A 57,671-nucleotide genomic window follows, 5' to 3' on the forward strand; every position below is an offset into this window, starting at 1 on the left:
AGATAGGTCCGAATACAGCAACGCTAATAGCATAAACACTTAATAAAAGTCCTGTAGTAGATACTGGTACATCCAGGTCTGTAGCGAATTGTGTTAGTAATCCAGTAACAACATATTCTGTCATTCCTATCGCGAATGTACCAATCATAAAGATAGCTAGAATAGTATTTCGAGAAAATTTCATTGGCATATCATCTCACCTCTTTGTTAAAAAAATACATAGTGAATATGATATGACAGAAGCTACCTGATGTCTAGAGTAAAAATAATTATAGAAAAAATTACTTCATTTGCCTCTTTGACTTCAATAAAAAAAGGAGTAGAATATACTAAGTTAATGAAATGAAATTACATAATGAAGGTGAGATACATGAAAGAAAAATTAAAAGCATATCGATTTCCTATTATTTTACTGGCATCAATCATTATTGGGAGTATTATAGGGATTTTATTTGGTGAAGAAGCTACTATTATTAAACCACTTGGGGATTTATTTATTAATTTGTTATTTATGATTGTTATACCTTTAGTTTTCTTTACCATATCATCAGCGATTGCTGGTATGGATAGTATGAAACGTCTTGGGAAGATTTTGGGCTCTATGATTACGGTTTTTGTTGTTACAGGAATAATTGCATCTGTATTTATGTTAGTTGCTACTGTTATTTTTGAACCGGGTTCTGGTGTAAATATTCCCTTGGATACACCAGAAAATGTGGAAGAACAAAGCTTATCGGAACAATTGGTTAATACGTTTACAGTACCAGATTTTGTTGATTTATTTTCCCGAGACAATATGTTAGCACTAATTGTTTTTTCTGTATTGATTGGTGTAGCGACTGGTTTAACTGGGGAGAAGGGTAGACCATTCGCTACATTTCTAACTAGTGCTTCTGAAGTGTTTATGAAAATCATAAAACTCGTGATGTACTATGCCCCAATTGGTCTTGGAGCGTACTTTGCAGCACTTGTTGGAGAATTTGGAGCGGAATTAATTGGGGATTATGCGAAAGCAATTATCATTTATTACCCAGTTTCCGTATTATATTTTGCAATTGGCTTTACCTTATATGCATTTCTTGCTGGTGGTAAGAAGGGAGTTACTCGTTTTTGGAAAAATATCTTAGCTCCGGCAGCAACTTCACTTGGTACTGGAAGTAGTATCGCTGCTTTACCTGTAAACTTACAAGCGGCTAAACGTATTGGTGTTCCAAAGGATGTTCGTGAAACGGTACTTCCTTTAGGGGCAACGATTCATATGGATGGATCGTGTTTATCTGCAATGCTTAAAATTGCATTTGTCTTTGGCGTATTCAATATGGATTTCTCGGGATTTGATACTTTCCTAACTGCTATTGGAATATGCTTGTTGTCTGGAATTGTGATGAGTGGAATTCCAGGTGGCGGATTTATGGGAGAAATGATGATAATCACACTGTATGGTTTACCAATGGAAGCATTACCAATCATAACTGCCATTGGAGTAGTGGTTGATCCGCCTGCAACGATGGTTAATGTTACTGGTGATACCGTATCAAGTATGTTAGTAACCAGACAAATTGAAGGAAAAGATTGGATGGAGAAGAGTGAAAATTTGACCTAGACTTTTAAGGGTCCTTGCTAAATAAACGGAGTAAAAAAGTATCTTTACATTATATTCCATTATTGGTAAGCTTGGGTTGTTAGTAAATGACATTTAAATAGAATTTTTTTCACACTAGGGGAGCTATGGTAAATAGCTGAGATGAACATTGGATTGTTTAGACCCTTTATACTCGAACAGGATAATGCCTGCGTGAGGAAGTGTGGTCAATAGGCATAAGTATATTGACTACATTCTCTCATGATGAATGTGGTCTTTTTGTTTGTTTCAAAGAGGTTGTTCAAAGAGTCTGGTGAAAATAACACAGATCAGGGGGGAACTTCTGCTAAGATCGCCCACGTCCTGTGGACAACGCAGAAATCACCACATCCTGTGGAAGCTCGTTGGCTTGCTTTAGTTCCTCACGTATTAACTGCATACGTTCCGGTACTCAAAGCTAAGCCGCCTCGATCTTCTCGGTCCTTTTCATCCACCCTTTTAAACCCACACTTAAAGTGAAAAAGTTCGCTAAGGAGGAAAAATCTTTGCGAGAAAAATGGGCGTTCGTAGAAAACACTCCACAAGATGCAGCGATTAATATGGCACTAGACGAAGCTTTGTTGCATTGGCATCAAAAAGGTGAAATTCCACCAACTTTGCGATTTTATCGATGGAATGAACCGACACTCTCTATAGGATATTTTCAGAAAGTAGATGGTAAAATTGATCTTGAAGGTATTAAAAAGCATCAATGTCAATTGGTAAGAAGAATGACCGGTGGAAGTGCTGTCCTGCATGATGATGAATTGACATACAGTATTGTCATTTCAGAAAGGCATGAGAGAGTTGCATCATCTATTCGTCAAGCATATTACGATTTATCAAAAGGTATATTAAGAGCCTATCAATTGCTGGGGATTGAAGTAGATTATGCACATGAGCCAATCTCTAAAAATCGAAGCACGATTTGTTTTGAGCAACCCGCATTTTATGAATTGCTTGCAAATGGAAAGAAAATTTCAGGGAACGCACAAATAAGGAAAAAAGGAATACTACTTCAACATGGATCAATCCCTATATCTATGAATGTGGAGATGCTATTTGATTTATTACAATTTCCAACAGATCAAATAAAAAAAAGAAAGAGACAAGGATTTTATGAAAGAGCGACTACTATTAATAAGGAGTTAGGAGAAAAGCAATCCTATAAAGTGGTAAGAGATGCTTTTCAACAAGGTTTTTCAGAAATTTTAAATATCGAATTAGAGCCAATAACGTTGACAGAAGAACAGTGGAAAGAAGTGTATCAGATTGCCGAAGCTAAATATTCGAAGAGTAATATAAAAGGAGCTGTTTCACATGTCTAATCAACAAACTCATGTACGAAAGCCAGATTGGTTAAAAACAAGAATTAATACAAACAAATCTTATCGAAACTTAAAAAAGCTGATGCGTGATAATCGGTTAAATACAGTTTGTGAAGAGGCACGCTGTCCAAACTTACATGAATGCTGGAGCGAAAGAAAAACAGCTACATTTATGATTTTAGGAGATACGTGTACAAGGGGATGCCGATTCTGTGCAGTAAAAACAGGGCTGCCGAATGAGCTGGATTGGGGAGAACCAGAACGTGTGGCTGATTCTGTCACCGTAATGGGTTTAAAACATGTGGTAGTAACAGCAGTCGCTCGAGATGATTTGAATGATGGCGGTGCAGCAGTATTTGCAGAAACTGTCCGAGCTATTCGTAGAAAAAATCCAGGTTGTACTATTGAAATTTTGCCTTCTGATATGAAAGGAGATTATGAAAGTCTCCATACATTAATGGATAGTGGACCAGATATTTTTAATCATAATATTGAGACCGTTCGAAGACTTACCAAGAGGGTGCGAGCTAGGGCTACGTATGACCGTTCATTAGAGTTACTCCGACGTGTAAAAGAAATAGCTCCAAAAACACCAACAAAATCTAGTATAATGGTTGGTCTAGGAGAAGAAAAAGAAGAGATTATTCAAGCAATGGATGATTTATTAAATCATAATGTGGATATTGTTACACTTGGCCAATATTTACAGCCAACGAAAAAACATCTAGAGGTAGTGCGTTACTATCACCCAGATGAATTTGAAGAACTGAAAAATATTGCCTTAGAAAAAGGCTTTTCCCATTGTGAAGCTGGTCCACTAGTTCGTTCCTCATACCATGCGGATGAACAAGTATCTAACGCAGCAGCTCAACGAAGAATTAAATATATGAAAGGTGTAGAGAAGCAAGAAAACACTCAACTGGATTTTAATTTCTGAGTACCATAAGTAGGGCATAGACAAAGTAAAACGGGTTGCTCAAAAGAAGAATGATAATAAGATTTAGCGGTAGAAATATACTTTATGTGGGGTGAAAGTCTACCAGGTGTTATGAGCAATCAGAATCTCACCAGTCACTAGTTAGATAAGCGGAGTATATCTCTGGTTTAAACTAATCATTCGAATTTATCTTTTGAGTAAACCCTTTTGTCTTAACCTATTATTAAATAGACTATTTATTACGAAGCCGATATAGTTTGGAAACGCTATTCATTATCCATTTTGGAATTTTAGTAGGAAAATAAGTTCGATGATAGTATTTTTCATATCCATTTTTTAAATCTTGCCATTGAGTGCATTGTTTTTCCTGAGAAAAACGAGCAACATCAATAATTTTAATCGTACCTTCTTTTGTGACAATCAAATTGTGTAAATGAATATCGGATGGATTTAAACCAACGTCCCTTGCATATTGTAATCCATTGTCAACTTGGTGTACATAGTCTGATTTTAATAAAATTCCTTCCGCCAAGCATTCAAAAAAAGTTTTTCCCTCAATCAAATCCATTACCAAATAGTTGGGTCCAGACTCATAAATGGTTGGATAATAACTACTGCCTTTTAGTTTTTCATAGTTATTTTTTTCTTGAATAGCTGTTTTTTCAAAAGGTGGATAAAATATTTTAATGACTCTATGCTCTCCGTTCACTTTAAATACAACAGCACTTCTTCCCGTCCCATAAACCTGCAAATCAGGGTGATGTTTCAGTACTTTTACTTGATTATTTTTATTTGAAAATGAAACGGTAGAGACATAGAAGTTGTATTGAGATGAATTCATTATTATTTAAACTTACCTTTCCTTTTTGCTAGTTTCTTCTTAATTAATGGTAGAGCGTGTTTCTGAGCTTGTTTCATTCCTTCTTTTACCACTTTTGATTTTAATAATTTTGTGAGTTTAGACATATAATTACCTCCTTTTAAAAGTGTGGCAATAAGTCCATAAAAAGAGACCTTTGCCCACTAAATTGAGCAAAGGTCTCGCAAGCAACTTAATAAAAAGTTGCCAGCAGTGCCGAGGATTCCTCCTGTAATGACGACAGCTGCTATTATGCTACTCCCCTTTGGGATTAATTTAAATGATATTTGAATATATTATATAAGCTTGTTTTTTTATAAGCAAGCATTTAGCATCATATAATGTAAAACTCGAATCTCATTCTTAGAATATTTGGCAGTATGTGTTTGGATAAATTATACTATTCACAAGAAAGTATTCATATGACTAATAATATTATAATTACTAAAAGCCTTTTACGAGATACATCTAACTATGATAGGTGTTGATTTACTGTGGGCTATGGTTACGAGAAAAAAGAGTTAACAAAAATACACGGATGAATGAAAGGAGAGAAATGAGTGAATCGATCTATTGAAAAGATTTTGAGTACAATTGCAGTTTGTGTCGATGCAGGATTTGTAATTTTTCTTGGGATTTTTGCACTTATAATTAATGTGAATCTAAGAGAGGGTACATCTGCTGTCCCTCATGGAGATTTACCTATAATCTTTTCTATTTTTCTACATCTATTATGGCTTCCGGCAGTTATGTATTTAATTAGTTTTATATTGGGATTAATAGGTGTTCTAAAATTGAAAGTAAATAGTAAGTTATCCGGTATATTGTTTATTTCAGCTAGCTGTATAACAGGTATGTTTATTTTTACAGGATTTGGTATTCATACTTTACTGTATATCGTTGCAGCAATTATGTGTTTTGTTAGAAAACCGAAAGATAAAATTGCAGTATAATATAGGTTGAGGAGATGTAATAATGAGACAAATAATTGCTTTGGGTGGTGCTATATGAATCTACAACAACTGAAATCAACTGCTAGCAAGAATGAGGTTTAGTTTAATTCATCACTCGGCATCGATACATTTTTAGAATTTAATACTTTCCAAGAAATGATGGTCGTACTATCTTTGACCTCTTTTGATTGTAAGGTTTCTAACATAGAAAGAATTATTTCTGTATCCTGCTGTGCAGATTCTGAAAACAAATTAAAAATTCTTTCCGGGTGTGCAAAGGGTGCATGAGGACATTCTATCAAGCCATCTGTACAGAGAAAGATATGGTTTTCTCCTTTTCTTAGTTCTCGAACGCCAGTGCTATAACAAGGGACTTCTTGATTAAATGTGTTCATTTGTCCAATCCATTCAAAAAACTGTCTTTGATTCAATTGAAATTGTCCTAATCGAATTAAATCAGGATGGAAGTAGTATAATAGACAGTCTCCCACTGAAAACCACCAAATGTATTTTTCCTTTCTCAAGACGATTAAACAGGATGATTCACCCTTAATGTTTTTGCAGTCAGTTAGGAAAGTGTTGGAATTAAAAATATGAAGTAATTTTTCTTTTATTAATTGAAAACTTTGCTGAACTGGTAATTCCATAATCCTTAAAAAATCGAATCTTGCTTCCATTATATAATGGGTGATAAGTTTAGCACTATCATCACTGCTATGTGCATCCAGGAGCATGATGAATTCCCAATTTTGTTCAAGGCTCCACCATATTAAACAACCATCTTCATTTTTATTTTGACCGGTGTTAGAATTTCCTCCAAGCCGACCTAAGTTTATATGTTTATATTGAACTACGCTTGGTTCATCTATAAAAGTTTGAGCACTACCAACCCAACTAATACAATTATTCATAAGTAGAATTCTCCAAATACGATTTTAAGCGATTACAGATTTCCAGTATTTCTTGGGTATTGCCTCTTGGAGCTTCTGGCCAATCTTGTACACCGCTAGGTCCCCAAAATTTCTTTGGTGTATGAAGATAACGAGGAATAATATGTATGTGTAAATGAGGAACATTATCACCAGAAACAATTGCATAAACATGTTCCGCATTCTCGCACTCCATTAAAGCTTTGCTAACAGAAGCAATTATTAATCCAAAAGCTTTTGATTCTTCTACATTCATATTTCCTAAAGTTGGAATATGCCTCTTCAAATCTATCATTATATATCCTAGGTAACTTTGCTGATTATTGTTATCGATATGTCCTACATAAACATAATTATTTTCATATATTTTAAATTTAGATGCAGAAATGTCGCTTTTGTGTTTTTGGCAAATAAAGCAATCTTTTTCGATCATATTGTATCTCCTCCTTAAGTAATTTTTATGATTATATAATAAAAATACTGATAAGGAAATAATAATTCGAAATTATTTGTCAAAATAAAAATCTAATACTTATGTTCGTGTTAAATGAAAGAAATAATATAGGAAGTAGGGGATCTATAATTGAGAGATAATTATAACTTTGAAAAAGATAATTAGGTGTAATAATTATGACGAATAGAGATTTAGAAAAGCATCAAATGGATGGTATTATTTAGAGAGATTTGTCGAACATACGTAAACATGAAAAGTAAGCATTCCGAGAGAATGCTTTACTTTTCATGTTTACGTTGACTTTGTGATCGTCTTTTGATTTGGTCTTTTTCTTCTCATCTTTTAATTCGATTTTTAAGTCTTCCATTGGGACGTCATCGGCAAATTTTTGGTTTTCAAATTCATCTAGAGCAGTACGGTTTTCTATATTCCTTTTTGATTTTTCGTCTTTGCGTTCATTATTATTGTCCACCATTGTTTACCACCTCTTACAAATATATTCCCTTTTTTATGTAGGTAGAAACATAGATTTATAAATAAAATGTATATAGAGCACACTAGGTTTTACGGAATATGATTCTGAAGAGAATTTTAAATCAATTTCTTATTTCATCAATTCGAAAGTATCTCCTAAATTTGTATTTATAAATTTTTAACGAACTCTTCTTTTATACTTAATATCTCTATACTAAAATAAAAATATGTTTAAGTGTGTTGACAATTTGTCAACACACTTGTATATTAAGCAATGAAATTATATTAGGTAGGAGAATACAATGAGTGATAAATATTTAACTGGAGAACGATTGAGATATATATTAGACAAAGAAGGCATGTCAATGAGGCAACTTGCAAAAAGCTCAAACATTAATGTATCTACTATTTCTAGAATTATAAATGGCAGACGAAAGCCAACATTATCACATTTACAAAGATTATCCGAAGTTCTTCATACCTCTGTTCAAGATTTATTGGGAGAAGAGAAGGTATCTTTGTATGAAAAAGAAAATATCGCATTACAAGAATCATTTTATACCGTTCAGTCTACATTGGGACAAGTAGGTAATACGCATGATTTATCGATACAAGAAATCGACAAGGAATTAAAAAAGTACATACAATTTGTGCAAACAGAAGAGGGAGAATCTACTGTATTAGCAAACTACAAAGACAAGCGCTCCAAATTAGGAGATTTTAGTGGTCCGTATTTGCAACGATTAGAAGAAATGTTTTTGCGATTTTCTTCTAAGAAAGGGACCACAAAGCAATTAATTCTTATGGGAAGTGCGCTATTATATTTTATATTTACAGTGGATGTCATACCAGATTATTTATTTCCTATTGGATTTATCGATGATGCTATTGCTATTAATCTAGTAATGGGAATGCTTGAAAAAACACAATAATGTGAGGTGGGGTTAAAAGATGTAATGTAAGTGAGGGATTTTTATGCAAAAAAAGAATATATCTATTGATTACGGCATCGTTATTATCTTATTCTTGTTTTTCGTTATAAGTCTGATTGCTGTTTATAGTGGTTCGGGTCAATATGCACAAACAGAACCATTTTTTTTCGTGTTAAGACAAGTAGTATGGTATGTAGTAGGAATCTTAGTTATGATAGGTGCAGCTTATTTTGACTATGAGTTGTTAGAACGATGGGCGTTACCGTTATACCTAAGTGGAATATTTTTATTAGTGCTTGTTCACTTTTTTGGTACTACGAAAAATGGATCCCAACGCTGGATTCACTTAGGTGTGTTTGATTTACAACCATCAGAATTTGTAAAGATATTCTTAATATTATACTTAGCAGTTCTATTAAAAAAGTATGGTAAATCTCAGTTAGATTTAAAAGCAAGCCTTGTTTTAACAGGAAAAATACTTTTGGTGACGATGGTACCGTTTGTTTTCGTTTTTGTACAACCTGATTTAGGTTCATCACTAATTATTTTAGTAATTGCTTTAACGTTAATCATCGTTTCTCATATTTCCTATAAAGTAATTCTTATGCTTATTACTGCATTCGGGGCATGTTTGGCATTCCTTGTATTTACATTTACATATTTAAATAATGTATTCGAAAAACTTCTTAAACCTCATCAATTGGAAAGGATATATGGCTGGCTTAATCCCGGTGAGTACGCCTCTAATTTTGGATATCAGCTCTACCAAGCAAGAATGGGTATTGGTTCGGGTCAATTAACAGGGAATGGGTTTAATCAAGGTCAACAAGTGCAGCAAGGCAAGATTCCAGAGGCACATACAGACTTTATATTCGCCGTAATTGGAGAAGAATTTGGATTTTTAGGTGCAAGTATTTTAGTACTTCTATACTTTTTGCTTATTTACCGAATTATACGAGTAGCATTTCAATCAGAAACATTTTTTGGGGTTTATATATGTGTAGGTGTGGTTGCTTTGATTGCCTTTCAAGTATTTCAAAACATTGGAATGACGATAGGGGTGATGCCAATTACCGGAATAACATTGCCCTTGGTTAGTTATGGCGGTAGTGCATTATTAACGAACATGTTGGCAATAGGGATTGTTTTTAGTGTTCAAATTAGATCATCGAAAGAGTATCTATTTAGAGAGAAGGCACTGTAATTCTTAAAAGGAAGGGTGATGATATGATTAGAGATAAACTAAAAAGAATGGACTATTCATTAATCATTATCCCTATGGTATTAGCAATTTTCGGAATTATTATGGTGTATAGCGCAAGCTTTCCTTTTGCGTATGTACACTATGATAATTCAACTTTTTTTGTTCAAAGACAAATTCTATGGTTTCTAATCGGTCTAGTGTTTTTTGTATTCGCTACGCTTATCCCTATACATGTATACGGAAGATTAAGTCCAATTTTTGTACTGCTGTCTATCATATTATTAATTCTTGTATTACTTCCTGGAGTTGGAGTAGAAAGGAATAATTCGCAACGGTGGATACAACTTGGTTTCTTTCTATTTCAACCAACTGAAGCAATTAAGATATTTATGATTATATATTTTGCTTACATTTTTGCAAGAAAACAGTCATACATAGAAAAATTTCATAAAGGATTATTACCGCCGTTAATCATCTTACTAGTAGTATTCTTACTAATATTATCACAACCAGATTTAGGTACAGCAGCATTAATTTTACTCTCTTGTGGAATTATTGTTACTTGTTCAGGGGCAAGGTGGAGCCATCTATTGTTTTTAATCAGCACCGCAGTTGTCGGGCTTATTTATTTTGCATATTCTTCCCCATATCGTTTGGATCGATTAACGTCATTCCGCAATCCCTTTGACAATTTTGCTGGAGACGGTTATCAGTTGGTAAATTCTCTTACTGCAATTGGAAGTGGGGGATTGACTGGAAATGGGTTAGGGGCCAGCATTCAAAAGTTAGGTTTCTTACCAGAATCACACACGGACTTTATTATGGCCATTACCATTGAGGAATTAGGTTTACTAGGATTATTTATAGTTATTATAGCATACATGTTTATTCTAGTTCGGGGAATACAAATTTCGAGAAAACTTACTGAATCATTTCATCAATTTCTGGCAATAGGTATTACTTTTCAACTAATGATACAAATCATGTTTAATTTAGGAGCTGTTTCAGGCCTATTACCAATAACCGGTATAACACTTCCATTAATTAGTTATGGGGGATCTTCATTATTATTTACAATGATATCAATTGGAATATTAGTGAATCTATCTTCCTATGCAGAGGAGCAAACGGAAGAAAAAATTTAAAGATGGCAGGGAAAACTTCTTCTTCCTTGCCATCTTTATTTATTTCATTATGCATAGTAGAATTTCTATGCAGATGGTGTATTTTCGTATGTTATGGTTAATCGCTGTTCTTTCATATCTTCTACTTGCTCATTGAAATTAGTTACGACACGGTTGATTTTATAATTTAAAGTAAGGCCAATAGATACGTCATGTAACTGTAGAAGACGAGACTCACTTTGCAGAGAATCTACAATTTTTCCTTTTTGATCTTCTCCAACAATAACGTCTCCAATAAGTTTATAAAATTGATCATCTTGTTCTTGTATGTTATTCACATGTTTTCGTAATGTATCTTTTTTATATGAAAAATCTTCACTACTAAGTATACTCTCTGTAACAGTGATAGAGTGTAACTCACTCATAATTAAATCCTCCCGATTAAGTTAAACATATCAGAAACATGATCCTCTGCTTCAAATAAATCTTCAATAGACGTTCGGTACGTCTCAATATGTTTTTTCCCTTTTTCCACGGATTGTCGCATGTAGCTAATCTCCTCATCAAGATCAGCTTGTTCTAAAGGAAGAAATTCTTCATGGACATTAATTTGACGGACAGTCTTATTTAAGCGTGGAAAGTAAATGTGTTTTCTTAGTAAATCTCTATATAGACCAGGACTAGCTTCCATTTCATTTATCTTGGCCATAACTTTTTGTTTTTCTTCATTAAATGCGTTTTGAATTTCATCAGTCACTGCTTTTTCGAGGTTATTAATCATGGTGGATTTCTCTTCAAGAAGGGGAAAGCATTGTTGATACATTCGTAGTGCCGCAGATATATTAATTTGTATGTTTCCTCCTTTACTGGAGGTTAATACCATATCTCTTCCTAGATAAGATTTATTTCTGCCATCACCACTTAATGATGAAAGCATTTCTATCAGACTATGACTATCTGTAATTGCTTCTAAGTTGTGTAGAATATTACTATCCTGAATATTTTTGACGATTTCTGTGAATTTTTTCCCGTGTTGCATGATTTTTAAAATGGTACCAGAGTCTGCGCCCAATGTAGCAAATGGGTTATTCAAATCTCGTACACTTATATTTCTCTCTATTAATTCTTGAATCTCATTTAGTTCGTGCTGCAAATTACCGAACTCGGTGATTAATGTATCTTGTTGGTTCTTGGTAATATAACCAGCCTCATAGAGCCTTCCGAAAATTAATTCTGAGTTATCTGTTATGATTTTAATCTTTTCGTTTAATACCGGAACATTGTCGTTTAAGTTACGGATGACAGTATCTACTTCAGTAGGACTCGTAATATACCATTTGAAATAGTCCATACCACCACTCTTATCTTCAAATAATGAAGGGTTAACTCCAAGTAATTTCTCAATACCAGCATTCATTCCACCTTGCTCTGCTGCTATCGTGTAATCTATGGCCATTTCTTGAAAACTAACTATGATATCGTCGGGAATATCATCAACTATTTCACGTAAACCAGGAAGGGAAGGATTCGTATTAATATACTGAACGTCTCCTAATGTGAGAAAACCACGTATACCACTCACAGCGTACAGTGGGTCATCTTCAGAGATAAATTGCGTTATATTTTGTTCTTTGTCACTGTAGTAATCTTTCGCAAAATCGTGAAGTTCTTGAGGTGTGATGTCGTAGATGTCGTAAATTCCTTCTATGGAAAAAGCTTCTTCAAGAGATACTTGAAAATGTATGTCTAGTCTATATAATTGATAATAATTTGTCTGTGCTCCGTTAATACTAAAGACTTCATCAAAAGTGTTAAATACTAAATGAGCAGTTGTGTTATTATTATGTGCTAATGAATGTGCGAGTCCTATTGTATTAGTGTTATTATCTATTTCAAATTCAGTATAAGCATCGTTGGTAAAGTTATTAGTGGCAATTGCTTGATCACTTGATTGTCCTGCAAACATTGCTTTTAAATTATATTCCCAGTCTTGTATATCTTGAGTGCCTTGAGAAATTACATATACTTCTTCTGTTTCTCCTTTATTAATATAAATAGCAGTACCGTCATAACCTGATTGTTGAACTTCTAGATCATTTGACTCGGATGAGTGAAATATCTTCAAGTCTTCATCGAGTAGTTTTCCAGTTTCTTCTAAAAAAATTTTCTTTACCTCAATTTCAAAATTATTTTTGGCTTTTTCTAAAGGTATATTTTGTAGTGCTTTAGGAGAAAAATGCTTATATTCTAAGTCTATAATTCTTGTTTTAATTTCAGGGGTATTAAATAAATTTGGATTCATATAAGTCACTCACTTTTATAATCTTCAAATTTTATCGATTTAAATTGTTCAATGATACTATTTTTATGGTTATTTATCTTGACTTCGCAATTATTATCGTTCAATTCATTAGTACATTTTACGGTGGAGGTTATTTGAATTTGTTGATTATCATTCCATAATAATGAAACTAGCATTACCCTCTTATCGTTTATTTTATACTCCGCGACATCATATGTTTTTGAATTACTATCAATATTTTTAAATTCTAGGTCATAATCCGCACTCTGCGAGAGTTGCTTCTTACTACTATCTGGACTAGAGATAGCATTAAAGTAGTTGAATGTATGACTTATAAATATATCATTAATTGCTTCTCTATAACCTATAACTAGTGTTTCACTACGGTTATCTGGACCAACGATATGACTTTTTTCGTCTATAAGCATCTTCTCTGGAAAGTCCATCGTAAAACTTTTTGACTTGGAAAAGAAAGGGTAGAATCCTTCACGCACAGGCTCTATGGATTGTATAAATTCACGGGTGAATTCATCTTGAAGAGCTGGAACATCGGCTAAATCTTCAGCTTTCATTTCAGAAGGAGACGTATTTTCTTCTTTATCATTATTCATACCACAACCTCCTAGGATAAATAAGACAATTAATAATATCCACATATATTTTTTCATGAGGCATACCTCCAACATAGGTCTTAATCTTCATCGTATATAAGTATATAGATTATATACCCGGAATCAACAAAAATAAGTAAAAATTATGAAAATAATACAAATGTCGTAAGTATTATTGACTAAAAGAGGTGAAAGTGAAATGAATTAATTTAAGTTTGTTTTAAAATCATTTACTTTCATATTAATTACATCTATGGTTTTTAATATTTCAATAATATTATCTTTTTCTTTGCTTACATGTTCTTTACATTGATTCGCTTCAGTACAGGTGAAACTTACGTTAAGGTGGATTTGGCCATATTCGTTCCAAATTAATGCTGCTATAGAATAAAGTTTTTCATTAAACTTGTAGTCTGCAATGGATAAATTGGTTTCATTATTTGTTTTTATATCTTCAAAATTTAAATCTCTGCCGTGGCTAAGTGAAATTGTATTTTTACTGTTTTCTTCGACAGGCTCTCCTCTATAATAGTGTAAAATATAATTTGGATATACTTCTAAATTTCTATTAGAAGATCCCCAAGTAATAGTTTCGCTTCTATTGTCCGGACCAACTATATGACTTTCAATATTTACAATCATGTCCTGTGGAAAATCCATCGTAAAACTCTTTGACTTGGATACGAAAGGGTAGAAGCCTTCACGAACGGGTTCGATGGATTGTATAAACTCACGGGTGAATTTATCTTGAAGGGCTGGAACATCGGGTAAGTCTTCAGCATTTATGTCAGAAGGGAGTAAATTTTCTTTTTCATCATCATTCGTTCCGCAGCCTGCTATCATAATTAATATTGCTAAAAGTAACCAAAGTATTTTTTCAAGAAGCATTCCTCCAACATAACTTATCGTCTTCACCACATATAAGTATATAGATTATATACCCGGAATCAACGAAAATAAGTAAAAATTATGAAAACAAAAAAATACAGATATCACATCTGTATTTTCTACAAACAACTATTCTTTTTCTATTTTTGCATCTGTAATAATTGGATATGCCATTCTATCAATGCCTTCAAAAGTTCCAGTTACCTGAACATTATCATCTTCTGTCCATTCTTCAATTGAATCAATAACAATAACATAAATATCACCTTCTGCATCTTCAATGTGAATATGGTTACTTTCTTTCAAAGTAAATGCTTCATGTTGTACGTCTTCACTATCTGAGCTTTTCATTACATGTGTTTGTTGGTCTTCATTAATTTTTTTTATTTTTCCATGCAAATTAACCGAAGTACCACTCGAAATAATCTCGTCATCAGCGTGGTCACCTAATTCCAGACTATTCAACATTTTCCTATAGTCTGCTTCAACCGTTTCATTATTGCATGCAGCTAACAAGGTGAAACAAATTAGTAAAAGAACGATTATTTTCTTCATGATAAATATTTACCTCCGTTTATTTGTTATACGTATTGAGGCTTGGCTTGTTTGAAAAGAATACAGAATATCTCTGTGGTTACTCCTGCTGATTCACTTCCATTGCTGCTCTTATTCCTGATTGAATAGCACCTTCTATCCAGCCGTTAAAATTAGAGGTGTGGTCTCCAGCAAAATGAATTCTCCCTTCAGGTTGCTTGATAATGTCTTCCGTAATTGCAGCACCGATTAAAGGAGTTAATAGGGTGAAACATCCAGCTGAATATGGATTGAGACTCCAGTTGAAATATACTGAACGAGAGAATTGTTTGTATACTATATTCCCATATATTTGAGCAAGATCTCTTAAAATCATTTGTACCATAAGGGTGGGAGTCGTACTAGTCCAGAGTAGTGCATCTTCACCCCAACTATAGCTAGCTAATAAAACAGCTGGTCCTTTCATGCCTTTACCATAACTAGGTATGTAAGAAAATCTACTTGGGAGGTCAGAGATAGCATTTCCCATATTTAAACCTTCCCAGAACCTTTCTTTGAATTCGATGCCTATTTTTACAGAAGGTATATGAAGTAATTGACGGATAATCTGCCATTTTTCAAAAGAAATAGATTCATAGGGGGTTACATCAATAAATTGAAATACAGAGAAGGGCGAAGTGTTAATTACAAAATCTCCTTTATACGTTTGTTTTTTATCAGTTTGGACAGTAATATGTGAAGATGACTGACGAATTGCGATGACCCTTTGTTCTGTTTTTATATTTTTTTCCAGCTGCTTAGAGATAGAATACGGCAATCGGTCATTTCCGTTGTTGATAGCATCGAAATGAACGTTATCTACGGTTAAAGGCTCTAGAATATCAGTAATGACATCTACAAAACTACCTTGTGGAAATCCCTCAAGTCCAGAAATTATTCCAATTAATCTTATTGCATTTGGAGAAAGGGATGGACCTAATGGATTATTTTGTAAAAATTCTCCAATAGAATAGCCTTTATATTTCTCTTCTAGTAATCTTTGTCCCTGTTCATTACTATTTGTATATAGTTCGACAAATGGATCAATGGCTTCTTGAAGAAGTTGGTCCGCGGTTTTTCCTTTTTCATGATCAGGTAGGGGAAAGTTTAATATGTCAGGATTCACTTCATACGCTTCTCTAGTCGTTCGAATATTATTAACAAGGATGATATCTTCAGGAGTTTCGTTTATAAATGGATGAAGTTTAAGAGCGAATTTTTTGATATACGCATGTACTAGTCGATGATAATTAGGAATTCTCATAGCGCCAACATCTAAATAATTTCCTTTTGTTAATGGTTCACGTATTGTGTAAACTCTTCCTCCAATACGTTTATTTGCTTCAAGAATCACTACATCATGTCCAGCGTCCTTTAGTAAATGTCCAGCAACTAATCCAGCTAAACCAGCACCAATAATAATAATTCGTTTTGGAGTACTTTTCTCCTCGATACCATTATTGATGATTTGAAGATAATCTTCGGGGTAACGTAGTTGTGTTGGTTCTCTTGTGTTCATCTGATTACCACCTTTTTTAGAACATCATATGAGTTACCTGTGCCTTATATGCTGAAGAAATGGATGAGATGGGGTAAGGATTTGTTATAATTAGTATCACTATAGAAAAAGGTGAGGGGGAACAGAATGAATGCATATCCATTGTTTATAATTAACGTAGAAGCTGCTATCTATAATAGAGGAAAGTGGTTGATTATAAAAAGAAGTGAACAAGAAGCACATGCGGGAGGTTTATTATCTCTTGTAGGCGGTAAAGTAGAGCATTCCGAGATAGAGATAGATATAATCGAAAACGCGTTAAAAAGGGAAGTAATGGAAAAAGTCGGAATTGTCATAAATAATCCCGTTTATATTTATAGTAATTACTTTACATTTGATGCAGATAAACATGTAGTTAATATTGTCTTTGCTTGTTTATATCAAGAAGAAAATGGGAGGCCAATTATTAACAGTAAGGAAGAGATTGATAAGATAAAATGGATGAGCTCTGAAGAAATTAATCAAAATAGTAATGCACCAATCTATTTAAAAGAAAGTATTCAACGATGTGAAAATCGAATGTTCCATATTTAAATCAATTAAGGCCCAGTTATTTGTAGTTTAGTATTTGGGCCTTCTTTGATTTATCCACTACTTTTTTTACCTATCCCAATTCCATAATTCTACGCCGTCTAATTCTTCATTCTGAACAAAAGGTAAGTCCTTAAGTTTTTTAATTCTTTTACTGGACCTGTGACAACTGCGCCATAAGTGATGAACCCTTCTTTTTTGATGTATTGATATTGTGTTTGTAAATGTTTTAAGTCAAGAAAAATAGTATAGTAACTCTCTGATTGATCGAGAAGAGTTCTATATTTTTTTATTGATTGTTTTCTTCGACATAAAAGAGGGTATTCACCTTTTTTCGACAATGAAAGGACAATTCTTGTCGAAGAAAATTTATAAATTTATTGAAGAAATTTATCTGGGAACTTTCGTAATAATGAATAATAGATATAAAGGATGATTTTTGTATTGGTATTTTGTTTTATTCTGAATATAAAAATAATTCTTAATTACTGTTGATTTGTTTTGTGAAAAGTAGACTTAGTCCTTCGTATTCATTTTGCACTCCAAAACAGATTTACAACATATTCCTACAACATTTTCAAACAAGGTTTGCTAAAGTCTAGTTAGCAATTACAAAAACTACATTACTTCAAAATTTGTTTTATCGAAGGAAGGGGGAATGACGAATTTTGAAAGTGCTTTTCATATCGACTTAAGGGAGGTATACAGATGTTCCGTAAATTCTTTCTATTATTTCTATCAATCGTATTAACCTTCACGACTTTACCGATGTCAGCGCTTGCCGAACAAGAAGATGAAATACAGAGGATTATAGATAATATGTCTGTCGAAGAAAAAGTAGGGCAATTGTTTATTGTCCACGTGTATGGACAAACTCCAACTGATTCAAATTATGAATCAACAAATCTCACAAATAACCGTGGTGGTAAGAACTTTCAAGAGGTAATTGAAAATTACCATATTGGAGGAATCATTTACTTCAATTGGTCACAAAACATCGGTACCCCATTAGAAAAACAACAAGTGCATGATTTATCAAATGGACTACAAGATATTGCCTTGGCACAAGAATCCGAAATACCGTTATTTATTTCAACAGACCAAGAAGGTGGTATCGTACAGCGAGTGATTTCCCCTGGTACCGTATTCCCGGGTAATATGGCGATTGGAGCTACAAATTCAATAGATTTTGCATCCAGAAGTGGTGAAATTCTAGGAAAAGAATTGGATGCTTTAGGTATTAATATGAATTTTGCCCCAACTGTAGATGTTAATCTTAATCCTGCTAATCCAGTCATTGGTGTGCGTTCTTTTGGTGAAAATCCAGTGATGGTATCACAATTGGGAGCAGCACAAATTACAGCATATGAAAATCAAGATGTCGTAGCTACGGCGAAACATTTTCCTGGGCATGGTGATACGGATGTAGATTCTCATTATGGTCTTCCAGTTATCGATCATGATTTAGATACTTTACATGAGGTTGACTTGCCTCCATTTCAAGCAGCAATTGATGCTGGGGTAGGGGCAATTATGACAGGGCATATTGTTGTTCCGGCATTAGATGATTCTGGATTACCTGCGACATTATCCTATCCGATATTAACTGAACTGCTCCGGGAAGAAATGGGGTTTGAAGGGTTGATTATTACGGATAGTTTAGGAATGTCTGGAGCAAATGTTGTTCCACCGCATCGTGTAGCAGTTGAATCTTTTTTAGCTGGAGCTGATATTTTACTAAATCCTCCAGACGTACCTGTAGCTTATGAAGGTGTGATGGATGCTGTAGAGTCAGGGGAGATTAGTGAAGAACGATTAAATGAATCGGTGTATCGAATTCTTTCTGCAAAAATGGAGTATGGATTATTTGAAGATCCATATACAGAGAGTAGTAAATTAGATGTCATTGGTTCAGAGTCACATCTCAAAACAGCTAGTGAAATTGCAGAGAAAAGTATTACTTTACTAAAGAATAATGGAGATGTCTTACCGCTTCAAGAAGGGGAAGAAGTTTTTATTACTGGTCCTTCAGCTGCATTTCCAAATAAGATAGCAAATCTTTTAGGAGAACAAGATATTAATAGTACACATTATAGTACTGCAACCAGTCCAACAGATAATCAAATTGAAGAAGCAGTGGATAGAGCGGTAACAGCAGACAAAATTGTTGTTACAACCTATACTGCTAATACAAATGAAAGACAACAAATGCTAGTGGAAGCATTGCAAGAACTGGATAAACCAATTATAGTGTCTGCTCATCGAAATCCGTATGATTTAATGGCATTTCCCAATGTTGATGCTTACCTTAACTCGTACAGCTATTTAGATGTTTCGTTAGATGCGGTTGCTGCTTCGTTAATCGGGGATATTAATCCTTATGGAAAATTACCGGTGACAATTCCAGATTTAAATGAAATAGGAGATGGCATTGATTATGTCGGTGCGGAAAGTGCTAATGATATTAAAGCACTCGTAGAAGAACTCCATACAAATGAGGAATTAAATTCCGAAGAAGCGAAGAAGGCGTTAGAAAGACATTTAACGGCAGTGGCTCAATTTGAAAAGACAAATCAATCAACGAAAGTTATCAAACATTTGAAGAGTTTTCAAACATTAATAGATCATTACAATAAACAAGAGGCATTTAGTAAAAAGGCGTATAACTATCTAGAAACTACTAGTCTTCGTCTGATTGACCAATGGGAAGACTAAAAATAATGCCAAGCAGTAAAGGAAGAAAAATATGTTGTTTCAATCATTAATAAAATTATCTATTCTCTTTTGCTTAGTACTCTTGACGCTATTACAAATTCATTCACCTACCTCTGCAGTATTTTCCGATTCCATGGAAATTCAAGGAAAAATTACTGTTGATAAAGAGGAAAGAGAAAAAGAAACTGAAGAAACTAAATCAATAGAAGAAAATAAAATAGAAAAAGATAAATTAAACAGTGAGAAAGACAATGAATCTAAAGAAAAAGAAGTTCAAGTAGAGGAAGATACAACACAAGATAAGCAATTACCTTCTGAGGAAGGGAATGGGAATCATCATGAAGAGGATGAGACTAGTTCGGACATGGATGAAGAGGAGAAAGAAACGAATAAAAAGGAATCTAGTGAAACAACGAATTCCGAAGATGAAATAGAGGAAGATTCATAGATTAGGGAGGGGGTGAATGCTATGCGTATATCTGGTATTTTTCGAAAAGTCGGTAAATTTATATTCACATGTAGTTGGGTAGTATTAATAGCCTTTTTAGCTTTAGCACTAGTATCAAAAGCAAATGGGAACGATGGAAGTATTTTGGGATATCAGGTGAAATCCGTACTATCTGGTTCAATGGAACCTGGTATCCAGACAGGGTCCATCATTGTTATTAATACGAAGACGAGCGCAACTGACTATCAACGTGGTGATATTGTTACATTTACTGGTGAAGAAGGGATGTTAATTACTCACCGAATTCAAGAGATTCAAAATAGTGGAACGCAATTTATTACAAAAGGGGATGCAAATAATGGTCCTGACGTGAGTCCTGTTCCAGTATCGAACATCGTCGGTGAATATAGCGGCATTACCATTCCTTATGTAGGATATGTGCTGCATTTTGCCACCACTGCACAAGGAGCAGCACTATTATTTATTCTTCCAGGAATATTATTAGTTAGTTATTCGATAATTACTATTCGAAATGCATTAAAAGAAGTAAAACAATTAGTAGAAGAGAAGACAGCTTAAAAAATGAGGAGGAAATTAAATGGATATTAAAAAGAAATTAGGAACAGGTATTGCTTCAGCGGTATTAGGATTAACGCTTATTGGAGGCGGAACTTATGCTTATTTTAGTGATTCTGTAACCACAAATAATACGTTTGCTGCAGGTACAATTGATTTAGGGATGGATCCTACAGAAATTATATCCGTTGATAATATTAAACCTGGTGATGTAATTACACGAGATTTCGAGTTGCAAAATAATGGAACACTTGATATTGAGAAAGTGTTATTAGATACAGACTATACTGTAGTTGATGCAAACGGTGATAATTCAGAGGACTTTGGTGATCATATTCGAGTGGAATTCCTTTACAATGCGGACAAGCTTGATGAAGTTATCTATGAAACTACTTTGGCAGAATTAAAAGAAATGACACCTGAAGCAGTCAATGAAAATGTATTTTATCCTTTACTAGGTGAACAAGGTCTTCCGGTAGATTCAATTGACGATTTAGTTGTTCAATTTCAATTTGTAGATAATGGTGAAGATCAAAATCAATTTCAAGGAGATTCACTAGAATTGTCTTGGACATTTACAGCCTTACAAACAGAAGGCGAAGATAAATAATAGTAGATAGAAGAGGTTGGGACATAAGTTATTTGGTCAAAAGACGAATGAAAATTAGCTAAGCGTAAGAAATATACGAAGACTTATTGAAAATCAAAAATCGATTTTCTGCGTGCGATGCTGTCGAGGTCTTCCTTGTCCTGTAAGAGGAAGGCTCACCAGCTGCCGCTGGATAAGCGGAGTAAATTTCTGAAGTGGTTTCTCAAAAACCAAATCATTCGTGTTATCTTTTGAGTGAATTTTTTGTCCCAATCTCTCATTTCTATGTAATGGAGGAAGGAGGAATGTAATGAATGATCGTGTGCGTAAAAAAATAAATATATTTTTCGTAATAGTTTTATTATGTGGCGTGATATTACCTTCAACTCAAGTTGCTGCAGACAATACTGGGTATGAACCTGAAAATCCAGGAATTAAAGATGAACAAACAGATGAAGGTAATCTAGGGATGGTAGTCACTGCTCATCCACTAGCTTCGGAAGTAGGGTCAGAAGTATTAAAAAAAGGCGGAAATGCTGTTGATGCAGCGGTTGCGACCCAACTAGCACTAAATGTGGTTGAACCAATGATGTCTGGCATTGGCGGTGGGGGGTTTCTCATGCATTATGATGCTGCATCAGAAGATATCTCTATCATAAATAGCAGAGAACGTGCGCCACAAGGAGCATCACCTGATATGTTTATTGATAGAAGTAATATTGTTACAGACCCAGGAAAATTCATGCTTGGAGCAATTGATTTAAACGGAGATAGTGGTGGTGCAAAGTTTCATGTTGATGATATTCAAGTGTTCGATTTACAGTCTTCACAAACGATTTTTGAAGAGGATTTTGAGGGAGGAGAAGGGTCTTGGGATGCCGATAAATTTAATATTTATGAGCGAGGAACTACATTCTCTGAATCTAGTGGACTTGGAAAAATATTATTTGGTCCGCCGTATGGTAATAATTCATCCTCTTTTGGACAAACCACTGCAATAATGGATGAAATAGAAGATAGTGAATTATCATTGAGATTTCGTACAGATGATCCTGGCGAAGACCGTCGTCTACGATTATGGTTACGGGCGGATGAATATCGTTCAACTGGTACAACATATGTTAAGAACGGTTACGGAATAGAAATAAACTCGAATACAAATGAAGTACGTGTATTGCAGTCAAAAGATTCTACCACTTCTACTTTAGGTAGTTTTTCTATAAGTGGAACTACTGATTGGCAGAATCTACGTTTTCAAGTGGAAGGCAATCAATTACGTGTAAAACATTGGGAAGATGATGCTTCTGAACCTAATAATTGGAATATCGAAACCTTTGCTGGTGAAGTGATTCCGTTTTCTGAACGAGTACAGAGTGGTTTATCTGTAGGTGTTCCAGGGACCTTAAAAGGGTTAGAAGATGCACTTGAGCAGAGGGGAACGATGGAATTAGATGAATTGATTGAACCTGCAATTGATTTAGCTGCAGATGGATTTCCAGTTAATTGGGCTCTGGCTGATGCGATTGAAAGTAATCAGGACAAATTATCGAAAACGGCTGCTAAAGATGTTTTCTTGCCAAATGGAACTCCGTTAGAAGAAGGAGATTTATTAGTTCAGGAAGACTTAGCAAAAAGTTTTCGATTAATTCAAGAGCAGGGAACAGAAGTATTCTATAATGGGGAAATTGGAGAAGCACTTGCCGAAGAAGTAGGTGACCGCGGCAGTAGTATGGAATTGTCAGATTTAAGTAATTACCAAACAACAGCAGAGTCTCCAGTTTGGGGAGATTATATGGGATATGACATAGCATCTATGCCACCACCAAGTTCTGGAGGAATTACGATGCTTCAGCTGCTTGAAATGTTTGAGCAATTGGATCTTACACAATTCGATATACGTTCTATGGAAAAATATCATTACATGACAGAGTCGATGCATTTAGCCTATGCGGATCGAGGTGCATATATGGGAGATCCAGAGTTTTTTGATGTCCCTTCGGAAGGACTATTGCATCCAGATTATGTAGCTGAAAGGATAGAGTTAATTTCTCCTGACCGAGCGAATGATCATGTAGAACCAGGAAATCCTTACGAATATCAAGGTGGAGAACCAAGCTCATTCATTGATCAACCAGATGATAAAGTTGATGGTCAAACGACGCATTTTACAATTGCTGATCGTTGGGGAAACCTTGTTTCTTATACAACAACAATTGAACAAGTTTTCGGATCTGGAATCATGGTACCGGAATATGGCATTATGTTGAACAATGAGTTGACGGATTTTGATGCTATTCCAGGTGGAGCCAATGAAGTACAACCAAATAAGCGACCACTTAGTAGTATGACACCGACAATTGTTTTAGATGAAGGAAGACCTTATATGACAGTAGGTTCTCCTGGTGGTGCTACTATTATTACCTCTGTAACACAAACTATTGTCAATACAATTGGGTATGAAATGAGTATAAAAGATGCTATTGAAGAACCTCGTATTTATAGTAACACTTATCCTTCCATTCGTTGGGAATATGGGATTGGAGAATCTATTCGAGAAAGAATTGAACAACTAGGGCATCGTTTTGAAACGAGCCCACGAGAAATCGGTAATGTTAATAGTATTGTGCTTGATCAAGAATCAGGCATGTATTTTGGTGCAGCGGATTCAACTCGAGAGGGAACAGCAATTGGATTATCTTTTGATGATTTTCCAGGGATGATTGAATTAATTGAATTAGTAGAAATGAATGTGGAGAATGGAGAAATTAGTTCTGATGCAGGACAAACGCTTCTTACCCATTTGTCAGCTGTTCAACATTTTAAAGAAACGAATCAAATGAATAAAGCTATAAAACACCTTGAGAATATGGAAGTACTTGTGAACCATTTTTATGATAATGGAAAGATTTCTGAAGATGTCTACCATCGTTTATTAAGAGAAACATACCTAATTTTGGATTTATGGGAAATAGATGCATAATGTATCTATTTCTCTAATCAAATTTAAATGAAAAGGGTGTAAGTCGATGAACAAAAGATGGGTGCTAGCAAGTATGTTAATTGTTGTATTAGGTGTAGCGATAACGATGACTTATTTACTGATGCCAACGACAGCAGATGAAACAACTCCCGATGAGCATGTGATTGAATTAGGAGTAGATACGTTATTAGAGAGTCATATGGACTTGATTGAAGGGAAAAGAGTTGGATTGATTACGAATCCAACTGGTGTAGATCAGGAATTAAATAGTATTGTTGACCGTCTCTTCGAAGATCCGAATGTAGAGTTAACAGCACTTTATGGCCCAGAACATGGGGTTCGTGGAGATGCACAGGCAGGGGAATATGTAGAATACTATATTGATGAACAAACAGGACTTCCTGTATATAGTCTTTATGGGGAGACTAGGAAACCCACTCCAGAAATGTTAGAAAATGTTGATGTATTAATTTTTGATATTCAGGATGTAGGGGCTCGTTTTTATACCTATATTTATACGATGGCCTATGCAATGGAGGCTGCAGCAGAGAATGAAAAGGAGTTTATCGTTCTTGATCGTCCAAACCCTTTAGGTGGTAATAAAGTTGAAGGTCCAGTGTTAGATCCAGATTATGCTTCTTTTGTTGGGAATTATCCTATTCCGTTGCGACATGGAATGACTGTTGGCGAATTAGCTTCATTTTTTAATGGGGAATTTGATATAAATGTAGATTTAACAGTAATAGAAATGGAAGGGTGGAAACGAGGAATGCACTATGAAGATACGGATTTAGAATTTGTACTACCTTCACCAAACATGCCAACCGAAGATACAGCTTTTGTCTATCCAGGAGCTGCATTAATTGAAGGGACAAATGTATCAGAAGGTAGAGGGACAACTAAACCGTTTGAATTCATTGGTGCACCTTTTGTGAACAGTACAGAATTTGCTGCTTCATTAAATGGGCTGGATCTTCCAGGAGTTACGTTTCGTGCTGCATCGTTTACACCGATGTTCTCCAAGCATAGTGGCAGTTTGAGTCATGGTATTCAGATTCATATTACAGATAAAGAGATGTATGACCCAATCTTAACAGGACTACATGTTGTACAAATGTTGCATGATACGTATCCAGATGATTTTGAATTTAGAGCAGAGAATAGTAATGGAATTTCTTTTTTTGATAATTTGATTGGAAATGGCTGGATTAGAGATGGAATTGAAAATGGCGTACCTGTCGAAGAATTAGCAAATCAATGGGAAGAAGACTTGTATGATTTCAAAGATGTACGTAGAGAGTATCTACTTTATACGATACAAGTAGAAGATATCCATAATTTAATTGAAACATATTCAGAGTCAGGAGATATTCAAGATGATGCAAAGAGAAAATTTGAAATGCATTTGACTGCAGTAGAACGCTTTGAGGAAAGAAAAGATGCTTCTAAAGTGGCAAAGCATATGGAAAGCTTCCAATTACTATTAGATCAACAATTACAAGCTGGTAAGATGTCTACTCTAGCATATGAAGATTTAAGTGCCGAAACAACAGACATGATTTATCAATGGAAATAAATCTAACGAGGTGAAGCACATTGAAAATGATTCGATGGTTAAGCACCGCTGTTATTGTAAGTTTGTTTGTAATTGTTAGTTTTCCAGTAGAAATTGTTTACTCCAGTTCAATCGAGAGAATAGATTTAAAGGTTGGTACTTTTAATGTAGCTGCCGGTAACGGTTTAGATGGTGAATATAATATCGAGAGATTAGCTGATACCATAAGTGATTTAGATGTGGATATAATTGGACTACAAGAAGTTGATGTTCATTGGGGATATAGAAGTAATTTTGATCATATGATGGAGGAGTTAGCGAGTAGATTAGATATGGAATACTTTTTTGCGCCAATCTATGATCTAGAACCAGTTAATGAAGGTGATCCTAATAGGCAGTTTGGTGTGGGAGTTCTAAGTAAATATCCAATAATAGAAGCAGAAAATAGAAATATCACAAGGTTATCTACACAAGTTCCCAATCCTACTCCAACAGCTGAACCTGGATTTTTACAAGCGAAAATTAATGTTGAAGGCGCTGAAGTAATGTTTTATGTAACCCATTTAGACTACCGGGCAGACCCAACTATACGTGAAATGCAAGTTGCCGATATGCAAGAAATTATGAGTGAAGGGAATTATAATATTCTTGTAGGGGACATGAATGCTAGGTCTAAAGCTACAGAGTTAAGTCCGTTATTTACAGATTTTGTAGATGTGTGGAATGAGAACGATACAGATGGAAATACCTTTCCGGCGGATAATCCAGATCGACGAATTGATTATATACTTGCCTCGAAACGTATGGAAGTAAAAGCTGCAGAAGTACAAAATGATGTGGAATCCTCTGATCACTTGCCAGTCATTGCAGAAATTGAAGTGGTCTCTGGGAATCATTCGACTTCTTTTGAAGGATTGGAATGGTTAATTGATTATTATGAAAGACAAGCAGCTTTTCATGATCAACGCATTCACTCAGCATTAACGGGACAAATAAATGTATTAAAGCATTATCATAAAACCAATAATGTAGATAAATTACTGCGACACCTTGAACGATTAGATAATACTATTCAACATTTAGGTGAAGAAGGAATAATAGAGGAGGAGGCGGTAGTAGAAATTAATGAGGATATAAATTATTTATACAGTATTGTAGATTAGTATATTAATAGAATGTTGAGGTTGAGATCACTAAGTAATTTAATTATAGGAAAACCATGCTGTTGATTATCATACAAAATATACTTAAATTCGTGCAGAAGGTGGCATTCCAAGTTTAGTAAAAGGATGTTTATCTTAAGCTTGTAAAAAGTAAAGTGTATTTTAGGTGATCTCCCAAAGTTTTCCGTTGATTAAATAAGTGTTTCTCAACCTCTTCATTTATGTACAAAGGGAAGCACGGTAAACTTATTTACATACACAACTTTACCTGGTTGGAAAAAATGGGCAATATGAAATTAAACAACACTAAATGGAGTAGTCTGTGATAAAATAACGATACAATGCAAGTAAAATTTGTACATTACATAGTATGAAATTAGAGAAATATGTATGAACTAATCGCTGGTTTTGTTAGGAGAGGATAACATGAAGAAAAAAGTTGGTATTGTATTTGGTGGTAAGTCAGCAGAGCATGAGGTTTCTTTGCAGTCTGCTAAAAATATTGTAGATGCAATTGACTCAGATAAATACGAGGTATACTTATTAGGAATTGATAAGCAAGGAAATTGGCATGTGAATGATCGATCGCATTACTTGATAAATGAAGAGGATCCTAAATTAATTTCATTAAACAAAACAAATGAAGGAATAGCCGTTATTCCTGGAGCAGAAAAAAATCAGATAGTTACTTCAAATTCAGATACTTCTGTAGATCAGTTAGATGTAATTTTCCCAATTGTCCATGGAACACTCGGGGAGGATGGAAGCTTACAAGGAATGCTGCGAATGGCAAACATTCCATTTGTCGGCTCTAGTGTATTGGGTTCTGCTATTAGTATGGATAAAGATATAGCTAAGCGCCTATTGAAAGACGCTGGATTAAAAGTAGCAAAAGGGTATGCTTATCGAAGTGTAGATAGGGAAAGTATTAATTATGAAAGTCTCAAAGAAGACTTAGGACTACCAATGTTTATTAAACCAGCAAACCAAGGTTCGTCAGTTGGTGTTCACAAAGTAGAAAACGAAGAACAATTTTATTATGCAATTAATGATGCTTTTCAATTTGATCACAAATTACTTGTTGAAGAAGCAATCCTAGGCAGGGAAATTGAGTGTGCTGTTTTAGGCAATGAAAAACCAGCAGCTTCTGTACCAGGTGAAATTTTACCAACTGGAGAATTTTACTCTTATGAAGCAAAATATATTGATGAAACTGGGGCAATACTTCAAATTCCTGCTAAACTAGAAGATCCGGTAGTAGAGAATATACAACATATTGCTTTACAAGCTTTTAAAGCATTGAATTGTGAAGGCTTGGCAAGAGTTGATGTATTTTTAACAAATGACAATGAAATTGTAATCAATGAAATAAATACACTTCCAGGTTTTACAAAAATAAGCATGTATCCAAAATTATGGGAAGAAAGTGGAGTTTCTTATCGAGAACTAATTGAGAAATTAATAGAACTTGCTATAGAGAGAAATCAACGTGATCAAAAATTAAAGAGTTCTAGAAATGATGGGTAGGGACTAATTACTTAGTCCCTTTCTAATGCTAGATTAGTTAATAGATTTGCTTTAAGATGGTTACTAAGGTTTAAAGAATTGAGGTAGTATATAATGAATGAAAAAATAAGCATGAAAGAAAAAGTAATTAAATATGTTGTGATGAATTTACCATCCTTTTTTTTACATTTCTTAATTTTAATTATAGCTTCTTTTACGATGGATCTCAGCTTTGAGACTAGTCAAGCTGCGCAGACATTAGTTATATTAATGGTGCTCTATGTTTTAGGTGGGGTTGTACTAAAAGTACAGCCAACGATGCTGCATAATCTTTTGTCTGTTTCACTTATACTTATCTATAATATAGTTTTATACTTAGGTCCTATCTTGATTACTTCCTTAGAGCAATCAGCTTGGAATGTATGGTTGATCATGAACAGTATACCTTTTATCTATTTAGCATTTTTACATGAACAACTAATTTTAGTTGCCATAATTATTCCTTCTACATTCTTAATGATAGGATTATCTTTGAAAACTATTTTTGTACGTAAAAGAAAGAAAAATTAATAGAACATAAGATTAAGATAAAATAGCATTGCAGTATATAAAATAGGATGATTATCGGGAGTGGGGTATTAGACTTTACAAAAAATGCTTTTTCTAGTGGAATTTTCCACTAGTGCTCCTTCCGTAAGTGCTTGTCAATTTCTCCTATTTTAATTACTCAATGCTATTATTTTATTTCAAAAGAGGTTGGGATATAGTAAAAAGTTTTGCTCAAAAGACGGATGGAGATAGAATAAGCGTAAGAAATATACAGTACTCCTATGAGAGGAAGACTAAAGAGCAGACTCTGATGCATAAGCTTCCGGAGGCTCACCAGCCGCATTAGGATAAGCGGAGTATATTTCTGAAGCGGGTTTTCAAAACCTTTTTATCTGGATTTATCTTTTTGGGTAAATAATTTTGTCCCATCCTCTTTAAAATCGTAATTTCTTTATAGCGTCTTTTAGATTGGTAAGTAGTTATGCGTCTTTAAGGACATTTGATAATAATAAGCAGCTAACTGAAATTGTTGATGATAGTAATAAGCATCTGCTAACTGACGTAGATATAGTTGTAATTCAAAATGTAACGATCTTTCCTCAAAATATGGGATAATATCTTTTTTTATAAAAGATTCAAGTGCATAGGGATTCGTTTCGTTAATCCGATGCTCTAACATTTTAATATCAAGTGTTTGTTTATTAATTTTATTCCCGTAAAATTCTTGTGCGGATATTATTACTTGTTCTAGCCACTTTGTAACTTCATCAGAGCTATTTTGAATATAATAGACTTTAATAAGTTTGAGTATGAGGCCTATTTTTTGTTCCATATTACTATGGATACAAAGTTCATAGCTTTTTAACAAGTAGTCTATACCTGCTTGGAAATGTTGTTGATCAATTTCTATGGAACCATAGCTTTCATTGCATTTAGCGAGCAGAGTGGGACAATTTATCTTACTAGCAATGTCCTCTGCAATTTCGGTACATTTCCATGCTTGAGTATAGTCATGTATTTGTCGAAAGTAATTGGAAAATAACAAATGAGATTCTGAACACTCCTCTAATAAATAACGACTCCGAAAGAGTTCTAATGCTTTTTTATTATAGTGGAAAATTTTGTGTAAATCTTTTGAAGCAAAAGCTGCTTTAGCCAATCGATAATATAAATCTGTGTGCTCCTTTTGTTCGTGAAGAACGAATTTATCCATATGTTTTTCTGCTTTCAAAAATAATTGTAATGCACGAGAATGGTATTCTTGCAGATCCCAAAAAATTCCTGAGTATTTATACCAATAATATAATTCCATTTCATTAAATTTTTTGGATTGCATATTTAGATGTTGATACTGTTGCATTGCTTTATCTAAGTCATGTAATAACAAGAAGTACCTGAATTTGTGTAATTCAATGGGAATATCAATGGTAGAATTAGTGATTTCTAAAATTTGCTTAATACTATTTTCATACATATTAGTTGCACTATCTACGTCTTCTCGAAGTAAATAATCAATCCAATTTTCGATTAACTTATCATGCTCATCCTTACTTTGGTTCATTAACTCCACAGGTATGTCTAATCGTTGACTGAGGAGTTCAACTATGTCCCTTGGAGGTATTTGATTGCCGTTTTCAATCTTGGACAAATACGATACGGAAATCAGTCCATCTGCAAGTTCTGCTTGGGTCATATTGGCTTGTAATCGATAATGTTTTATAATCTGCCCAATTCTATTATCCAAATTTTAACACCTCCTTTTTTATTATATAAGGGATGCCATTGAAATACTAACATAGAGTTTAATTAATTGACGTAAAAAATATAAAAATACTTAATTTTTACTTAAAAATTAAGTATTTTTATTAAATTATCGATATAATAGAGAAAAGATTTTTGTTATGAAATGGTAATAATAGGGTATAGAATAAGAATGAATAAATTGTTAGCAAGGGAGGGATTGATATTTTTAAAAAAAGAATACGTCATATGCAAAGATATAGAGAAATTGTTGTTGCCTTTTCTAGAAATGGATTTGGGTATTTTGTAAGAGAGTTAGGATTGCATAAGATTACCTCCCTACCAAAGCGTTTATTTGAACAAGGAGATAAAGAAGTACATAATAAAACAACTGGTGAAAGAATACGGTTATTCTTAGAGGAATTAGGTCCTACATTTATAAAGCTTGGACAAATTGCAAGTACAAGACAAGATTTAATCCCAAAAAATATTATTGAAGAACTAGAAAAACTACAGGATCAAGTTGCGCCGTTCTCTTTTTCTGATGTGCAAGAAATAATAGGTAGAGAATTACAAGAACCTATAAACGCCGTGTTCAAATCTTTTGATGAACATCCAATTGCTGCAGCTTCTATTGGGCAAGTCCATTATGGGGTACTTCAATCAGGACAAGAAGTCGCTGTTAAAATACAACGCCCAAATTTAGAAGAAAAAGTACATACTGATTTGGAAATATTAATGAGTATAGCAAAATTAGCAGAGTCTAGGCTTGAATGGGCGAAAAAATATCAATTAAGTGCAATTATAAAAGAATTTTCCAATTCGTTAATTGCTGAGTTAGACTATACATTAGAAGGGCGAAATGCACATCGGATTGCACAACAATTTAAGAAACATGAGGATGTAGTTGTACCTGATGTTTATTGGAACCTTACAACTGAAAAAGTTCTCACTATGGAATATATCAAAGGAATTAAACTAGATGAGAATAAGAAGCTTGTTCGTGAAGGCTACAACCCACAATTAATTGCAGAAAAATTAATTCAAAAGCAATTTCAGCAAATCCTTATCGACGGATTCTTTCATGCGGATCCGCATCCTGGTAATGTAATGATTCTCCCCAACCATAAAATTCTTTTCATGGATTTCGGTATGGTTGGGAGATTAACATCGTCAATGAAAGATCATTTATCGTCGCTCATTGTAGCTATAATGAGACAAAACACAAAATCAATAATTAAAGCTATTTATCGAATGGGAATTGTATCAGAGAATGTTGATGCCGACTATATGTATGCAGATATTGATGATTTAAGAGACAAATATTACGATATCCCATTCAGTCAAGTAAGTATTGGAGAAGCAATTAATGATTTATTCCGTGTAGCAACCACACATGGAATAAGGATTCCAACTGACTTATCTTTAGTAGGTAAATCACTATTAACACTTGAAGGGACAGTCGAAAGACTAGATCCTGATATTAGTATTGTGAAAATCGCAGAACCATTTGGAAAAAGATTATTAAAAGAAAAATATCAACCCAAAAAAGTAGCTGATGAGGTATACCAACAAGCGGAAGATTATAAAGATTTAATAATGGATTTTCCGGATCATATTAATCATTTGTATAAAGTCATCCGCAGAGGAAAATTACCATTAGAAATATCCGTTTCGCGAGTGGAAGCATTTTTAAGAAAACTCGATCGGATAAGTAATCGACTTTCGTTTAGCATTGTATTGCTTGCATTCAGTATTATTATGGTAGGGTTAATTATTGGATCAGCTTTAGCAGGAGAATCTTCTTATCTGTGGAGCTTACCTGTAATTGAGATAGGATTTGTCGTGGCAATAGGGATGTTCCTATGGTTACTTTATTCTATCTTTCGTTCGGGAAGATTCTAAAAACATTAGTAATAAAAAATCGCAGTATCACTGGGTGATAACTGCGATTTTTTATTTATATGATAATAAATTAAAATACTTTATCACCATTAAAAATCGAATTCTTAACAACTACATAATCTACATTTCGAATAGCCTCTAATTGCTGACCGCCTGCATAGGAAATGGAAGATTGAAGATCTTGTTCCATTTCAGTTAATGTATCTTGAAGGGGGCCTTTATGCTCTACATACATTTTCTTACCTTCTACATTTTTCTTTTCACCTTTTTGAAATTCTGATGCAGAACCAAAATATTCTTTAATTTTTTTTCCGTCTTTTTCAATTGTTTCCCCCGGTGATTCCTCATGTCCAGCAAACAATGAACCTATCATTACCATGGAAGCTCCAAAACGAATTGATTTTGCTATGTCACCATGTGTACGAATCCCGCCATCTGCAATAATGGGCTTACTTGCTGCTTTTGCACACCAACGTAATGCAGCTAATTGCCATCCACCTGTGCCAAAACCAGTTTTAATTTTTGTAATACACACTTTTCCAGGGCCTATTCCAACTTTTGTAGCATCGGCACCGGCATTTTCCAATTCACGTACAGCTTCTGGAGTTCCTACATTACCAGCAATAACAAAAGAACTAGGTAAGTTTTCTTTGATATGCTTGATCATTTTAATAACTGCATCCGAATGACCATGTGCAATATCGATCGTTATATAGTCAGGAACTAATTGTTGAGCTGCTAATTCTTCGATAAATCCATATTCATCTGTTTTTACTCCAACACTTATAGAAGAGAATAAATTATTCTCATGCATATCTTTAATAAAATTCATTCGTTTTTGGGGTTCAAAACGATGCATTATATAAAAATAATTTTCCTCAGCTAAATATCTAGCAATCTTTTCATCAATAATAGTCTGCATATTAGCAGGTACAACAGGTAATTTAAATGTTCTTTTACCAAGAGTTACTGTCGTATCACATTCTGATCTACTATTTACCACACATTTTGCGGGTATTAGTTGAATATCTTCATAATCAAATACATTTTCCATAATATACACTCCTAAATACGGATGATTTTTATTTAATAACAATAAAACGTTCGCCTTTTGTAATTTAACTTATTTATTTAAATATGTCAATAAACCAGTACGTAGAATTGAAAAATAATTAATTTTTTTGAAAATATAGGTTTGATTTATTTTTGGTATGGGTAAATATTCACCAAGTAAAAAATTACTATTGTATGAAAATAGTTCCTTCGTTGGATGAAAGGTGGGGTGTCTTTTTTACTGGTATATTTTAAATTTTAAATAATTCATCGTGTTTTTTTAGGACTTATCACTCAATTTTTGGAAAACTTTAGATAGTTCGTTGACATTAAAATCCCGTTTCTTTAGGATTTACTTGAGAAGGTAACATGAATATTTTATCAACTGCGAGCACCTTCGCAAAAAATATTATATGAGGAGATGAGCAAAATGGCAGGACAAATTCGTATGAGTCCAGAGCAATTACAGGCTAAGGCAAAGAGGTACGGACAAAGTTCACAAACAATTGACCAAGTACTTAGAGATTTACAAGGTCTTCAAGATGAGTTACGCGGAGAATGGGAAGGCCGTGCTTTTGAAAAGTTTGACATGCAATTCCAAGAACTTAAGCCAAAAGTACAAGACTTCTCACAACTTATGCTAGACATTGAGAATCAACTTATTAAAACTGCTGAAGCGGTTGCGCAACAAGATGAGCAATTGTCTCAAAACTTCGGTTTAAGATAAGGTAGTAGATTAAGAGAAGGTTTTTGGGTGAGCTGCATGACATTGGTTATGTGGCTCGTCTAATGCCTGGAACTATTTAAGGCTGCTTTTTTAGAAGATTAGTAGCCTTTTCTTACACTTTCGTATTGATTCTTTCGACGTGCATGTAATGTACTATTAAATAGATTATTAGTTTTAATCACCAGGAGTGAGAAATAATGAAAAAAGTAGATAAACGGTGGATCTTATTTCTGGTTCTTATTGTTGCATTGGCATCAGGGTTATCTTTTTTATCGTTACATCAAGAAACGGAGACAGAAAACCCAAATAGAACACAAACGATGGCTATTGCAATTGTTAATGAGGATCAAGGATCAACATTTAATGGAACAGACTTGGCCTTTGGAGATGCATTTACGCAATCGATTAATCGCAACAATAACCATGAATGGTTTGTGGTTAGTCGTGGAGTGGCAGAGAGCGGCTTAGAAAATAATACATATGATATGATGGTTGTCATTCCCAATGATTTCTCCGAAAAATCATTAAACATTAATGCAGAAGATCCAGAGCCAGTTGTTTTACAATATAAAATAAACGCATCAGAGAATGCAAGAATAAAAGAAGAAGCAGAAAAAACGGCTAGCAATATATTAAATGATTTTAATCGACGTATTATTGACGTATATTTTGCAAGCGTAATTGGAAATCTTCAAGATGCTCAGGATAATGTAAGTGCAATGGTTGATAGACAGGCCTTACATACTAATGCTTTCAACAGTAATGTTCATCAACCATTATCAGGATATACGGACCAGTTCAATACAATCAAAGATCAAACGGAACATTCTACCAATAGTTTTAGTAGCTTTGAAGAACTAATAGAGTCTTATGAAAATCAATTATTGGAAGAAGCAGAGCAAGGTGAAGCGTTTGTATCAAATATCGAAGACGTAGTTGAACTAAAAGAAAATAATTTATCTCAATTACTTGCATTTAATGACATGTTTAGTCAGTTTAATCAGGGTATGAGAGCAACAGAAGTAGATGAGAAGTTACGTAATTTACAAACAGCTAATGATCAAATTAATCAGCAATTGGCTGCCGGTCAGAATAATAGTGGTCAGAATTCAGTAGCATCTGTAGTGAGAGTTCAAAACAACCCTGCAAATGATAATATCGCCACAGCTACATTAAAACTTCAAAACTATTTAAAACGTTCATCTGAACAGGTATCTGTTTTACAAGGTGATGTGAACAATTATCTAGAAAATGGTAATGAAGAGTTTGAAAATACAATTAGAAATCAAATAGAGTCAATTCTAGAAGACTCTACTGAAGATGATATTGATATTAATAAATTATTTCAACAACATGATGGAGTTGCGTTAGAAGATATTAATAACGCTATTGGCCAATTACCTTCGTTAAATGAAGATGACTTTTCAAATGTAGGATTACCAAAAGACCTTGAACAAGATATAAAAAATGTTATTCGAGTAACAGAACAATACAGGTCTGAATTTGAAAGTGTGGAAATTGAAGGTGACCGTAGCAAATTTCTGAAAGATCAAATTGAAAGTTTACGCACTCAAGTTAAAAATGGTATTACATTATCAGATACAGTAGAGCTACCCAAAAATGAAAAAGAGGGTCAAATATTTACCATTAAAATCCCAGAAGGATTTAATCTCCAATATTTAGGAATTCAACTTCCTGGTGAAGAGGAAGGAAACTACACAGAATATATTGATGAAAATGGTAGAGTACAATTACCTGCAAATAGAGCCGGATCCTTTACTGTCAATATAAAAGTTAATACTGAACCTGGGGAAGAAATATTTGATTTTTATAAACCACTTGAATGGTCCTGGAAGTTAAAACAAGAAGATTTAGATGATGTAGATAAACCAGAAAATGTTGCTTATCATCAGTCAGATCTGCAATTAGTTGCTTCTACTCAAGTTCTTAATATAAATACCGAAGAAGAGATGTCTAAGAACGATTCAAGCGGAACGCTAACAGATGGAGGAAAACCAGGTGGAGGTGATTCCACAGGCGAAGATAACCCAACTAGTGACGATGACAACTCTGGTGAAGGCGGAAAGAATGAGGGGGCTAATGAAACAACTGACCCTGTAGAAACAGAAGAACCAAGTGACCCAGAAGAACAGCCAGAGGCACCAGAAGAGGAAAATCCAGAAGAAGAACTACCTAAAGAACCAGAGAAACTGATCATTAAGAACAACACTATATCTCACAAAATAATGACACCAGTTGAGGATTTAGGAGATACAACAACTACATTGATAAATACGGTAAGTAATTCTATAGAAGGATACCTAAAACTACAATCACTATTTGAAAGTTATTTTGGTAATGATATTCATAGTTTATCAAGAAATACTGAGCCTGAAGATGTAAATCTAAAAGATGTTGCTACAAGAGAATCTCTTTACTATCTCTTCAATGAAGTAGAAATATCCGAGTTAATGATAGATTTTATAACTTCAGAAATTGTAAATAGTATGAATCAAGAGTTAAAAACACCAGTTGCAAACTTTAAAACACAGGTAGATAGATATCAAGCTGGTGTTCAACAAGCAATTCGTGACGCTGCTAAATTGTCTGAGGAAGTTGCAAAAGCAAGGGAAAGGGCAGCTGTTTTAAATACAAATCTTACGGATACTATTGAAGGCGTACAATCTTGGCGCGATGAGGCCATGTCCTTACTAGAACAGCAACATGATATTCAAGCGAGTGCAGAAGGTGAACAGAGTGCTGTTATGACTTTAGGAAGCGACTTCCAGCCGATATTATCTTCTAGTCAAAACTTAGCAGATCAAGCTTCGAATAACTTAAATACAGCTGAAAATGTTTATCAGACTTTTGAAGATATCGATAATCAAGCAACTGAGATTGAACAAAGCGGTACGAATTTAGTAAGTAATGCTGAAAATCTTGCTACCGAGATGACCGATAAGCTAGAAAATGATGAAACATTTATTGAGAATTTTACGGGTGTTTTAGCAAATAGTCGTGTCGGAGATCGTCAAAATGAAAATTTATATGATTTCTTGTCAAATCCAGTAGAAACGAGTAACGAAGGGACAATTACGACACAAAATAATACATTTACACCGTATTTCTTAGTGTTAATTAGCTTCATTGTTGTATTATTCACAGCTTATGTAATCTCGACGATTAATCAGAAGAAAGTAAGTCTAGATCAATTTGCATCAGAAACATCATTGATGGGTACGAATATGCCTATTACGGTAATTACAGTAGGTATAGGGTTACTGGAAGGTATTGTCATTGGTATTGTTTCAAGTTATTATTTACCAATTAGTGATCTCAATATGTTACAGTTAACCATTATTATGGCTTTATTGGTAACAGGTATGTTACTTGTTGCAACTTATTTACTAAGACAGATAAAAATGATAGGAATGTTCTTATTGTTAGCTGTATTTAGTTTGTACTTATTCTTTACAGACGCTTTAGGTTCTGGTACAGCGCCATTCCCATTATTAGAGAAGTTATCTCCACTGCAATATATGGAGACATTCCTCCTTCGAATTGTGGAAGGAACTGTTAACTACGGTGGAGCAATATTCATCGTACTAATGTTATTGTTAATTGGTGCACTCGGAAACCTATTGGTTATCAACCGACCTGATAGAGAGGAAGAAATGACCGATGAAAACCAAGCTGAAGCTGGTTAATTTGGCATTTGTAAGTTCCATGATTCTGCTGATACTCCTTCCAATTGGAGTATCAGCAGAAACAGGTTCTATAAAAGATGGAAGTCTGCAAATGCAAATTGATCGAATAATTAAAGATAAAGATGAAAAAAATGAAATGCGAGAAACAGAACTAGAAAGAATATTCCCAAGCCTTTTCACTTCGGAAACTTCCCAAGAAATTAATGAAAAAGTAAATGCGGAAGAAGATAAAATCGAATATATAGAGCAAAATTTATTTTCTGAAGATGTGGAAGGGAATGTAGCGATTCAAGAGGTGAAAGACTCCTTATTTCAATCTGATTATGAATCCGTTGCAGCAAGTAGCAGTAATGCAGAAGAGGAATCATCTAGTTCCAGTTCAAGCAATATCATTTTGATGACGTTTGCTGGTATTGCAGTAGCTCTATGTGGAGGTTTGTATGTCTTAATGCAAAGATTATTAGATTAGGAGAGTCGAAGTATGCCGAAAACAACACATATTAATATAACAATGGATTTTCGTCAAAAAGCATCTGGAGGATATGTATATGATTTACGTATTCCAACGCAATTAACAGTCAAACAATTATTGTTAAATGTAATGGAAACGTTAAATATCGAAAGGACGAATACAAAGTCATCTATAAAAATTGTCACTAAAAATATCGTTCTTGCTGATGACGATTTTATTGATGACCATCCTGTAGCTGATGGGGATATTCTAGTAGTTTTATAAATCTAATATTCTATGCATATTTGTGAAGGAGTTAAAAAAATGAACGAAAAAACAATAGAGATAGATAATTTTACATATACGTTCAAGCAAGATAAAAATACTGTTCGTACATCTTTGCCAATTTCTCAAACAAGAATGAAAAATATACGTCAGTTGGACTTAATGCTGCAGGCTTCGGAGTTTTTCGTGCCAATGGATATTAAGGAAGAAGAAGATACCATTCATTTCGATTATCAGCTTTATCATAAAAGGAAGTCTTGGGCAGAAATCCAAAAATTAAATCGGAATGAGAAATTGCGAATTTTGTGTAATGTAGGAAAGCTAGATCGTTTTTTAACCTCTAGAATTACTTTTTTCATTCATCCAGAAAACGTGGTATTTGACGATAATTATTTACCGTCTATTATTCATCGAGGCATAAGAGATGTTGTACCACCATTTCATATGCAAGAAGAAGCATTCCTAAAGCAGTATAAATGCTTTGTCATCGCTTTATTCTCCAAAAAATATAACTTCGATCAGCTTTATTATGGTTCCTTAGAGAAAGCGAATGAAACTGATTTTGAAAAAAAAGTTCAACAAATAACCAGTATAAAAGCTTTAAAGGAATTTTTAAAAGAGAGCTATGAACGTGAACAAGAAAAAACAGAAAAAACGATGAGCTTTGTTCCTACTAAGCGATTTCGTTTATATAAACAGTTATCGATTATTATGATTATTGTATCGGTTCTGTTAGCAGCTCCACTTATTTATTACGCTTTAATCAATCACCCATTTCAAGACAAACAATTAGATGCGTATGGAGAATTTTTAGGGAATAATTACAATGGAGTCATTACTACACTTTCTGGTGAAAATCCAGAAAACTTCCCTAGTCAAACTAAATATATGTTGGCTTATTCCTATATACAGGTAGAGAGCTTACCAGATGAGCAGAAGAGTTCTATTTTAAATAATGTATCTTTAAATAGTAACCAGGATTATTTATTGTACTGGATTTATAACGGTAGAGGAAACTTTGAGGAATCGTTGGAGAAAGCGAAATATATCGATGATCCACAACTTATTATTCATGGACTAATTCAGAATCGTGATCAAGTAAGAAATAATCCTGATTTAAGCGGAACTGAACGAGATGAAGAACTGAATCAATTACAAGGTGAACTAGATCGTTATTTAGAAGAGTACGAATTAGATCCTTTTAATGAAGAAGAGCAAAATGAACCTGCTTCTGGGGAAGGTGCCGAAAATTCAGACACGAGTAATGATGAAGCATCTACAGACAACAATGAAGAAGACAACCCTGAAAGTAACAATGATTCTAATGAAGAAGAGAATAACAACGATGGGGACGAAGAGTAATTTCGTTGAGAGATAGAGCTTGAATAGAAAGGGAGAACATAAAGATGGCAGGACATATTTTATTTGTAGCATTTCAAGATCAATTGCATAAATGCCATTTACCAGCTAATACAGATCGAGTGATAACGATTGGTAATTCCTGGTCAAATCAAGTAACAATACCTGAGATGGATGAGGAAATCATATTAGAATGGGATGGCAAAAAATTAATCTATCTGGATAACGAAATTAATGAGATTAAAAGAGTGGATTTGAAAGATAAAACGATACATTTTTATATACAAGATGAAGAACAAACAATCTACTATGATATTGCAGGGTACAACTCTATTACTTTCGGATCTCAAGAATATAATGATGTATCTATATCTGGTTGGGATGCAGATATTGTGCTGGTAAGAGATGAGAATCACTCTACCTTTTACTTAGATATTCAAGATGGAGATGTTTTCTATAACTACGGTTATATCAAAGAAGACAGGATTCTTCATATTGGAGATCAATTGTTTATCGATGGTGTTTCTATTACAGTTCATCCAGAACATATAGAATTAAGGGCTAATAAAGAAATCAAGTCACGATTAACGGAATTAATCAATTTAGACAATCCTTATGAGGGTGATTATCCCGATTATCATCGTTCTCCGAGAATTATTTATAGGGAGCCAGAAGATAAGCGAACCATTGCAAAACCGGCAAATAAACCGGCTAAACCAAGCGAACAATTAGCACGAACGATTGTACCACCGTTGGTTATGATAGCCGCTTTAGTTATTATTTCATTGGTGCAGCCACGAGGGATATTTATTATTGCCATGTTAGCAGTTACAGTGGTTACCATTATCTTCTCGATCACCTCTTATGTGAAAAGTGTGAAAAAGTATAAAGCAGATATGAAACACCGTGAAGAAACATATAAAAAGTATTTACAACGAAAAACAAAAGAATTATTTGAGGCCAGTGAGGAGCAGCGCCACGCATTACACTATCATTATCCGGATGTAGAGAAAATTAGTGAAATGGTGACAAATATTGAAGCAAGAATCTATGAAAAAACAATGTACCACCATGATTTTCTTAATTTCCGGACAGGACTAGGACGAGTGGATTCAAGTTTTGAAATCGAATTTAACGAAGAAGAATTTACTCAAGAGGAAGACGAGCTAGTTGATGCGGCTCGTGATTTATTAGGGCAGTTTAATGAGTTGCGAAATGTTCCAGTTGTTACTTCCTTAGCCAAAGGTCCGGTGGGATACATTGGCCAACGTAAATTAGTGTTGGAACAATTACAATTAATTGTGATGCAATTATCATTATTTCATAGTTATCATGATTTACAGTTTATTACGATCTTTCCGGAAGAAGAAAAGAAAGAATGGGATTGGATGCGTTGGCTGCCACATGCCAGTGTAAGAGATATCAACGTACGTGGATTTGTATATCATGAACGTTCTCGTGACCAAGTACTTCATTCCATGTATCAAGTATTGAAAGAGCGAAAACAGCTCGTTGAAGAGAAAAGTAATACAAATGAGAAATTATATTTCTCACCACATTATGTTGTTCTCGTCACTGATGAGAAATTAATTCTCGACCATACGATTATGGAATTCTTTAATGAAGATCCTAGTGATTTAGGTGTGTCAATCGTATTTGTGCAAGACGTGATGAGAGCTTTACCGGAACATGTGAAGACAGTAATTGATATCCGTGATGCAAATGAAGGAAAAATCATTCTGGAAGAAACAGAACTTGTAAACAAAAGCTTTAAACCAGACCATTTTCCAAAAAACTTTAATAAAGAGGTGGTGTCTCGTGCATTAGCTCCAATTAATCATTTGCAAAATCTGAAGAACTCGATTCCGGAACAGGTGACATTTTTAGAGCTATACAATGTGGAAAAAGTAGAAGAATTAAATATCCCAACTCGTTGGAGTCAAAACGAGACATATAAAAGTTTAGCAGTTCCATTAGGATTAAGAGGGAAAGAAGATCTAGTCCAACTTAACTTGCATGAAAAAGCCCATGGACCACACGGGTTAGTCGCAGGTACGACAGGCTCTGGTAAATCAGAAATCATTCAATCGTATATTTTATCTCTTGCAGTTAACTTCCATCCTTATGAAGTCGCATTTCTACTTATTGACTACAAAGGTGGAGGAATGGCGAACCTATTTGCTAAATTACCGCATCTCATGGGAACCATTACGAACTTAGATAAAGCACAATCGATGCGTGCGCTTGCATCGATCAAAGCAGAATTACAGAAACGACAACGATTATTTGGAGAACATCAAGTAAACCATATCAATCAATACCAGAAACTATTTAAACAAGGAAAAGTTACTGAACCAATGCCGCATCTATTCTTAATTTCCGATGAATTTGCGGAATTGAAATCTGAACAACCAGATTTTATGAAAGAATTAGTATCTACCGCACGTATTGGTCGTTCCTTAGGAATTCACTTAATTCTTGCGACACAAAAACCAAGTGGAGTGGTTGACGACCAAATTTGGTCCAACTCAAAATTTAAGCTAGCTCTAAAAGTACAAAATGCAGGAGATTCAAATGAAATTTTAAAAACGCCAGATGCTGCTGAAATTACATTACCAGGGCGAGCTTACTTGCAAGTCGGTAACAATGAAATCTATGAGTTATTCCAGAGTGCATGGAGCGGAGCTGACTATATCCCAGATAAAAATGAACAAGATTATGTTGACATGACTATTTATGCTATCAATGAGCTCGGTCAATATGATATTTTAACGGAGGATCTCAGTGGTTTGGAACATAAAGAAGAAGTAGAAAAAATACCTACAGAATTAGATGCAGTCATTGATCATATTGCAGATTATACAGCCCAGCAGGAAATGGAACCTTTAGCAAAACCATGGTTACCGCCGTTGCCTGAGAAAATCTTCGGACCAGAATTACATCCAGTTGCGTTTGAAGAAGCATGGAAAGAACCAAAGAAGCCTTTACAACCAATGATCGGGCTGCTTGACCAACCAGAATTACAGAAACAATCACCATTAACATTAAACTTATCAAAAGATGGGCACTTAGCTGTATTCTCGAGTCCTGGATATGGAAAATCTACATTCTTACAAACAGTAGTAATGGATTTAGCTCGACAACATAATCCAGAACATTTCCATGTGTATTTACTAGATTTCGGTACGAATGGATTACTTCCATTGAAAAATCTTCCCCATGTTGCTGATACATTCTTAATAGATGAGGAAGAAAAAATTGGGAAACTCGTTCGTATGATTTCCACAATTGTAAAACAACGAAAACAACAGCTAAGTAAGTACGGAGTAGCAAATATTGAAATGTTTGAGAAAGCGAGTGGCGAAACGGTACCGAATATTAGTCTAGTTATCGATAACTATGAATCTGTACGAGATGCGGAATTTGTAGATGAATTTGAGAAAACTATCACTCAGATTGCTAGAGAAGGTGCAAGCATTGGTATTCACCTAATTATTAGTGCAGGCAGACAAAGTGCAATGCGTATGCCTTTACTATCAAATATTAAAACGCAAATTGCGCTGTATTTAATTGAAACAACAGAAGCTAGATCGATTGTTGGACGAACAGACATTGAACTTGAAGAAATTGCTGGTCGAGGACTTGTAAAACTAGAAGAACCAGCGTTATTCCAGACGTTGCTCCCTGAAAATGGTGCAGAAGCTCTTGAAATTATTGATAAACTCCAAGCAACTGCGAAAGCCATGGACGAAGCGTGGGATGGAGAATACCCTGAGCCAATTCCGATGATGCCAGAAGGCGTTGTAGACTTTGAACAATTCAAGAATCAACGTCGTACGAAAAAACTAGTAGAAGAACAAAAAGTTCCGCTTGGACTGGATTTTGAAGAAGTTATGCCAGTAGGATTTAACCCAGCGCAATATGAAAATCTAACCGTAATGAGTGATCGAAAAGATGGATTAGATCGAATGATCCAATCCGTTGCCAAAAACGTGGCAATGATGGAGGGTTCCTATCAAACGATGCTTATCGATACGGCAGATCAAAAATTCAAAGACATCGGCAGCAATATGAATACGTATATGTCAGAAACAGATGGCTTACAAACAATGAAAGCAGAACTCGTTAATGAAATTGAAAAGCGTTCAAAAGATGGAGTAACTAGTGAACAAAAATGGCTAGTTCAAATTGCAAATCTACAAGACTTTGTTGAACGAACAGACCTATCTATAGACGATGCTTCAACCATGATTGATAAAGGAAGTAAAGTCGGCATTCATTTCATTATTTGCAGTGAATATAGTTATCTAGGCATGAGTTATGAACAAGTACCAAAATACTTCCGTGGTCAAGCGATGATTGGGCTGCTTAGCATGCGTCTTGGAGATCAAGATATGTTTAAACAACCATTTATACGACAAGAGAAATACCCGAATAAATATGAATGTTACGTGGCATTGGATCACCAACATGTGAAAGTGAAAATACCGGAGTAGGGAGGGGAATATTCTTGAGTTCAAATTTAACTACTTTACGAGCGCAAAGGCATTCAATAAAGGATGGAATAAATTTTTCAAGGTCAGAGGCAAATAGTTGGGATGATAAGGTTAATCGTTTACAACATTCTGCCAATCAACTTGAAGCAAGTATTAAAAAAATGGATGCTACCAATCGAAATATTGAATCGCTCGAAGTAGATAAAAGACGCTGGAAGGGAAAAGAAGAAAATAAATTTTCGGACAATTATAATGTGTATCAAAGTGATGTTCGTTCTTTTATAACAAGAACAAAAGACTCTAAAAATATAATTGAAGAAGAGATAATCAGGGCTGAAACAAAAAGAGATAATTACTTAAGTGGTATTGATCAATTGAATAGATCATTAGTTAGTATTGAATCTCAAATAGCTATAGAAGAAAGGAAGTGATTATTTGAGTAAGGAAGTAAGCATCGATACTCAACTTTTCGAATTGAATATTAATCGTTTAAGTGCTTCTATAGAAAAACTAAAATTTGATCAACATGCAAATTATTCACTTGAAAAGACCAATATCTCCCCATTTACAGATGATTTGGGGCAAATGGTCAAAGCTATAGAAATTATAGACTTATACAGAACATTATTAGTTAAAGATGTCCAAATGTTAACAGACGTTGGAGAAAACATGCGGCAGACTGATGAGCATCTAAGTAAACAACACGAACATAATAACGGACCGCAAATGATAAGATAGCGGAGGATAAAAAATGACTAATAAAGTAGATATGGGTGAGATAGAACAATTTTCAAATGACATCGCGGTTATATCTGAGGATATAATAGAATCGTTAGACCAATTAGAATTAGATATTGATCAAGTTCTTAGCATGGAAACTTTTAGAGGTAAGACAGCAGATAAAGCGAAAAATTATTTAACACATGTTCATCTAGAAATAATAAATCTGTTAAAAGAAGTTTGGTTTGAATTAGAAGTAAATTTAGAAAAACATATTGATACTTTTACATCTACTGTCGACTCTAATAGTAATGCGATTATAGAAACCATTTATTTAAAAGAAGTAGAAACAGAAATTAATAATGATTATAATAGTCTAGAGCATGAAGAAAACTCTGTTCATCAGGCAATAAATCAGGTGGCAGACATATGTCATGTTACAAAACCGAACTTAGATAATGCATTTTATCAAAAAAGAGAGGCCATAGGAATTATTGATAGAACTAATGATAATTTCGAGATTTTTCAAAAAGATGGTAAAAATGAACTTGAGAATATTGATCAAGTCATGAAAGGATTAACGAATGCAATAAATGGTGCACTTAATAAATCTGGCACTGATCGATTTGAAGTTTATAAGGAGTCGAATGGTAATCCTGTATTGCGGGAGCTGGCTGATGCCACTAGGTTTTTAGGGTATGCTCAAACTGGTGCATATGCAGCTACTTCAAATGCTAAAATTATGAAGGCTGCAAAAGATCTAGGTCTACATGTTGTTGAGTCAAAAGATAAAAAAACAGGGAAATCGATATATAGGATAAATGCTACTGAAAAAGCATTGAAAGAATTAGGTATTGCTCCAGATAAACATGCTAGGGAAGCATTGAAACATAGAAAGTCAGGAATTGCAAAGGCACATTGGAATGAGAAAACTAGAATAAGTTATATGCAAAAGGCCCCATTAAGTTATTATGATAAAAAAACAGGAAAGCATGTTTGGTCTACAACAGGAAACAGAGTGTTAGCTAATTATCCTCAATTAGAGGGTTGGAATAGTAAAGCTTCAATAAAAGAAAGAGGTAGTTTATTCTGGCAAGAAGGAAAGAAAGAACTTTCTCAGAATTTTAAAGATTCAACAAAGGTTGATCTAAAAGGTTTTGATGGAAGTGTAAAGGGTACAGCAAAGACTGCAGGTAAATTGTTAGGACCCCTCGGGGTTGGATTAACTTATTATAGTAATTATAGTGATGCTGAACATAGCGGTGGTTTATCCGGTACAGACGCTCATTCAAGGGCAGTACAAGACACAGTAATTGATACTACTGTAAGTACTGCAGTTCAAGCAGGATTTACTGCAGCAGGAACTGCGTTTATTCCAATACCTGGTGTCGGAACTGCAATTGGTGCAGCTTTTGGTTTAGGCGCAAACTATTTATTAAATAGAAAAGGAAAAGATGGGAAGTCTTTTATGGATAAAACAAAAGGAGCTTTTCACAAAGTCAAAGGTTGGTTTAGTTAGAATATATGTTTTAGAAATTATTAAATAAGAATCAAATTTTATAATACTGGGGAGTAAATTTATGCGGAAATTTAATGAGAAGGACTTTGCATCATTAAGAAGGTCAATAGAATCTGGTAGACAGGGGTTAAATAACCTTGCTGTAGCATTGATTGGATCAATATTCCTATCAATTTTTATGTTTTGGTTAGTTTATACAGTTGCTTATGATTATTCTATTTATCCTAATAAAGAATCTATAAAAAATGTTCATTTTTGGGTTTCAATAGTTATAATTGTATTATCTGTATTTGGTGCAATACCAACTCTTTTTAAAAGGTTTGAGTATTTTCAGTACTTCTTAACTATTATTACATCTCAAAATTTATTTGGTTATTTATCATTAATTGCAGCCCTTTTACTTATAGGTCAAGGTGACAGTGTAACTACAACATCATTAATTTATCTAACAATTTTAATAGTTTTTTTAGGGTTTACTGTTTTTGTTCTTACATCTTTGCGCTTTTACAAATTATTAAAAAAAGGGGAATATAGATTGGATTCTAAAAAGGATCAAACTAGAACAACTTGGGAAATAATGGTGTCTGGAAATAGAGGGTTAATAATTGCAGCAAGTGTAGGAATGGCGTTAATTTTGATTTCTTTATTTACAATGCTTCCTATTTCTTCTGTAGGAGATATTTTTATTAGCATGTTGTTTATTGGTTTGTTTTTAGCAATGCAATTTGTCTTGCCAGAACAATTGGTAATGTTGTATTGTAAGTTACGTTTTGATAGTTTTAACCATAATAAAAATGGAAATATCAAACCTCTACAAATGAAATATGAATAATTTGATTGGACATTAGTTATTAACAAAGATATAAATTCCGCAACCCAATTTTTGAGAGAAAGGATAATTATTATGGCGATAGAGAAAAGTCAAATTTATTTTACTAACTTGCTAGTCTATGAAAAAGTTATGTTAAGAAGTAATTGGCAGGATGGAGTAGCAGTAATGGAAGACTTCACGTTAAATGAGGATATTTATCGAAATGGACCCATTTTCTTCTCAGTTGAATCTATTGAAAATGAACCGAAATTTGGTAAATTCACTTACTTTCTTCCTATTAATGAAGAGGTTACTTTGTCAGAACATCCTAATTTTCGTTTTGTGAAAGAATTTGTTGTTGATGACGCATTATTATTACGTCAAGCAACTGAAGAAGTAGATTTTCATACTGCTTATGAAAAAATTAGGACTTTTGCTTTATCTGAAAACATAAAGCTAAATGATACATTCTATTGTTTTATTTTGGAAGTATATGAAGATATTATCATCGACGTTCATGTGCCTCTGAAGCAGGGAGTAGGTTTAAAATGATAGCAAACCATAAGATTGCATATCAAAATGTTGCTTCGAAGTATTATACATTTCATCCGGAAGATATGGAGAAAGTTTTAAGGGATTTTACTAAAGTCTTAGAGAATGCAGATCTTCACTTAGACGGAAGAATGTTTTTTTCGATTATTAGCGATCCACAAAGTGATGTTATGACAGCAGAGATTTTTATGTCTGTTAAAGAAGATTCAATAAAAGAAAAAATTGACCCTAAAGAAGATATTCGTTTTCGGAGTTATTTTGCGTTAAGCCCGATGGTAATGAGCAGGATAATGGATGAATTTGATCAGAACTCACAAGAAAAGTATTGGGATTTAATTGGATTTTTAGCAAAGAATCAATTATCACAAACTACTCCTGTAATTGCTGAGTTCAGAAATAGTATTTCTGGAAGAAATTATGTAGAAATGAGCGTTGGTTATAGCCAATAGCATACTTTATGAATAATTGAAAAGCTTCTTGAAGTTAAAATAAATATTTATTAAATAAAAGAAGTATATCAATCTATGCTTCTTTTATTTAAATTGTAATTATAGACCATTCTAATAAGAATTGCGTAATCTGTTATCTAGAGGAAAATAATGTTGATCAACAAAGAATAAATGAAAAGGAGGTAAATGCTAATTTGAAAACCAAATATTTATTACATTTTTATCCTTCGAAACTGAAGATATTATTCCTGATAATTTTTATATTACCATTACTAGGCGGTTCACCAATATTTGTAGTTGCGGGAATTAAAGAACAATCTTTGTTAGTAAGTGGAATAGGTTTGTTTACTGTTGTTTTTTCAGGAATATTATTTTATTTTGGTTTGAGAAGATTAATATCCCGTAAGTCATACATTACATTAACAGATGAAGAGTTAATATTAAATGTTACGACTGTTACAATACCTATTCAATGGGGAGATATCAGAGGATTTTTATTAAAAGAATCTTTCTCCACTAAGTTTATAGAAGTAACACTCTTTAATGAGGAAAAATATCGTGAGTTGCTATCAAATAAAAAAGGGATATTAACAAAGATGAATAAATTACCTATTACTATTAGTTTGGTACATATTAAACGCAAGGATAGAAAAATAGTCTTTGATGAATTTGATAGACGAACACCGAATTTGTCATATAAAATTTATGATCAATTGAAGGATGAGCAATTAGAAAAAAGGGAGTACAGACAAATCAATCGGAAATATATGCTGAAATCTTATATAATTGGTGTAATTATTTCTATAGGTGCATACATTCTTTTCGGTTTAACAGATGATAGCTACCATGTTTTTGTTTTTGTGGGTGTTATTTTGTATCCTTTTGCTAAAGTTTTTTATGATATTCTATTAGGATTTAAGTTAAGGTTTAAGGCAGATAAACAAAAAACAGGCTCTTTATATTTAGATCAATTGGATGTCTTATTTAATATATTTGTGTATATGTTTAGCATTGTAATAGCTCCACTTGGAATCTTGTATTTAATTATTAAAGCGGTAAGTAATTCTATAAAAAAGAGAATATAAATGTTCTTTACAATCCAGATCGCATAATTTCTTAATATTTATCTTAAGTTTTAAAGGTTAGATGATACTAGTCAGTTACTGCTGCTAGTTGAATAGAGAAAAGAAATTCAAGAGGTGGGATAAAACTAATGTACAATGAAGAGATATATTTTCACATATCCAAAGTGAAATTTATTATCTTGTTAATCCCTATGATTCTTTTTATGATACTTGGAGTTTCAGTAAGTATAGTTGCTTTTAAACAGGCTGACTATAAATTTGGGAGTATGGGTATATTATTTGCGGGTTTCTTTGGGCTTATGTGTTATAGGGTAATGAAAAGAATAATTCTTAATGAATACTCTCTTCTATTAACTAAAGAACAATTAATTATAAACAATCTCCATATATTAAATAACAAATTGATCATTATTGATTGGGATGATATTAAGAGTTTTGAATTAAAAGAATATAACTACTCAACATTTTTAGAGATTGTTTTACATAATGAAGAAAAGTATCATAGATTTATGTCTAATAAAGTATTAAGTAAAAAGAAAGCTCCTATTTTTATTAATTGTCATCACATTAAGAAAAAAGAAAGAGTGAGATTATTTAATGAGTTGGAGAGACGCATATTCAATTTAGATTTAAATAATACCCTCCACGAGCAGATTGATAAAGATCACATTGCAGAAGAAGACAATAAAGAAATCAATGGCAAATATATGTTAAAAGCGTATATAATCAGCTTGGTTATTTCTATTTTCGCATATATTTTTTTAAGCGCAGAAATTGATTTTTTAATACTATCTTTTCTTTTTTATCCTTTCGCAAAAATTTTTTATGATAATATACTAGGATTCAAATTAAGTTATAAGTGGAAAAAGCAAGAGATGAACTTTTTATATGGTATACATGTTTTTCATTATTTATTAAACATACTTGTTTATTATTTAAGTGTCTTAATTGCTCCACTGGGGATTCTATGCTTAATCATTAAAGTTTTTTATAAAAAGAGGGGAATTTAATGAATTGATTAGTGTTATAGTTAAAGAAAGGAAGGACTATAGAGTATTAGAGCCTTTCTTTGATAATGATATGATTGTAATATCAGTAAAAGAATAATTAGAAATGAGCAATTGTATAATTGAACTATTCGTTTTGTGGGATTAGGTTAAACACTGCAGACTAAGTATGAAATAACTCATAATAATATCCAATAATTCTAGATTTTAAACAAAGAGACTATTTAATGGGATCATTGAACAATAATACTCCCCTAAAGATAGAACCAGAATATATTATTCCTGTCTATACTAAAGGGGAGTTAAAATAAAACCAGTTACTTATTATCCCGCATGAACGGCGAACGGGCAGTATTACTTCCACTTAATGAAGTTCACGCTAATTAATCATCTACGTCTACTGTTAGTTGTTCTCCTGTTTTAGCATCAATGACTATAGTTACGTCTTTCTGATTGTCATTTTCAAATTCTATTTCATAAGTTGCTACTCCATCATCTATTTCTAAATTCCAGCTAGTAGGAACTAGTTCTTGTACTTCTTGGGCTTGGGAAGCTGTAGATAATGCATCTTCGTGACCTACATAGTCGTCAAAAACGAGTTCTTGATAATTATCATCTTTTTCTCTATTTTCTTCTTCTTGGTCGATCATGTTCTTCTCTAAATCGATTTCAGTCTTATATTCTTTTGCGTCATCAAATCCCTCTATTTCATAGGTATATTCAAAATTATGTTCATCTAATTCAATAGAAGAGATTGCAGCTCCTGTATACGTATCCGTGAAAATCTGCATAGCTTCTTTAGGAGTTAGTTGTACATCCTCTACTGATTGAGGAGATGTTGAACCTTCTTGTTGATTATTGGTATTTTCTGTCGGTGCGTCAGAATTTGTATCTGTGTCATTATTATTATTCGTACCACATGCTATTAAACCAATTGTCATAACAATGATTAAAAATGATAATTTATATTGTCTCATCTCTGAACACTCCTTTCATTCTAAGTATAGTACATAATTGATATTAGTTTGTAGTATTATTTGGAAATTATTCATGTAATAACTCATGGAAAGTATGAGTGTGGTCCGACGGAATTTACTCAAAATAGTGTTATGTCTGTTAGAATTGATGATCGTTAAAACATCGTAGTATAATAAATGATATCTCTTTGTAACGGTTCAGTAACTTGGTTATTAAGTTGATATTAAATTTTATGTAGGAAAACTTAATTAAATAGTAGATGTATGGATGGAGGTTCAAATATGAGTGAACATAAAAAGGTAGAATTGCAAAAAGGTTTTTATATCTATGGCATTATTTTATTTCTATATTGGGGATTAATGTTTTTCTTAGACAAAGATTATTTTTCAAGTAAATACATGATAGAAGGTATGTCTTTTATAGGAGTAGCAGTAATCATTTATTTTCTATTGGTTTATTTATTTCATAAAAGTGACGTTGGAAGAAAAATTGTTATGTGGGTTTTAGGTGCAGTTTTCATCGTTGCTGTTACTGGATTTTTTGTTACATTTGGCTAATTAATGTTTTGTAAATTTATAACCCAATTACATGAACAAAAGGAAGTCAATTAAATGACTTCCTTTTGTTCATTGTTTTATTAACGAATAAGCTGGTGATTACGCATAAAAATGTAACAACACATAATGTAGTAAACACCCAACCGGAACTCGTATCTTGTCTTCCAAAATATTGATAAGCATTTAAACCGTTTGCTATAGAAGATAGGAAAAGGGCAATAATAATTAATGGGTGAATGCGTTTTTGTTTCATTCGTAATTGCAACTCCTTTATCGGCTGTATTTGATTTCTCCTCCAATAATTGTCATTTCAATTGAGGTTTGGAATAGTTCATCCGGATTATTCATCTGAAAAGGATTATTTGAATATACGGTCATATCGGCTAGCTTTCCAGGTTCAATCGTTCCTTTTTTATGTTCTTCATTTGTCGTGTAAGCTGCTTGTTCTGTAAATAAGCGAAAGGCATCATACATGGAAAGTTTTTGTTCTTTGTACCAACCTTCATGGTCTTCACCGGGAGCTCTTCGTGTTACAGCAGCATGTATGCCAAGTAATGGGTTCATCGGTTCCACTGGAGCATCGGAGCCACCACCACAAATTACTCCGTTGTCTAGTAAAGTCTTCCACGCATATGCCCTTGGCATACGTTCTTCACCTAATCGATCTTTTACCCAAGGATAATCACTTGCTAGAAATCGCGGTTGAATATCTGCAATTCGATGATTACTTGCTAACCGTTTTACCAAATTATCATTTATCACTTGCACGTGTATCAGTCTGTCACGAAAATTAGAAGGAGGAAATTGATCTAAGATATCTAAAACATTTATTAATGCTTGATCGCCAATGGTATGTACGGCAACCGGCATTCCACGATTTCGTACTTTTTTAACAATGTCATAGAGTGTTTCTTGTGAGAACATTGCCTCACCATATTGGCTAGGGCTGTCGTGATAGGGTTCACGTAAAAGAGCAGTTCTCCGTCCAAATGCACCATCTGCGAAGATTTTAATTGCCCCGATTTGTAACGTATCATTACCATACCCTGTGTACATATTCATCGCGTCTAAGTCTTCTAAAAATTCATGGTTAATTAATAGATTTGTTCGTAAGCCAAGTTGTTCTTTGTTTAATAGTTCATCGAATAATTCATAGGTTTGTTTAAGTCCACCTAAGTATAAAGGATCATTAGAATGAACATTTGTTATACCATGCTGTATCGTAGCTTCTATCGTTTTTCGTAATGCGTCCTTCCATGTTTCGTACGATTTTTCTGGAATGTGTACTTGGAATAAGGTAGAAGCTGATTCTAATATTAATCCTGTTGGTTTACCGGAAGTAGAATCAACAATGATTTTGCCACCCTCAGGGATAGAAATATCTTCAGAATAATTAATTGCTTCTAAAGATTTGGAATTAATGACTGCTGCGTGTTCGCATATTCTAGTTATATACAACGGGTTAAGCGGTGCGACCTGATCTAGTTCATCTAGTGTAGGAATAACACCGTCACTAAATAGATTTTCATCCCAACCACTCCCAACAAGCCATTCCCCTGGCTTTAATGTATGGGAATGTCGACGTATAAACTCGAGCATATCTTGTTTTGAAGTTACTCCAGTTACATCTAAATCTACAAATTTGCTTGCAACCATAGAAAGATGTAGGTGACTATCTGTTAATCCAGGAGTTACCGTCAATCCTTGTAAATCAATGATTTCCGCACTTTTTGTTTTCCAATTTAATAAGATATCCTTTGTTGTACCGATGTCTTTAAATCGATTATTCTCGATTGCTACTGCTTCGACAATGGGATGATTTGATTGAAATGTATGTATCACACCATTAATATACAGTTTTATCATGGCCATGCTCCTGACTTGTGAAAGTAAAATAATTAATATACACAAAAAAACAACGATAGCCATCTATCCTTGTCCCTATAAATTCAGCACTTCCTTTATGCAAATGAGGAAAGTAACTTTATATTATCAAATTCAAAATAAAATAACAACTAAGATAACTGTGATTAATCAGATGAAATAATTATACCAAATTATTCCAGTAATATTATAGATTGTTTACAATTTTTATTCATATATTTACATGAATATACATGTCTATTATCCTTATTTGTGGAATGAATTGGAGGAGTCGTTGGATATGCTGAAGAAAATTTACCTCATGATTATAATAGCATCGCTTAATTTTTGTATTTGGACAACTACTGCGTTAGCAGATGAAGACCTTTCATTAGATAGTGAATCAGCTATATTAATGGAAGCAGAATCTGGACAAATTCTTGCAGAGAAAAACGCAAATCAGCAAATGTATCCAGCAAGTGTAACGAAAATCGCAACAGCAATTTATGTAATAGAAAATGGGAATTTATCTGATGCAGTAGAAATAAGTGAAGAAGCTACTGAAGCAGATGGTACTACTGTTTTTTTGGCTGAGGGAGAAAGAGTCTCTCTCGGTAAGCTTGTTAAAGGCTTATTAATTAATTCAGGAAATGATGCTGGTGTAGCAATCGCGGAACATATGAGTGGTAGTGTTAGTAAGTTCTCAGAAGAAATGACGAAGTTTTTCGAGGAAAAAGCAGGAATAAAAAATACGAATTTTGATAATCCGCATGGTTTGTATAATGAAAATCATTATACAACGGCAGAGGACCTTGCAAAAATAACGAAATATGCTTTGCAAAATGATAAATTTGTAAAGTTATTTGGAATGAAGTCCGTGGATTGGGAAAGTAAAACATGGGAAACAACGATATTAAATCATCATCGTATGGTAAAAGGTGAAATACCTTATGATGGGGTGACCGGAGGGAAAAATGGATTTGTGTCTCAATCTGGTTATACCCTTGTTACAACTGCCGAGCAAGATGGGATGCACTTAATTGCAGTCACGTTGAAGACGCCTCTTGCTGAACAAACCTATGCCGATACGGTAAAGTTATTAGATTATGGTTTTGAACATTACGAGCCTTCTACGATTGATGAAGGCACTTCTTTTATGGCGAATGGCAAGGAATTTAAAAATAGTGAAGATTTAACCTATGTTCATGAAGAAGGATCAAAGGTAGAGGAAGAAATTAATGAAAATGGGAAACTTGTTATAGAGGACAACGGAGAGTTATTGAAAGAATTTCAGTTGGACAATGTCGAGAAAAAACAACCAACAATGATGAAGAATAATCAAATTGAAAATGTAGATCAAGAAGACAATACAAGTTCTCTATACCTCTATATTGGAATTGGAGTCGTTGGAGCGATAATAATACTCGTTTTATTTTTACTATGGAGAAGAAGGAAGAAACGAAAGAATAATATATTTATATAATATAATGAAAACCTTAAGGTGTTCGGATGATCAGCCCTTAAGGTTTTTTAGTTAGTATCTACCAGGCTTAGCAAAAGAGGTTAAGTGTGGAATAAACTAACCGTAAGTGTCCGATTCTTTTCAGGAAACACAAGTTGAGGGAAGAACGAAATGTACTTTATTCTGATTGACATTGAAAGAATATTTATTATATACTGTATTCAACAAAGTTGAATGAAAAGAAACTTGATTGAAATCTGTGATTTTCTAAAACGAGTCAATTTCATAATTGTTAAATTTCATTTGAAAGACGACGACTCCTGCCGAAAGCGTCCGTCTTTAATGAAAATCCATGCAGCAAACATCCAGATTTCACATAAAATATCTAATTATGAAATTGATTAGAACAATAAAGATATTTACGTATATCCTACTGTAAGCGCATTCAATTATAGGAATGGGGGAGAACCAATGCGTTCATTACCATCTTATGTCCAATTAAAAGAAGTAGGCCCGAGAGACGGACTTCAAAATGAAAAGACGTGGATAACTACAGAAGATAAAGTAAATTGGATTAATATGTTATCTACTTCAGGGATAAAGGAAATCGAATATTCATCGTTTGTTAATCCCAAAATGATTCCAGCTTTATCAGATGCAAGGGAAGTAGGTAAGCGGATCATTAGAAACCCGGATGTTACGTATTCTGCTTTAGTTCCAAATCTTAAAGGGTTAGAATATGCGCTAGAAGCGGGAATTGATGGAGCGTCCGTATTTATGTCTGCTAGTGAGACACATAATCAAAAAAATATTAATAAAACGATTCAAGATACGTATCCAGTCTTAGATAAAGTAATTGTTGAAGCAAAACAAGCTGGGAAGCATGTAACAGGATATATTTCTACTGTATTTGATTGTCCTTATGAAGGGAAAATAGCCCCTGAGGAAGTGCTGATGGTATGTGAGAAATTAATCGACAGTGGAGTAGATGATTTATCGTTAGGCGATACCATAGGCACAGCAGTTCCGACGCAAGTCGAGCAATTACTCGAACTCTTGTTACAACATTATCCAAAAGAGAAATTGATCCTGCATTTTCATGATACGAGAGGAATGGCAATCGCTAATATTATGACTGCCATGCATTACGGAATTTATCGTTTTGATAGTACCATAGGTGGTTTAGGGGGCTGTCCATATGCTCCAGGAGCTGCAGGAAATGTAGCTACAAATGATGTTTTATATTTATTAGAAGGGCTTGGCATCAATACCGGTATTGACGAAAAGAAATTACAGGAATCTGGTGTATTTATTCAAAACAAATTAGACAAAACGTTGCCTAGTCGATCATTAGCTTATTTAAAAAACGCATAATTAACCCCAAACTATAGTACCAAATGTATCTACATTTTGCATTATAGTTTGGGGTTTTATTTATGGTTAAAATTTGGGCTTTAGAGAAAAGCCTCATTTTATCTATCAATATGGATTGACTCGTAAACAATGCTAGATTATGATTAGATTGATTTTAATTAAATTATGGAAGGAATGGTTCCCATCGACCTGCAAAGTATTGGAGATAAAAT

54 protein-coding genes, 1 pseudogene and 1 riboswitch (2 of these 56 cut by a window edge) are annotated in these 57,671 nt (G+C 33.8%); of the genes and pseudogenes, 37 read left to right on the forward strand and 18 right to left on the reverse strand.

All coding sequences use genetic code 11. From position 1 onward, the window contains the following. On the reverse strand, positions 1-190 hold the beginning of the coding sequence (locus C794_RS06985; RefSeq protein ID WP_017796415.1) for an MFS transporter. It extends 998 nt beyond the left edge of the window; 190 of the gene's 1,188 nt are visible here — the first part of the coding sequence; its start codon is at positions 188-190; its stop codon lies off the left edge, out of view. Between the two features lie 180 nt (positions 191-370). On the opposite strand from C794_RS06985, the gene C794_RS06990 reads away from it, so the two are divergent. From C794_RS06990 to lipA, 3 genes are all read left to right on the forward strand, one after another. Next, the gene (locus C794_RS06990) at positions 371-1,603 is read left to right on the forward strand and encodes a dicarboxylate/amino acid:cation symporter (RefSeq protein WP_017796416.1); all 1,233 of its coding nucleotides are present in this window, start codon (positions 371-373) and stop codon (positions 1,601-1,603) included. Between the two features lie 106 nt (positions 1,604-1,709). Beyond that, positions 1,710-1,819: riboswitch (TPP riboswitch) on the forward strand. Between the two features lie 308 nt (positions 1,820-2,127). Next, positions 2,128-2,949 carry a lipoate--protein ligase family protein gene (locus C794_RS06995; protein ID WP_017796417.1) on the forward strand — a complete coding sequence of 274 codons (822 nt, stop codon included), beginning with the start codon at positions 2,128-2,130 and terminating at the stop codon, positions 2,947-2,949. Then, on the forward strand, positions 2,942-3,886 hold the full coding sequence (lipA, locus tag C794_RS07000; protein ID WP_017796418.1) for a lipoyl synthase: 945 nt from the start codon (positions 2,942-2,944) through the stop codon (positions 3,884-3,886). Before C794_RS06995 ends, lipA begins: the two co-directional genes overlap by 8 nt. Positions 3,887-4,118: 232 nt before the next feature. On the opposite strand, the gene C794_RS07005 is transcribed toward lipA, so the two are convergent. Beyond that, positions 4,119-4,727, reverse strand: coding sequence for a protein kinase family protein (locus C794_RS07005; protein ID WP_017796419.1), 609 nt, complete (start codon positions 4,725-4,727; stop codon positions 4,119-4,121). 2 nt (positions 4,728-4,729) lie between these two features. Next, positions 4,730-4,852: a hypothetical protein gene (locus C794_RS21175; RefSeq protein ID WP_017796420.1), complete on the reverse strand. Its 123-nt coding sequence runs from the start codon at positions 4,850-4,852 to the stop codon at positions 4,730-4,732. 453 nt (positions 4,853-5,305) lie between these two features. On the opposite strand from C794_RS21175, the gene C794_RS07015 reads away from it, so the two are divergent. Next, positions 5,306-5,698, forward strand: coding sequence for a DUF4064 domain-containing protein (locus tag C794_RS07015; protein ID WP_017796421.1), 393 nt, complete (start codon positions 5,306-5,308; stop codon positions 5,696-5,698). Between the two features lie 98 nt (positions 5,699-5,796). Here the strand turns inward: C794_RS07015 and C794_RS07020 are convergent, their stop codons facing one another. The 3 genes from C794_RS07020 to C794_RS19775 all read right to left on the reverse strand — a co-directional run bounded on the left by C794_RS07020 (position 5,797) and on the right by C794_RS19775 (position 7,556). Further along, entirely contained in the window at positions 5,797-6,609 is an 813-nt protein-coding gene (locus tag C794_RS07020) for a protein phosphatase 2C domain-containing protein (protein WP_017796422.1), read from the reverse strand. Beyond that, positions 6,602-7,060: an HIT family protein gene (locus C794_RS07025; RefSeq protein ID WP_017796423.1), complete on the reverse strand. Its 459-nt coding sequence runs from the start codon at positions 7,058-7,060 to the stop codon at positions 6,602-6,604. The genes C794_RS07020 and C794_RS07025 overlap by 8 nt, the downstream gene beginning before the upstream one ends. A 241-nt stretch (positions 7,061-7,301) precedes the next feature. Then, positions 7,302-7,556: a hypothetical protein gene (locus C794_RS19775; protein WP_017796424.1), complete on the reverse strand. Its 255-nt coding sequence runs from the start codon at positions 7,554-7,556 to the stop codon at positions 7,302-7,304. A 301-nt stretch (positions 7,557-7,857) separates the two neighbouring features. Here C794_RS19775 and C794_RS07035 point away from each other — a divergent pair, with 301 nt between their 5' ends. Genes C794_RS07035 through ftsW form a run of 3 tightly spaced genes read left to right on the forward strand, consistent with a single transcriptional unit; the run spans position 7,858 to position 10,836 of the window. After that, positions 7,858-8,487, forward strand: a complete 630-nt coding sequence (locus tag C794_RS07035) for a helix-turn-helix domain-containing protein (protein ID WP_017796425.1) — start codon at positions 7,858-7,860, stop codon at positions 8,485-8,487. 43 nt (positions 8,488-8,530) lie between these two features. After that, on the forward strand, positions 8,531-9,691 hold the full coding sequence (gene rodA, locus C794_RS07040; protein WP_017796426.1) for a rod shape-determining protein RodA: 1,161 nt from the start codon (positions 8,531-8,533) through the stop codon (positions 9,689-9,691). A 23-nt stretch (positions 9,692-9,714) separates the two neighbouring features. After that, positions 9,715-10,836 carry a putative lipid II flippase FtsW gene (gene ftsW / locus C794_RS07045; RefSeq protein ID WP_017796427.1) on the forward strand — a complete coding sequence of 374 codons (1,122 nt, stop codon included), beginning with the start codon at positions 9,715-9,717 and terminating at the stop codon, positions 10,834-10,836. A gap of 65 nt (positions 10,837-10,901) precedes the next feature. Here ftsW and C794_RS07050 read toward each other — a convergent pair whose 3' ends face one another. The 6 genes from C794_RS07050 to C794_RS07075 form a co-directional block, all read right to left on the reverse strand. Next, entirely contained in the window at positions 10,902-11,240 is a 339-nt protein-coding gene (locus C794_RS07050; RefSeq protein ID WP_017796428.1) for a hypothetical protein, read from the reverse strand. 2 nt (positions 11,241-11,242) lie between these two features. Further along, positions 11,243-13,117, reverse strand: coding sequence for a DUF6792 domain-containing protein (locus C794_RS07055; RefSeq protein ID WP_017796429.1), 1,875 nt, complete (start codon positions 13,115-13,117; stop codon positions 11,243-11,245). Positions 13,118-13,122: 5 nt separating this feature from the next. Next, positions 13,123-13,728, reverse strand: coding sequence for a hypothetical protein (locus tag C794_RS07060; RefSeq protein ID WP_230199322.1), 606 nt, complete (start codon positions 13,726-13,728; stop codon positions 13,123-13,125). Between the two features lie 204 nt (positions 13,729-13,932). After that, on the reverse strand, positions 13,933-14,616 hold the full coding sequence (locus tag C794_RS07065) for a hypothetical protein (RefSeq protein ID WP_017796431.1): 684 nt from the start codon (positions 14,614-14,616) through the stop codon (positions 13,933-13,935). Positions 14,617-14,745: 129 nt separating this feature from the next. Next, entirely contained in the window at positions 14,746-15,171 is a 426-nt protein-coding gene (locus tag C794_RS07070; RefSeq protein WP_017796432.1) for a hypothetical protein, read from the reverse strand. 79 nt (positions 15,172-15,250) lie between these two features. Next, complete coding sequence (locus C794_RS07075) at positions 15,251-16,708, reverse strand: flavin monoamine oxidase family protein (protein ID WP_017796433.1); 1,458 nt, start codon at positions 16,706-16,708, stop codon at positions 15,251-15,253. 126 nt (positions 16,709-16,834) lie between these two features. Between C794_RS07075 and C794_RS07080 the strand changes: the two genes are divergently transcribed. Beyond that, positions 16,835-17,281: an NUDIX hydrolase gene (locus tag C794_RS07080; RefSeq protein ID WP_017796434.1), complete on the forward strand. Its 447-nt coding sequence runs from the start codon at positions 16,835-16,837 to the stop codon at positions 17,279-17,281. Positions 17,282-17,379: 98 nt separating this feature from the next. Here C794_RS07080 and C794_RS21360 read toward each other — a convergent pair whose 3' ends face one another. Continuing rightward, a complete protein-coding gene (locus tag C794_RS21360; protein WP_195891534.1) occupies positions 17,380-17,619 on the reverse strand; it encodes an anti sigma factor C-terminal domain-containing protein in 240 nt (79 codons plus the stop codon). Positions 17,620-17,986: 367 nt separating this feature from the next. Here C794_RS21360 and C794_RS07085 point away from each other — a divergent pair, with 367 nt between their 5' ends. The 10 genes and pseudogenes from C794_RS07085 to C794_RS07125 all read left to right on the forward strand — a co-directional run bounded on the left by C794_RS07085 (position 17,987) and on the right by C794_RS07125 (position 29,380). Beyond that, complete coding sequence (locus C794_RS07085) at positions 17,987-19,993, forward strand: glycoside hydrolase family 3 protein (RefSeq protein ID WP_017796435.1); 2,007 nt, start codon at positions 17,987-17,989, stop codon at positions 19,991-19,993. A gap of 31 nt (positions 19,994-20,024) precedes the next feature. Beyond that, the gene (locus C794_RS07090) at positions 20,025-20,441 is read left to right on the forward strand and encodes a hypothetical protein (RefSeq protein WP_017796436.1); all 417 of its coding nucleotides are present in this window, start codon (positions 20,025-20,027) and stop codon (positions 20,439-20,441) included. Between the two features lie 21 nt (positions 20,442-20,462). After that, positions 20,463-21,020, forward strand: a complete 558-nt coding sequence (gene sipW / locus C794_RS07095; RefSeq protein ID WP_017796437.1) for a signal peptidase I SipW — start codon at positions 20,463-20,465, stop codon at positions 21,018-21,020. Positions 21,021-21,039: 19 nt separating this feature from the next. Beyond that, a complete protein-coding gene (locus C794_RS07100; RefSeq protein WP_017796438.1) occupies positions 21,040-21,627 on the forward strand; it encodes a CalY family protein in 588 nt (195 codons plus the stop codon). 289 nt (positions 21,628-21,916) lie between these two features. Continuing rightward, positions 21,917-24,586 carry a gamma-glutamyltransferase gene (ggt, locus tag C794_RS21005; RefSeq protein ID WP_017796439.1) on the forward strand — a complete coding sequence of 890 codons (2,670 nt, stop codon included), beginning with the start codon at positions 21,917-21,919 and terminating at the stop codon, positions 24,584-24,586. Between the two features lie 106 nt (positions 24,587-24,692). Then, positions 24,693-25,898: pseudogene (locus C794_RS07110) on the forward strand (exo-beta-N-acetylmuramidase NamZ family protein); the annotation flags it as partial. Between the two features lie 18 nt (positions 25,899-25,916). Beyond that, entirely contained in the window at positions 25,917-26,162 is a 246-nt protein-coding gene (locus tag C794_RS21365) for an FIMAH domain-containing protein (protein WP_397351693.1), read from the forward strand. A 26-nt stretch (positions 26,163-26,188) separates the two neighbouring features. After that, positions 26,189-27,304, forward strand: a complete 1,116-nt coding sequence (locus C794_RS07115) for an endonuclease/exonuclease/phosphatase family protein (protein ID WP_230199339.1) — start codon at positions 26,189-26,191, stop codon at positions 27,302-27,304. A gap of 426 nt (positions 27,305-27,730) precedes the next feature. Then, a complete protein-coding gene (ddlA, locus tag C794_RS07120) occupies positions 27,731-28,831 on the forward strand; it encodes a D-alanine--D-alanine ligase (RefSeq protein ID WP_017796442.1) in 1,101 nt (366 codons plus the stop codon). A 93-nt stretch (positions 28,832-28,924) separates the two neighbouring features. Beyond that, complete coding sequence (locus tag C794_RS07125; RefSeq protein ID WP_017796443.1) at positions 28,925-29,380, forward strand: hypothetical protein; 456 nt, start codon at positions 28,925-28,927, stop codon at positions 29,378-29,380. Positions 29,381-29,822: 442 nt separating this feature from the next. Here the strand turns inward: C794_RS07125 and C794_RS07130 are convergent, their stop codons facing one another. Then, on the reverse strand, positions 29,823-31,103 hold the full coding sequence (locus C794_RS07130; RefSeq protein ID WP_017796444.1) for a helix-turn-helix domain-containing protein: 1,281 nt from the start codon (positions 31,101-31,103) through the stop codon (positions 29,823-29,825). 245 nt (positions 31,104-31,348) lie between these two features. Between C794_RS07130 and C794_RS07135 the strand changes: the two genes are divergently transcribed. Then, the gene (locus C794_RS07135; protein ID WP_017796445.1) at positions 31,349-33,004 is read left to right on the forward strand and encodes an ABC1 kinase family protein; all 1,656 of its coding nucleotides are present in this window, start codon (positions 31,349-31,351) and stop codon (positions 33,002-33,004) included. 70 nt (positions 33,005-33,074) lie between these two features. On the opposite strand, the gene guaC is transcribed toward C794_RS07135, so the two are convergent. After that, positions 33,075-34,058, reverse strand: a complete 984-nt coding sequence (gene guaC, locus C794_RS07140; protein WP_017796446.1) for a GMP reductase — start codon at positions 34,056-34,058, stop codon at positions 33,075-33,077. 429 nt (positions 34,059-34,487) lie between these two features. Here guaC and C794_RS07145 point away from each other — a divergent pair, with 429 nt between their 5' ends. The 14 genes from C794_RS07145 to C794_RS07210 all read left to right on the forward strand — a co-directional run bounded on the left by C794_RS07145 (position 34,488) and on the right by C794_RS07210 (position 51,228). After that, complete coding sequence (locus tag C794_RS07145; protein ID WP_017796447.1) at positions 34,488-34,784, forward strand: WXG100 family type VII secretion target; 297 nt, start codon at positions 34,488-34,490, stop codon at positions 34,782-34,784. 197 nt (positions 34,785-34,981) lie between these two features. Then, positions 34,982-38,491 carry a type VII secretion protein EsaA gene (esaA, locus tag C794_RS07150; RefSeq protein WP_017796448.1) on the forward strand — a complete coding sequence of 1,170 codons (3,510 nt, stop codon included), beginning with the start codon at positions 34,982-34,984 and terminating at the stop codon, positions 38,489-38,491. Next, positions 38,466-38,960 (forward strand): type VII secretion protein EssA, encoded by a 495-nt coding sequence (gene essA / locus C794_RS07155; protein WP_017796449.1) that lies wholly within the window; start codon positions 38,466-38,468, stop codon positions 38,958-38,960. Before esaA ends, essA begins: the two co-directional genes overlap by 26 nt. 12 nt (positions 38,961-38,972) lie before the next feature. Then, positions 38,973-39,227: an EsaB/YukD family protein gene (locus C794_RS07160; protein WP_011065718.1), complete on the forward strand. Its 255-nt coding sequence runs from the start codon at positions 38,973-38,975 to the stop codon at positions 39,225-39,227. Between the two features lie 39 nt (positions 39,228-39,266). Then, positions 39,267-40,589 carry a type VII secretion protein EssB gene (gene essB, locus C794_RS07165; protein ID WP_017796450.1) on the forward strand — a complete coding sequence of 441 codons (1,323 nt, stop codon included), beginning with the start codon at positions 39,267-39,269 and terminating at the stop codon, positions 40,587-40,589. 44 nt (positions 40,590-40,633) lie between these two features. Then, positions 40,634-45,082, forward strand: coding sequence for a type VII secretion protein EssC (gene essC / locus C794_RS07170; RefSeq protein ID WP_017796451.1), 4,449 nt, complete (start codon positions 40,634-40,636; stop codon positions 45,080-45,082). A gap of 14 nt (positions 45,083-45,096) precedes the next feature. Beyond that, positions 45,097-45,513 carry a YwqH-like family protein gene (locus C794_RS07175; RefSeq protein ID WP_017796452.1) on the forward strand — a complete coding sequence of 139 codons (417 nt, stop codon included), beginning with the start codon at positions 45,097-45,099 and terminating at the stop codon, positions 45,511-45,513. 4 nt (positions 45,514-45,517) lie between these two features. After that, positions 45,518-45,820 (forward strand): hypothetical protein, encoded by a 303-nt coding sequence (locus C794_RS07180; RefSeq protein WP_017796453.1) that lies wholly within the window; start codon positions 45,518-45,520, stop codon positions 45,818-45,820. 13 nt (positions 45,821-45,833) lie between these two features. Then, positions 45,834-47,321, forward strand: coding sequence for a T7SS effector LXG polymorphic toxin (locus tag C794_RS20385; protein ID WP_017796454.1), 1,488 nt, complete (start codon positions 45,834-45,836; stop codon positions 47,319-47,321). A gap of 61 nt (positions 47,322-47,382) precedes the next feature. Next, positions 47,383-48,153: a hypothetical protein gene (locus tag C794_RS07190; RefSeq protein WP_017796455.1), complete on the forward strand. Its 771-nt coding sequence runs from the start codon at positions 47,383-47,385 to the stop codon at positions 48,151-48,153. Positions 48,154-48,225: 72 nt separating this feature from the next. Next, a complete protein-coding gene (locus C794_RS07195; protein WP_017796456.1) occupies positions 48,226-48,684 on the forward strand; it encodes a DUF5085 family protein in 459 nt (152 codons plus the stop codon). Then, positions 48,681-49,133: a DUF5085 family protein gene (locus C794_RS07200; RefSeq protein WP_017796457.1), complete on the forward strand. Its 453-nt coding sequence runs from the start codon at positions 48,681-48,683 to the stop codon at positions 49,131-49,133. Before C794_RS07195 ends, C794_RS07200 begins: the two co-directional genes overlap by 4 nt. A gap of 194 nt (positions 49,134-49,327) precedes the next feature. After that, positions 49,328-50,218 (forward strand): STM3941 family protein, encoded by an 891-nt coding sequence (locus tag C794_RS07205; protein WP_017796458.1) that lies wholly within the window; start codon positions 49,328-49,330, stop codon positions 50,216-50,218. 128 nt (positions 50,219-50,346) lie between these two features. Next, positions 50,347-51,228: an STM3941 family protein gene (locus C794_RS07210; protein WP_017796459.1), complete on the forward strand. Its 882-nt coding sequence runs from the start codon at positions 50,347-50,349 to the stop codon at positions 51,226-51,228. Between the two features lie 380 nt (positions 51,229-51,608). On the opposite strand, the gene C794_RS07215 is transcribed toward C794_RS07210, so the two are convergent. After that, positions 51,609-52,202 (reverse strand): PepSY domain-containing protein, encoded by a 594-nt coding sequence (locus tag C794_RS07215; RefSeq protein ID WP_017796460.1) that lies wholly within the window; start codon positions 52,200-52,202, stop codon positions 51,609-51,611. Positions 52,203-52,484: 282 nt separating this feature from the next. Between C794_RS07215 and C794_RS07220 the strand changes: the two genes are divergently transcribed. Then, the gene (locus tag C794_RS07220; RefSeq protein WP_017796461.1) at positions 52,485-52,760 is read left to right on the forward strand and encodes a hypothetical protein; all 276 of its coding nucleotides are present in this window, start codon (positions 52,485-52,487) and stop codon (positions 52,758-52,760) included. Between the two features lie 46 nt (positions 52,761-52,806). On the opposite strand, the gene C794_RS07225 is transcribed toward C794_RS07220, so the two are convergent. Both C794_RS07225 and C794_RS07230 read right to left on the reverse strand, forming a co-directional pair. Then, the gene (locus tag C794_RS07225; protein ID WP_017796462.1) at positions 52,807-53,013 is read right to left on the reverse strand and encodes a hypothetical protein; all 207 of its coding nucleotides are present in this window, start codon (positions 53,011-53,013) and stop codon (positions 52,807-52,809) included. Positions 53,014-53,030: 17 nt separating this feature from the next. Further along, the gene (locus tag C794_RS07230; protein ID WP_017796463.1) at positions 53,031-54,626 is read right to left on the reverse strand and encodes an amidohydrolase; all 1,596 of its coding nucleotides are present in this window, start codon (positions 54,624-54,626) and stop codon (positions 53,031-53,033) included. A gap of 298 nt (positions 54,627-54,924) precedes the next feature. Between C794_RS07230 and C794_RS07235 the strand changes: the two genes are divergently transcribed. The 3 genes from C794_RS07235 to C794_RS07245 all read left to right on the forward strand — a co-directional run. Then, a complete protein-coding gene (locus C794_RS07235; RefSeq protein WP_017796464.1) occupies positions 54,925-56,106 on the forward strand; it encodes a serine hydrolase in 1,182 nt (393 codons plus the stop codon). Positions 56,107-56,556: 450 nt separating this feature from the next. Then, positions 56,557-57,459: a hydroxymethylglutaryl-CoA lyase gene (locus C794_RS07240; RefSeq protein WP_017796465.1), complete on the forward strand. Its 903-nt coding sequence runs from the start codon at positions 56,557-56,559 to the stop codon at positions 57,457-57,459. A gap of 174 nt (positions 57,460-57,633) precedes the next feature. Then, on the forward strand, positions 57,634-57,671 hold the 5' portion of the coding sequence (locus C794_RS07245) for a helix-turn-helix domain-containing protein (RefSeq protein WP_017796466.1). Its footprint extends 532 nt past the window's final position; only the first 38 of its 570 coding nucleotides appear in the window; its start codon is at positions 57,634-57,636; the stop codon falls past the right edge of the window.

The organism is Oceanobacillus kimchii X50, from assembly GCF_000340475.1.
GTDB lineage: Bacteria > Bacillota > Bacilli > Bacillales > Amphibacillaceae > Oceanobacillus > Oceanobacillus kimchii.

Coding starts and splice junctions, on each gene's coding strand:
- C794_RS06990 (WP_017796416.1), top strand. CDS start 371: ATGAAAGAAAAATTAAAAGCATATCGATTTCCTATTATTTTACTGGCA.
- lipA (WP_017796418.1), top strand. CDS start 2,942: ATGTCTAATCAACAAACTCATGTACGAAAGCCAGATTGGTTAAAAACA.
- C794_RS07005 (WP_017796419.1), bottom strand. CDS start 4,727: ATGAATTCATCTCAATACAACTTCTATGTCTCTACCGTTTCATTTTCA.
- C794_RS21175 (WP_017796420.1), bottom strand. CDS start 4,852: ATGTCTAAACTCACAAAATTATTAAAATCAAAAGTGGTAAAAGAAGGA.
- C794_RS07020 (WP_017796422.1), bottom strand. CDS start 6,609: ATGAATAATTGTATTAGTTGGGTTGGTAGTGCTCAAACTTTTATAGAT.
- C794_RS07025 (WP_017796423.1), bottom strand. CDS start 7,060: ATGATCGAAAAAGATTGCTTTATTTGCCAAAAACACAAAAGCGACATT.
- C794_RS19775 (WP_017796424.1), bottom strand. CDS start 7,556: ATGGTGGACAATAATAATGAACGCAAAGACGAAAAATCAAAAAGGAAT.
- C794_RS07035 (WP_017796425.1), top strand. CDS start 7,858: ATGAGTGATAAATATTTAACTGGAGAACGATTGAGATATATATTAGAC.
- rodA (WP_017796426.1), top strand. CDS start 8,531: ATGCAAAAAAAGAATATATCTATTGATTACGGCATCGTTATTATCTTA.
- ftsW (WP_017796427.1), top strand. CDS start 9,715: ATGATTAGAGATAAACTAAAAAGAATGGACTATTCATTAATCATTATC.
- C794_RS07050 (WP_017796428.1), bottom strand. CDS start 11,240: ATGAGTGAGTTACACTCTATCACTGTTACAGAGAGTATACTTAGTAGT.
- C794_RS07055 (WP_017796429.1), bottom strand. CDS start 13,117: ATGAATCCAAATTTATTTAATACCCCTGAAATTAAAACAAGAATTATA.
- C794_RS07060 (WP_230199322.1), bottom strand. CDS start 13,728: ATGAATAATGATAAAGAAGAAAATACGTCTCCTTCTGAAATGAAAGCT.
- C794_RS07065 (WP_017796431.1), bottom strand. CDS start 14,616: ATGCTTCTTGAAAAAATACTTTGGTTACTTTTAGCAATATTAATTATG.
- C794_RS07070 (WP_017796432.1), bottom strand. CDS start 15,171: ATGAAGAAAATAATCGTTCTTTTACTAATTTGTTTCACCTTGTTAGCT.
- C794_RS07075 (WP_017796433.1), bottom strand. CDS start 16,708: ATGAACACAAGAGAACCAACACAACTACGTTACCCCGAAGATTATCTT.
- C794_RS07080 (WP_017796434.1), top strand. CDS start 16,835: ATGAATGCATATCCATTGTTTATAATTAACGTAGAAGCTGCTATCTAT.
- C794_RS07085 (WP_017796435.1), top strand. CDS start 17,987: ATGTTCCGTAAATTCTTTCTATTATTTCTATCAATCGTATTAACCTTC.
- C794_RS07090 (WP_017796436.1), top strand. CDS start 20,025: ATGTTGTTTCAATCATTAATAAAATTATCTATTCTCTTTTGCTTAGTA.
- sipW (WP_017796437.1), top strand. CDS start 20,463: ATGCGTATATCTGGTATTTTTCGAAAAGTCGGTAAATTTATATTCACA.
- C794_RS07100 (WP_017796438.1), top strand. CDS start 21,040: ATGGATATTAAAAAGAAATTAGGAACAGGTATTGCTTCAGCGGTATTA.
- ggt (WP_017796439.1), top strand. CDS start 21,917: ATGAATGATCGTGTGCGTAAAAAAATAAATATATTTTTCGTAATAGTT.
- C794_RS07115 (WP_230199339.1), top strand. CDS start 26,189: ATGATTCGATGGTTAAGCACCGCTGTTATTGTAAGTTTGTTTGTAATT.
- ddlA (WP_017796442.1), top strand. CDS start 27,731: ATGAAGAAAAAAGTTGGTATTGTATTTGGTGGTAAGTCAGCAGAGCAT.
- C794_RS07125 (WP_017796443.1), top strand. CDS start 28,925: ATGAATGAAAAAATAAGCATGAAAGAAAAAGTAATTAAATATGTTGTG.
- C794_RS07135 (WP_017796445.1), top strand. CDS start 31,349: ATGCAAAGATATAGAGAAATTGTTGTTGCCTTTTCTAGAAATGGATTT.
- guaC (WP_017796446.1), bottom strand. CDS start 34,058: ATGGAAAATGTATTTGATTATGAAGATATTCAACTAATACCCGCAAAA.
- C794_RS07145 (WP_017796447.1), top strand. CDS start 34,488: ATGGCAGGACAAATTCGTATGAGTCCAGAGCAATTACAGGCTAAGGCA.
- esaA (WP_017796448.1), top strand. CDS start 34,982: ATGAAAAAAGTAGATAAACGGTGGATCTTATTTCTGGTTCTTATTGTT.
- essA (WP_017796449.1), top strand. CDS start 38,466: ATGAAAACCAAGCTGAAGCTGGTTAATTTGGCATTTGTAAGTTCCATG.
- C794_RS07160 (WP_011065718.1), top strand. CDS start 38,973: ATGCCGAAAACAACACATATTAATATAACAATGGATTTTCGTCAAAAA.
- essB (WP_017796450.1), top strand. CDS start 39,267: ATGAACGAAAAAACAATAGAGATAGATAATTTTACATATACGTTCAAG.
- essC (WP_017796451.1), top strand. CDS start 40,634: ATGGCAGGACATATTTTATTTGTAGCATTTCAAGATCAATTGCATAAA.
- C794_RS20385 (WP_017796454.1), top strand. CDS start 45,834: ATGACTAATAAAGTAGATATGGGTGAGATAGAACAATTTTCAAATGAC.
- C794_RS07190 (WP_017796455.1), top strand. CDS start 47,383: ATGCGGAAATTTAATGAGAAGGACTTTGCATCATTAAGAAGGTCAATA.
- C794_RS07195 (WP_017796456.1), top strand. CDS start 48,226: ATGGCGATAGAGAAAAGTCAAATTTATTTTACTAACTTGCTAGTCTAT.
- C794_RS07200 (WP_017796457.1), top strand. CDS start 48,681: ATGATAGCAAACCATAAGATTGCATATCAAAATGTTGCTTCGAAGTAT.
- C794_RS07210 (WP_017796459.1), top strand. CDS start 50,347: ATGTACAATGAAGAGATATATTTTCACATATCCAAAGTGAAATTTATT.
- C794_RS07215 (WP_017796460.1), bottom strand. CDS start 52,202: ATGAGACAATATAAATTATCATTTTTAATCATTGTTATGACAATTGGT.
- C794_RS07220 (WP_017796461.1), top strand. CDS start 52,485: ATGAGTGAACATAAAAAGGTAGAATTGCAAAAAGGTTTTTATATCTAT.
- C794_RS07225 (WP_017796462.1), bottom strand. CDS start 53,013: ATGAAACAAAAACGCATTCACCCATTAATTATTATTGCCCTTTTCCTA.
- C794_RS07230 (WP_017796463.1), bottom strand. CDS start 54,626: ATGATAAAACTGTATATTAATGGTGTGATACATACATTTCAATCAAAT.
- C794_RS07235 (WP_017796464.1), top strand. CDS start 54,925: ATGCTGAAGAAAATTTACCTCATGATTATAATAGCATCGCTTAATTTT.
- C794_RS07240 (WP_017796465.1), top strand. CDS start 56,557: ATGCGTTCATTACCATCTTATGTCCAATTAAAAGAAGTAGGCCCGAGA.